The 57671-nt window shown below is 68.9% G+C and carries 47 protein-coding genes and 1 pseudogene (1 of these 48 running past the window's edge); 22 read left to right on the top strand and 26 right to left on the bottom strand.

Annotated elements, in window-relative coordinates:
• Positions 1–1112, top strand: the 3' portion of a protein-coding gene (locus M8I34_RS33930; protein WP_250056239.1) for an ABC transporter permease. 1423 nt of this gene lie to the left of the window's left edge; the window shows 1112 of its 2535 coding nt (coding positions 1424–2535); its start codon lies beyond the left edge, outside the window; its stop codon occupies positions 1110–1112.
• A 138-nt stretch (positions 1113–1250) separates the two neighbouring features.
• Here the strand turns inward: M8I34_RS33930 and M8I34_RS33925 are convergent, their stop codons facing one another.
• From M8I34_RS33925 to M8I34_RS33910, 4 genes are all read right to left on the bottom strand, one after another.
• Positions 1251–2537 carry an acyltransferase family protein gene (locus tag M8I34_RS33925; RefSeq protein WP_250056237.1) on the bottom strand — a complete coding sequence of 429 codons (1287 nt, stop codon included), beginning with the start codon at positions 2535–2537 and terminating at the stop codon, positions 1251–1253.
• A complete protein-coding gene (locus tag M8I34_RS33920; RefSeq protein WP_250056235.1) occupies positions 2530–3519 on the bottom strand; it encodes an alpha/beta hydrolase in 990 nt (329 codons plus the stop codon). Before M8I34_RS33920 ends, M8I34_RS33925 begins: the two co-directional genes overlap by 8 nt.
• A gap of 140 nt (positions 3520–3659) precedes the next feature.
• Positions 3660–4664, bottom strand: a complete 1005-nt coding sequence (locus tag M8I34_RS33915) for an acetylserotonin O-methyltransferase (protein ID WP_250056233.1) — start codon at positions 4662–4664, stop codon at positions 3660–3662.
• On the bottom strand, positions 4651–5322 hold the full coding sequence (locus M8I34_RS33910; protein ID WP_244418305.1) for a DUF6875 domain-containing protein: 672 nt from the start codon (positions 5320–5322) through the stop codon (positions 4651–4653). Before M8I34_RS33910 ends, M8I34_RS33915 begins: the two co-directional genes overlap by 14 nt.
• Positions 5323–5714: 392 nt before the next feature.
• Here M8I34_RS33910 and M8I34_RS33905 point away from each other — a divergent pair, with 392 nt between their 5' ends.
• The 4 genes from M8I34_RS33905 to M8I34_RS33890 all read left to right on the top strand — a co-directional run bounded on the left by M8I34_RS33905 (position 5715) and on the right by M8I34_RS33890 (position 9672).
• Entirely contained in the window at positions 5715–7049 is a 1335-nt protein-coding gene (locus M8I34_RS33905) for a histidine kinase (protein WP_250056231.1), read from the top strand.
• A complete protein-coding gene (locus M8I34_RS33900) occupies positions 7046–7702 on the top strand; it encodes a response regulator transcription factor (protein ID WP_250056229.1) in 657 nt (218 codons plus the stop codon). Before M8I34_RS33905 ends, M8I34_RS33900 begins: the two co-directional genes overlap by 4 nt.
• 183 nt (positions 7703–7885) lie before the next feature.
• Positions 7886–8845, top strand: coding sequence for an ATP-binding cassette domain-containing protein (locus M8I34_RS33895; protein WP_250056227.1), 960 nt, complete (start codon positions 7886–7888; stop codon positions 8843–8845).
• Positions 8842–9672, top strand: coding sequence for an ABC transporter permease (locus M8I34_RS33890; protein ID WP_244418309.1), 831 nt, complete (start codon positions 8842–8844; stop codon positions 9670–9672). The genes M8I34_RS33895 and M8I34_RS33890 overlap by 4 nt, the downstream gene beginning before the upstream one ends.
• 49 nt (positions 9673–9721) lie before the next feature.
• On the opposite strand, the gene M8I34_RS33885 is transcribed toward M8I34_RS33890, so the two are convergent.
• The 12 genes from M8I34_RS33885 to M8I34_RS33830 all read right to left on the bottom strand — a co-directional run bounded on the left by M8I34_RS33885 (position 9722) and on the right by M8I34_RS33830 (position 23504).
• Complete coding sequence (locus M8I34_RS33885; protein WP_250056225.1) at positions 9722–10927, bottom strand: DUF6545 domain-containing protein; 1206 nt, start codon at positions 10925–10927, stop codon at positions 9722–9724.
• Positions 10911–11381 carry a hypothetical protein gene (locus M8I34_RS33880; protein ID WP_250056223.1) on the bottom strand — a complete coding sequence of 157 codons (471 nt, stop codon included), beginning with the start codon at positions 11379–11381 and terminating at the stop codon, positions 10911–10913. Before M8I34_RS33880 ends, M8I34_RS33885 begins: the two co-directional genes overlap by 17 nt.
• Before the next feature lie 102 nt (positions 11382–11483).
• Positions 11484–11885 carry a hypothetical protein gene (locus M8I34_RS33875; protein ID WP_030992949.1) on the bottom strand — a complete coding sequence of 134 codons (402 nt, stop codon included), beginning with the start codon at positions 11883–11885 and terminating at the stop codon, positions 11484–11486.
• Positions 11886–12220: 335 nt separating this feature from the next.
• Positions 12221–14320 (bottom strand): BTAD domain-containing putative transcriptional regulator, encoded by a 2100-nt coding sequence (locus M8I34_RS33870; RefSeq protein WP_250056251.1) that lies wholly within the window; start codon positions 14318–14320, stop codon positions 12221–12223.
• A 480-nt stretch (positions 14321–14800) separates the two neighbouring features.
• Entirely contained in the window at positions 14801–14974 is a 174-nt protein-coding gene (locus M8I34_RS33865) for a hypothetical protein (protein ID WP_244418312.1), read from the bottom strand.
• A gap of 369 nt (positions 14975–15343) precedes the next feature.
• Positions 15344–16324, bottom strand: coding sequence for a TauD/TfdA family dioxygenase (locus M8I34_RS33860; protein WP_250056221.1), 981 nt, complete (start codon positions 16322–16324; stop codon positions 15344–15346).
• Positions 16321–16536, bottom strand: coding sequence for an MbtH family protein (locus M8I34_RS33855; protein WP_250056219.1), 216 nt, complete (start codon positions 16534–16536; stop codon positions 16321–16323). Before M8I34_RS33855 ends, M8I34_RS33860 begins: the two co-directional genes overlap by 4 nt.
• A 64-nt stretch (positions 16537–16600) precedes the next feature.
• Positions 16601–17590 carry a 2,3-diaminopropionate biosynthesis protein SbnA gene (gene sbnA / locus M8I34_RS33850; protein ID WP_250056217.1) on the bottom strand — a complete coding sequence of 330 codons (990 nt, stop codon included), beginning with the start codon at positions 17588–17590 and terminating at the stop codon, positions 16601–16603.
• A gap of 41 nt (positions 17591–17631) precedes the next feature.
• A complete protein-coding gene (gene sbnB / locus M8I34_RS33845) occupies positions 17632–18669 on the bottom strand; it encodes a 2,3-diaminopropionate biosynthesis protein SbnB (protein ID WP_250056215.1) in 1038 nt (345 codons plus the stop codon).
• 22 nt (positions 18670–18691) lie between these two features.
• On the bottom strand, positions 18692–19696 hold the full coding sequence (locus M8I34_RS33840; protein ID WP_250056213.1) for a TauD/TfdA family dioxygenase: 1005 nt from the start codon (positions 19694–19696) through the stop codon (positions 18692–18694).
• Between the two features lie 55 nt (positions 19697–19751).
• Positions 19752–22001: a non-ribosomal peptide synthetase gene (locus tag M8I34_RS33835; RefSeq protein ID WP_250056211.1), complete on the bottom strand. Its 2250-nt coding sequence runs from the start codon at positions 21999–22001 to the stop codon at positions 19752–19754.
• A 99-nt stretch (positions 22002–22100) separates the two neighbouring features.
• Positions 22101–23504, bottom strand: a complete 1404-nt coding sequence (locus M8I34_RS33830) for a class II 3-deoxy-7-phosphoheptulonate synthase (RefSeq protein ID WP_250056210.1) — start codon at positions 23502–23504, stop codon at positions 22101–22103.
• A 266-nt stretch (positions 23505–23770) separates the two neighbouring features.
• Between M8I34_RS33830 and M8I34_RS33825 the strand changes: the two genes are divergently transcribed.
• Both M8I34_RS33825 and M8I34_RS33820 read left to right on the top strand, forming a co-directional pair.
• Positions 23771–25321, top strand: coding sequence for an anthranilate synthase component I family protein (locus tag M8I34_RS33825; protein ID WP_250056208.1), 1551 nt, complete (start codon positions 23771–23773; stop codon positions 25319–25321).
• Positions 25318–25890: an aminodeoxychorismate/anthranilate synthase component II gene (locus tag M8I34_RS33820; protein ID WP_250056206.1), complete on the top strand. Its 573-nt coding sequence runs from the start codon at positions 25318–25320 to the stop codon at positions 25888–25890. Before M8I34_RS33825 ends, M8I34_RS33820 begins: the two co-directional genes overlap by 4 nt.
• 182 nt (positions 25891–26072) lie before the next feature.
• On the opposite strand, the gene M8I34_RS33815 is transcribed toward M8I34_RS33820, so the two are convergent.
• Positions 26073–27491, bottom strand: a complete 1419-nt coding sequence (locus tag M8I34_RS33815) for a PLP-dependent aminotransferase family protein (RefSeq protein WP_250056204.1) — start codon at positions 27489–27491, stop codon at positions 26073–26075.
• A 138-nt stretch (positions 27492–27629) separates the two neighbouring features.
• Here M8I34_RS33815 and trpD point away from each other — a divergent pair, with 138 nt between their 5' ends.
• The gene (gene trpD / locus M8I34_RS33810) at positions 27630–28688 is read left to right on the top strand and encodes an anthranilate phosphoribosyltransferase (protein WP_250056202.1); all 1059 of its coding nucleotides are present in this window, start codon (positions 27630–27632) and stop codon (positions 28686–28688) included.
• 119 nt (positions 28689–28807) lie between these two features.
• Here the strand turns inward: trpD and trpC are convergent, their stop codons facing one another.
• Positions 28808–29599, bottom strand: a complete 792-nt coding sequence (trpC, locus tag M8I34_RS33805; protein WP_250056249.1) for an indole-3-glycerol phosphate synthase TrpC — start codon at positions 29597–29599, stop codon at positions 28808–28810.
• Between the two features lie 312 nt (positions 29600–29911).
• Entirely contained in the window at positions 29912–30511 is a 600-nt protein-coding gene (locus tag M8I34_RS33800; RefSeq protein WP_250056200.1) for a YbaK/EbsC family protein, read from the bottom strand.
• A 670-nt stretch (positions 30512–31181) separates the two neighbouring features.
• On the opposite strand from M8I34_RS33800, the gene M8I34_RS33795 reads away from it, so the two are divergent.
• The 7 genes from M8I34_RS33795 to M8I34_RS33765 all read left to right on the top strand — a co-directional run bounded on the left by M8I34_RS33795 (position 31182) and on the right by M8I34_RS33765 (position 38719).
• On the top strand, positions 31182–32627 hold the full coding sequence (locus tag M8I34_RS33795; protein ID WP_250056197.1) for a glyceraldehyde-3-phosphate dehydrogenase: 1446 nt from the start codon (positions 31182–31184) through the stop codon (positions 32625–32627).
• Positions 32628–33126: 499 nt separating this feature from the next.
• The gene (locus M8I34_RS33790) at positions 33127–33786 is read left to right on the top strand and encodes a Crp/Fnr family transcriptional regulator (protein WP_308372736.1); all 660 of its coding nucleotides are present in this window, start codon (positions 33127–33129) and stop codon (positions 33784–33786) included.
• 198 nt (positions 33787–33984) lie between these two features.
• Positions 33985–34911, top strand: a complete 927-nt coding sequence (locus M8I34_RS33785; protein ID WP_250056193.1) for a hypothetical protein — start codon at positions 33985–33987, stop codon at positions 34909–34911.
• On the top strand, positions 34908–36986 hold the full coding sequence (locus tag M8I34_RS33780; protein ID WP_250056191.1) for a hypothetical protein: 2079 nt from the start codon (positions 34908–34910) through the stop codon (positions 36984–36986). The genes M8I34_RS33785 and M8I34_RS33780 overlap by 4 nt, the downstream gene beginning before the upstream one ends.
• Complete coding sequence (locus M8I34_RS33775) at positions 36983–37897, top strand: hypothetical protein (protein WP_250056189.1); 915 nt, start codon at positions 36983–36985, stop codon at positions 37895–37897. Before M8I34_RS33780 ends, M8I34_RS33775 begins: the two co-directional genes overlap by 4 nt.
• Positions 37894–38418, top strand: coding sequence for a Pycsar system effector family protein (locus tag M8I34_RS33770; RefSeq protein ID WP_250056187.1), 525 nt, complete (start codon positions 37894–37896; stop codon positions 38416–38418). The genes M8I34_RS33775 and M8I34_RS33770 overlap by 4 nt, the downstream gene beginning before the upstream one ends.
• A gap of 61 nt (positions 38419–38479) precedes the next feature.
• Positions 38480–38719 (top strand): hypothetical protein, encoded by a 240-nt coding sequence (locus tag M8I34_RS33765; RefSeq protein WP_250056178.1) that lies wholly within the window; start codon positions 38480–38482, stop codon positions 38717–38719.
• Between the two features lie 123 nt (positions 38720–38842).
• Here M8I34_RS33765 and M8I34_RS33760 read toward each other — a convergent pair whose 3' ends face one another.
• The 3 genes from M8I34_RS33760 to M8I34_RS33750 all read right to left on the bottom strand — a co-directional run bounded on the left by M8I34_RS33760 (position 38843) and on the right by M8I34_RS33750 (position 40967).
• Complete coding sequence (locus M8I34_RS33760; RefSeq protein ID WP_250056177.1) at positions 38843–39307, bottom strand: hypothetical protein; 465 nt, start codon at positions 39305–39307, stop codon at positions 38843–38845.
• 698 nt (positions 39308–40005) lie between these two features.
• Positions 40006–40395 carry a hypothetical protein gene (locus tag M8I34_RS33755; RefSeq protein WP_250056174.1) on the bottom strand — a complete coding sequence of 130 codons (390 nt, stop codon included), beginning with the start codon at positions 40393–40395 and terminating at the stop codon, positions 40006–40008.
• On the bottom strand, positions 40392–40967 hold the full coding sequence (locus tag M8I34_RS33750) for a hypothetical protein (protein WP_250056172.1): 576 nt from the start codon (positions 40965–40967) through the stop codon (positions 40392–40394). The genes M8I34_RS33755 and M8I34_RS33750 overlap by 4 nt, the downstream gene beginning before the upstream one ends.
• A 253-nt stretch (positions 40968–41220) precedes the next feature.
• On the opposite strand from M8I34_RS33750, the gene M8I34_RS33745 reads away from it, so the two are divergent.
• Genes M8I34_RS33745 through M8I34_RS33735 form a run of 3 tightly spaced genes read left to right on the top strand, consistent with a single transcriptional unit; the run spans position 41221 to position 43996 of the window.
• Complete coding sequence (locus tag M8I34_RS33745; RefSeq protein WP_250056171.1) at positions 41221–41676, top strand: very short patch repair endonuclease; 456 nt, start codon at positions 41221–41223, stop codon at positions 41674–41676.
• The gene (locus tag M8I34_RS33740) at positions 41673–42680 is read left to right on the top strand and encodes a DNA cytosine methyltransferase (RefSeq protein ID WP_250056169.1); all 1008 of its coding nucleotides are present in this window, start codon (positions 41673–41675) and stop codon (positions 42678–42680) included. The genes M8I34_RS33745 and M8I34_RS33740 overlap by 4 nt, the downstream gene beginning before the upstream one ends.
• The gene (locus M8I34_RS33735; RefSeq protein ID WP_250056167.1) at positions 42677–43996 is read left to right on the top strand and encodes a DNA cytosine methyltransferase; all 1320 of its coding nucleotides are present in this window, start codon (positions 42677–42679) and stop codon (positions 43994–43996) included. The genes M8I34_RS33740 and M8I34_RS33735 overlap by 4 nt, the downstream gene beginning before the upstream one ends.
• Here M8I34_RS33735 and M8I34_RS33730 read toward each other — a convergent pair.
• The 4 genes and pseudogenes from M8I34_RS33730 to M8I34_RS42050 form a co-directional block, all read right to left on the bottom strand.
• Positions 43917–44852, bottom strand: a complete 936-nt coding sequence (locus tag M8I34_RS33730) for a DUF6339 family protein (RefSeq protein ID WP_250056165.1) — start codon at positions 44850–44852, stop codon at positions 43917–43919. The two genes, M8I34_RS33735 and M8I34_RS33730, sit on opposite strands and share 80 nt — an antisense overlap.
• Positions 44849–45841, bottom strand: coding sequence for a hypothetical protein (locus tag M8I34_RS33725; RefSeq protein WP_250056163.1), 993 nt, complete (start codon positions 45839–45841; stop codon positions 44849–44851). Before M8I34_RS33725 ends, M8I34_RS33730 begins: the two co-directional genes overlap by 4 nt.
• A complete protein-coding gene (locus M8I34_RS42055; RefSeq protein ID WP_250056247.1) occupies positions 45838–47937 on the bottom strand; it encodes a helix-turn-helix transcriptional regulator in 2100 nt (699 codons plus the stop codon). Before M8I34_RS42055 ends, M8I34_RS33725 begins: the two co-directional genes overlap by 4 nt.
• Before the next feature lie 255 nt (positions 47938–48192).
• Positions 48193–48864 (bottom strand): annotated as a pseudogene (locus tag M8I34_RS42050) (RNA polymerase sigma factor RpoD/SigA); the annotation flags it as partial.
• A gap of 705 nt (positions 48865–49569) precedes the next feature.
• Here M8I34_RS42050 and M8I34_RS33710 point away from each other — a divergent pair.
• Genes M8I34_RS33710 through M8I34_RS33695 form a run of 4 tightly spaced genes read left to right on the top strand, consistent with a single transcriptional unit; the run spans position 49570 to position 57336 of the window.
• Entirely contained in the window at positions 49570–51186 is a 1617-nt protein-coding gene (locus tag M8I34_RS33710) for a nuclease-related domain-containing DEAD/DEAH box helicase (RefSeq protein WP_250056161.1), read from the top strand.
• Complete coding sequence (locus tag M8I34_RS33705) at positions 51183–54341, top strand: helicase-related protein (RefSeq protein ID WP_250056159.1); 3159 nt, start codon at positions 51183–51185, stop codon at positions 54339–54341. Before M8I34_RS33710 ends, M8I34_RS33705 begins: the two co-directional genes overlap by 4 nt.
• A 5-nt stretch (positions 54342–54346) precedes the next feature.
• A complete protein-coding gene (drmB, locus tag M8I34_RS33700; protein ID WP_250056157.1) occupies positions 54347–56239 on the top strand; it encodes a DUF1998 domain-containing protein in 1893 nt (630 codons plus the stop codon).
• Positions 56236–57336 (top strand): AAA family ATPase, encoded by a 1101-nt coding sequence (locus tag M8I34_RS33695; RefSeq protein WP_250056155.1) that lies wholly within the window; start codon positions 56236–56238, stop codon positions 57334–57336. Before drmB ends, M8I34_RS33695 begins: the two co-directional genes overlap by 4 nt.
• Positions 57337–57671: the final 335 nt, after the last annotated feature.

The following is a 57671-nucleotide window of genomic DNA, read 5'->3' as shown; positions in this document are numbered from 1 at the left end:
TGTCCTCGGCGATCGTGCCGGTGGCGCTGGTGGTGGCCTTCGGCGTGACCAAGATCGGCCAGCAGACCACCCTGGCCCATGAGAGGAGCACGCAGAGCGCGGCGGCGCTCACCTCGGACCGCGTCATCGAGGCGCCGGGCGGCCTGCCCGGCCGGGTGGCCGACGAGGTCGCCCGACTGCCCGGTGTGCGGGCCGCGACGGGGGTGACCGAGGTGGGGCTGCTGGCCGGCCCGGGGCGTCCGGGCGCGAAGCCCGGTGACGGCTCCGTCTCCGGCAGCGCCTTCTCCGGAAGCGGTGAAACGCTGGCGCGGAACCTCGACCCGCAGGTCCGCTCCGGAGCGCTGTCCGGGGTCCGGGCCGGTGGCACCGCGGGTTCCGGGGACGGGACGGTGGCCGTCGACCAGCGGGTCGCCGACCGGGCGGGGACCGGCGTGGGCCGGCGGATCACGCTGTGGCTCGGTGACGGCACGGTGGTGCGGCCGGTGGTGGCGGCCACCTACAGCCGGGGGCTCGGCGTGGGCGAGGTACTGCTGCCGCGGGCCACCGTCGCCGGCCATCTGACCCACCAGCTCGACGACCGCATCCTCGTCCGTGCGGACTCCGGCGACGGGGGCGCGCGGCTCGATCAGGAGCTGCGCACCGTCGCCGGCGCCTCGCCCGGTGCCACGGTGCGGACCGACGCGGCGTTCGCCGAGGCCCGCAACGCGGCGGACGAGTCGTTCACCTGGCTGGAGTTCATGGCGTTGAGCATGATCGCCGGCTTCGCTGGCATCACCGCCGCCAACACCCTCGCCATGGTCACTTTCGAGCAGCTGCGCGAGGTCTCGATGCTGCGGCTGATCGGCACGAGCGTGCGGACGGTGCGCCGGACGGTCCGGCTGGAGGCCTTGACGGTGGCGCTGACCGGTCTGGCCGCCGGCCTGACGATCGCGCTGGTGACCCTGACACCGCTGGTCGAGGACAGCACCGGGGCGGCGTTCCCGTATCTGCCACCGCAGTTGCTGCTCCTCGTCGGGGCCGGCACGGTCGCGCTGAGCCTGCTGGCCACCGGCATCCCCTTGCGGCTGCTGCTGCGGGTACGCCCGGTGGAAGGCGTCACCCGGCGGTCCTGAGCCAGGCGCCGGGCGCGCACACGGCGATCGGCCCCGGCAGAGGTGCCGGGGCCGATCGCGGCGGAGAGGCTGTGCGCCCGGGTGGTTGAGGACGCCTCGGCGGTGAGGAAGCCTTGGCGGTCAGGAAGCCATGGCGGTTCAGGAAGCCTTGTTCCGGCTGCGCCGTGAGTCGCCCTCGACGTGCTGGAAGGCCCTGCACAGCGCCACCAGCAGCAGGACGAACACGGGCACCCAGAGCAGGCGGACCAGGACCCAGGCCCAGGCGTCGGGTGCGGTGTGGAGGCCGAAGAGCGGGCCGGTGAGGGCCAGGGTGACCGCCGTCGTCGAGAGCATCGCGGTCTGGTGCCAGAGGAAGATCGTGATGACGGAGAGGTTCATCACGGCCACGAGCGCCCAGGCGAACTGGCCCGGTGTGGCCGACCGTCGGCCGCCGGGCGCCTGGGCGACCGCGGCCCCCGGCTGTCCGACGAGGCGGCGCAGCGGGCCGCTCAGCAGCAGGGCCGCGCCGCACTGGGCCAGACCGAAGGTGACGGCGGCGAGCGAGAGCGGGTTGAGGTTCGACATGGCGGCGCCGGGGACCCCGACCATGCTGGCGGGATAGCCGCCCCACACGATCAGTGCGGCGGTGGCCAGGAGTCCGGTGACGAGCAGGAGGGCCGCGGGCCGGCGGCGGGCGAACCCGCCGGCGGCCCACACCGCACCCAGGCAGTACGGAACCAGCCAGCCCGCGAGGACATTCACATTGCGGACCGTCTCGACCCAGGCGACCCCGCCGGTGGCGAAATGTGCCACGTCCAGCACGGCCACCACGGCACACGCCACGACGGCGATCCGTCCCGGCGCCCGCCGCACGAGGGGGGTGGCGGCGGTCAGCACGAGGAACACCAGCAGGAACCACAGGGGCGAGACCACCAGATTCAGCAGCGTGCTGATCGTCTCGTGAGCGACACCGGCGCCGGCCAGGCCGAGCACCACCAGCATCCACAGGAACAGCAGTGTTCCCACCGGCCGCAGCAGCCGGCGCAGCCGCTTGGCCAGCCAAGGGCCGTACTCCGGGCGTGCGGTCCGGGCCGTGGCATAGCCCTGGGCCGCGACCCGGCCGCCGACGAAGAAGAAGATCGCCAGGGGCTGGAGCACCCAGGACACCGGCGTCAGGGCGGGCATGTGGCGCAGCGGGCTGTCCCCCATGAGGTGACCGTCGGCCCGCAGCGTCACCGCGGTCACCAGCCAGTGGCCGAGGACGACGCCCACGACGGACAGGGCCCGCAGCACATCGATCGCCCGGTCGCGGTCGGCCGGGGTCGCCGCGTCGATCCGGAGTACCAGTGCGTGCAGCCGGCCGGCGATCCGCGGGCCGGTGGGCACGCGGGCGGGTATCGGGGCGCCGAGGGGTTCGACCGGGGGGCGCAGGCGTACGTCAGCCACGGGAGACCTCCGACGTCCGGCCCGCGGCGATGAGCGCGAGGTTGTGCAACGGAAGGCTGCCCGGCGCGAGATAGTCGCTGTGCCCGCCGGTGCCCGCGGCGAACGGCTCGGCACCGAAGGAGGCGGACACCGGATCGGCGCCGAAGCCCAGCGTCCCGCCGAACGCGGAGAGGCTGATGTGCGGAGCCCCCGCGATCCAGTCCCGCGCTCCCCGCCCGGCCCACACCCGGACGCCGGAGAGGTCGGCCGCGGACTCCACGCCCATGCCGGGGCTGCCGAAGACCGCGAGGCCGGCGAGGGAGGAGACGGCCGCACGGCCCATGTCGCCGACCGCGCTGCCGCAGACCGCGGAGCCGTACGAGTGGCACAGGAGCGTCGCCCGTGCCGCGGGGTTCACGGCCCGCAGCTCTTCCAGCAGGCGCTGCAACCGGCCGCCGCCTTCGGTGGCGCGTGCGGTGCTCACCACGTCCCGGCTCATCGTCCGGGGTGCGCGGTAGCCGTACCAGGCCACCACGGCCACCGGGGTACGCGAGACGCGGCGCAGTTCGTCGTGGAGCGCGCGGGCCCCGCCGCCGAGCGAGGCGCGGCGCGAGCCGAGGTAGTCGAAGGTGTCGATGGTGGTGTCCGACCCCGGTACCAGAACCGCGATCCGGCGGGCGGCGGCGAGGTCACCGAGGACCTCCACCGCCTGGCCGTCGCCCTCGGCACGGAAGGAGAGGAAGTTCCGTCCGGGAGCGGCCAGTTCGTGCAGATGGCGTTCCCGGTCGCGGTCGCCGATCCGGTGCGCGGCACGCGCGGACGCCGTGATGGAGGCGCGCATCACGGCGTAGCGTGCGTCCAGCGTGCCGGCCTCGACCGCGGGGAGACGTGGCGGGGCGGGGGTACCGGGGACCGCGGACCGGGCAGCGGCGCTGACCGACAGCACGAGGGTTGCGGCAACGGCCACCAGCAGCCCACGTCTCCCCCATCTACGAGCTCGCATCGACAGCCGTTCCTTTCCCGTCATTTCGCTCAACTGAGGGGAAAGGCTAGATTTCCGCGCCCGGGAAATCGTCACGCTCAGGCGCCAACTCCGTTTGTAGCTCTCAGGTATGACCGGGCGCCGGAAATCGGCAGCAAGAGCTATCGCTCATCCGGCAGGCCCAGCACGACCGCCGAGATTTCCGTGGCTCCGTGGTGGACGTGCCGCAGCGTCAGTCCGGCGCCGTCGGCCAGCTCGGCCCACTCCTGCCGGGTCCGTTCCTGTCCTCCGGTCATGGCCATCATCCACATGTCGCCCATGCGGCGCGTGTCCGGGCCGGAATCGGCCAGCACCCTTTCCAGCAGGATGAGTTCACTGCCCGGGATCATGGCGTCCGCGCAACGGCGCAGAATCACCGAGGACTCGTCGTCGGGCCAGTCATGCAGCACGCTTCCGAGCAGATAGGTGCCATATCCCTGGGGAATTCCCTCCTGCATGTCGCCGGCCTCGGCCGAGAATCGGTGGCCGTACCGTCGCAACAGGTCCGGCGGGACGAGTCCGATGACTTCGGGCAGGTCGGTGAGGGTGACCCGGAGGGTTTCACTGCCCTCCAGCAGGAGTTCGCTGAGCCCGCCCGTACCACCCGCCAGGTCCACGACGTCCTCGGCGCAGCGCCGGAGGAGAAAGGGAAGCAGCGAGCGGTACATCTGCATGGCACGCATCCGCATGTGCTCGTGGAACGTTTCGAGCGCGTGGGCGTCGCCACTCATGCTGTCGAAGATTTTGGTGCCGTTGGCGATTTCGTAGCTGGGAAGACCACCGCGCACCGTTTCGGCGAACGGGCCCCAGGAAGTGAAGAGATCGTTGTCGGAGAATTCGGCGCGCAGGCTGCCGGGCTGGTCCGACCGCAGCAGTGTTCCGGCCGGAGTGAGACGGACCGTGCCCGCCTCGTCCACCCGGAAGATTCCCAGTGATTCGGCGGCCCGCACGAGACGCGACAGACGCCCGGCGTCCGTGCCGAGGGCGGCGGCGATCTTCTCCACGGCGAGGCCCCCGGGCGGCACGCGGTCGGCGACACCCAGTGCGGAGACGGCGTACAGCACCCGGCTCGGCGCGATGTCGAAGATCTCGGCGAGCCGACGGCGTTCCTGGTCAAGCGTATTCACTGGCTTCCCTCTCCGCCTCGGCGCGGGCCTTCTCGTAGATCTGGCCCCACGGCCCGGCAGTCCCCTCGCCGAACAGTCCGTGCCATACCCGCAGATACGCGAGCCGTTCCTCCGCCGGAATCGCGGGGAAGGTCAGAAAGAGAATGTCGGTGACCACCATGGCCCGGACGGCGAGCACCGGATGGGGGCTGACCAGGGGTCGGAACGTCTCGCTGTGAATTCCCGGCATCGGATGGCCGGGGTAGAACTCCCCCACCATCTTGCCGGCCTCGACGGCCTCCGCCTTCAATTCCTGCTGGACTTCGAGAATCCGCTCACGGCGCACCTCGGCGGACTCCCCCACCGGGACCATGACGAAGGCGTTGTACACGCTGTCGGGCGCACTGCGGTCCCCGAGCCGCGCCAAGGCGGAACGGGCGGTGGTCGCCAGCCGCCCCGTTCCGCGCGGCCCGCTGATGTCCACGGAACTGAGCGCGGTACGCCCGAGTTTCAAGGACTGCTCCATGAAGGGGCACACCGCACCCTTACGGCCGAGATCGGGATGCGCATGGGTGAGAAAGGAGCGAAGCCAGTGCGCGATCTCGGTAAGGATCTGCATGTCACCCTGCCCATGCGACTCCAGGACTATGTCCGACGGATCGTCGTGGCTGAGATACATACACCCCCACCTCCCTGTGCCCGGCGGAGCCGATACACCGGTGAGAAATCCCTGGAATATCGGTCTCCGCGAATGAGAATGTCCTGCCCGTCGGTCCGGCGGTTCGAGGACCGGTGGCGGCCGGCGGACGGAGACCCTCGGCGAGGGCCGCGCGCGTCGAAGTCCGCGTCCCCGCGAACGGCACCGGGAGGCCGCAAGGGCCGGACGCGTCGGACCACGGGAGCCACTGCTGACTTCACGCATCGCCGGGTGGACGCTAAGGGGCGGCCTTATCGCGGGACTATCACCCCTTTAGCGGGCCACGGCCCCGCGGAGCCGACGCGCCCCCGGCCGGTCCTCCCGCGGGCGCCTTCCGCCCCTCGGACGGCGTCGGACGTCCGTAGGATGAGCCGGTGATACCGGACATCGAGAGCCCGCCGCAGCGTTCACCCCGCCGGACCGGCGGCGCGCGGCTCCTCTCCGCAGCCACGTTGCGGGCGCTGCGTCACGACCTGTTCGCCCTCTCCTCCCTCTCCGCCCGCTCCGCGCCGTTCCTGCCCCGTGTGCGCCACCGCGTACTGCGCAAGCTCCCGTTCGTGCTGGCCGCGTTCTTCGCCCTGGATCTGGCGGTACCCACCGCCCTGGCCGCGTCCGAGCGGCTGCATCTGGTCTGGGCGGGCGCCGCGGCCCTCGGCTGCGCCCAGGCCCTGCCGGTCGTGCTGGCGCTCCGGTGGCCCCTCGCGGCCTGGTGGCTGTCGCTCGTGGCGATGCTGCCGTACGGGATCGGCCTGGCCACGATGGGGGATTCCGCACCGGCCGATGCCCCGTGGCCGTGGACGGAGACCGGGCTCATCGCGCATCTGACCGTCACCCTGCTCGTCGCCTGGCGGGCGAAGCCCCGGGTGTACCTCGCGCAGTGGCTGCTCACCGTGCTGGCCGGCGGCCTGCTGACCGTGCTGCTCACCCCCGTGTCCGACGACAACGACCTCTTCCTCCTCGCCCTGCTCTCCGCGTTCGGGCTGGCGGTCATCGCGGTCGTCCGCGGGCGCAGCGAGGCCGCGCACAAGTTGCGGGAGCAGGAGGTCCTCACCGAGTTCGAGCGGACCCGACGGGCGCTGCTGGAGGAGCGCACCCGCATCGCCCGCGAGCTCCATGACGTCGTCGCCCACCACATGTCCGTGATAGCCGTGCAGGCGGAAGCCGCACCGTACCGGGTGACGGATCCGCCCCAGGAGCTCAGCGACAGTTTCGCCAGCATCCGGGGGAACGCGCTGTCGGCCCTCACCGAGATGCGGCACATCCTGGGCATGCTGCGGTCGGAGGAGCAGCCCTCGGACGGCCGGTACACGCCCCAGCCCAGCCTGGAGAACATCGAGGAGCTGGTGGCCAACGTCCGGGCGGCCGGACTGCGCATCGAGTCCGTCGTCTCCGGTACCTCCCGGCCGCTGCCCAAGCGCGTGGAGCTGTCGGCGTTCCGGATCGTGCAGGAGGCACTGAGCAATGCGCTGCGCCATGCCCCGGGATGCCAGGTGGAGTTCGAGCTATCCTACGGCCGGGCCGATGTCCGCCTACGTGTCTCCAACAGCCCGGCGACCGGTGCGCGACGTCAGGCGGGGAGGGGGCACGGCGTGCTGGGCATGAGGGAGCGGGCCGCCACGCTCGGCGGCACCCTTCGGATCGGGCCACGGGAAGACGGCTGGTACGAAGTGACGGCTACTCTGCCCACGAACGAGGGGGAGGGTGTATGACCATCCGCGTACTGGTCGCCGATGACCAGACCATGATCCGGGAGAGCTTCGGCATCCTGCTCAATGCGCAGCCGGACATCGATGTCGTGGGCGAGGCGGTGAACGGCGAGGACGCGGTCCGCCAGGTCGGTGAACTCGCGCCGGACATCGTGCTGATGGATGTGCGGATGCCGGTTCTCAACGGTCTGGAGGCCACGCTCCGGATCACCGAGGACGATCCCGACGTCAAGATCATCATTCTCACCACCTTCGATTCGGACGAATACGTCTACGAGGCACTGCGGGTGGGCGCGAGCGGCTTCCTCCTCAAGGACTCGTCGGCCCATCAACTCGCGGACGCGGTACGGACCGTCGCCCGGGGCGGGGCCCTGCTGGCGCCGACGGTCACCAAGCGGCTGATCGAGGAGTTCTCGCGGATGCACACGCCCCGCCTGCGCAGCGAGCGCGTCGCGGACCTCAGCGAGCGCGAGACCGAGGTGCTCCGTCTGATAGCCCAGGGCCTGTCCAATGCGGAACTCGCCGCGCGCCTGGTCATCGCGGAGCAGACGGTGAAGACCCACGTCAGCCGCATTCTGGTGAAGCTCGGCCTGCGCGACCGTACGCAGGCGGCCGTCTTCGCCTACGAGGCCGGCCTGGTCGTCGCGGGGCAGTGAGCCCCGGCCCGTGGTGACGCGGCCCGGCAACGGGCCGCGGAATGCGGCCGATACGCAGGCGATAAGCGCGCTTCCTAGCATCGCCCGCACCGATGCTGCCGAGAATGTCCCGGGAAGGCGTTACATGCTCACCACTGGTCTTTCCACGGGGCCCGTACGTGCCGGCTCCGTCCGGGCCTCCCGATGACCGCCGCGATCCAGGTCGACGGCCTCATCAAGGAGTACGGCCCGTCCCGGGCCGTGGACGGGGTCTCGATGGAGGTGCCGGCCGGCAGCGTGCTGGGACTTCTCGGGCCCAACGGAGCGGGGAAGACCACCATCGTCCGGATGCTGGCCACGCTCGCCCGTCCGGACGGCGGCCGGGCGCGGGTCGCGGGCTTCGATGTGGTCGAGGAGGCCCACCAGGTCCGTGGACGGATCGGCCTGACCGGCCAGTACGCGTCCGTGGACGAGACCATCCCGGGCTGGGACAACCTCTATATGATCGGCCGTCTCCACCGGCTGCCGTCCCGGCGCGCGAAAGCCCTGGCCGACGAGTTGCTGGAACGGTTCAGGCTGACCGAGGCCGCCCGGAAGCTGCCGCGCGACTACTCGGGCGGTATGCGGCGGCGGCTCGATCTGGCCGCCAGTCTGGTCGGCGAGCCCGAGGTGCTCTATCTGGACGAGCCCACCACGGGCCTCGACCCGCGCAGCCGGAACGAACTGTGGGACATGGTGCGGGCGTTGGTCGGCAAGGGCACCACGGTCCTGCTCACCACGCAGTACATGGAGGAGGCCGAAGCCCTCGCCGAGAACATCGTGGTGATCGACCACGGCCGAGTGATCGCCGAGGGGACGCCCGCCGAACTGCGGGGCCGGATCGGTGGTCAGGTGCTGCGCATCCGGCCGGACCGCGGCACCGACCTCACCGAGATGGCGCGGCAGCTGACCGGCACCGGCGGCCTCACCGCCGTCGCGGACCCGGTCGAAGGGCTGATCACGCTGCCGGTCGCCGGCCAGTCCGACCTGACGGCCGCGGTGCGGATGCTCGCCGCCTCCGGTGTGCCGGTCGACGGCATCGACACCCATACCCCCAGCCTCGACGAGGTCTTCCTCACCCTCACCGCGGGCGACCCGGCCGACGACACACGGAGAACGGCATGACCGCCGCACTGCTCGCCCCGCCCGGACCGGATGTGAAGCGGGGTCCCACCCGCTCCCGTGTCGACCTGCGGACCGCCGTGGGCCAGTCGCTGGCCATCGCCCGGCGCAACCTGATCCAGATCAAGCACGATCCCTCGCAGCTGCTCGACGCCACCCTGATGCCGATGGTGTTCACGCTGGTCTTCGTGTACGTCTTCGGCGGGGCGATCGGCAAGGGCCAGGCGGATTACCGGCAGTACCTGATCCCCGGCATCATGGTGCAGACCGTCAGCTTCGCCGCGCAGGTCACGGGCACCGCTCTGAACCTGGACTTCAGCAAGGGAGTCATGGACCGCTTCCGGTCCATGCCCATCGCGCGCTCCGCCGTGCTGTCCGGCCGGATCCTCGCGGATGTGTGCCGGCTGGCCCTCGGGCAGGCCGTCATCCTCGCCTTCGCCTTCCTCATCGGATTCCGCGTCCGCACCGATGTGGCCGGTGTACTCGCCGCCGTCGGTCTGCTGGTGCTCTACGGAGTCGCCCTGTCGTCCATCGCCGCGTATATCGGTCTGGTGATCCGCAGTCCCCAGGCCGTCCAGTCGGTGGGCTTCCTCTGGATGATCCCGCTCCAGTTCGGCAGTTCGATGTTCGCCCCGCCGTCGACCATGCCGGGCTGGCTCCAGGCCTTCGTGGAGGTCAACCCGACCACGCTGGTGGTCGATTCCTGCCGCGGGCTGCTGGTGGGCGGCCCGGTGGCCGGGAACGTGACCGGCTCGCTGCTCTGGATCGGCGGTGTGCTGCTGGTCTTCGTTCCGCTGGCGGTACGCCAGTACGGGCGCCGCGCGCTCTGAGGTTCCGTCGCCGGAGGACCCGCCCCGGTGCCGGTCGGTTCGCGACCGGCTACCGGCCGGCGGTCAGCGAGGTGTGCGGCCGGACGTCATCGGCGAAGTCACGGACGTGCCGCGACCGGAGAGCTCTGTGGAGCCGGAGGAGAGGGCCGATCTCGCGGCACATGGTGGAGTCGTCGGCCAGCACCTGGGGCAACAGGCCCTTGTCGGCGCCGAGATGACGCTTGGGCACACCCGCCACCGCCTCCCGCCGCGTCGCCTCGATCCAGCATGCGGTGGCGGTCAGCCGCCGGCTCTCAGGGGCACCGGCGCCGGCCGCACACCGCCACGCCTCCTCCAGGAGCCACGGCGACGCCCAGCCGTCGTGCAGATACGTGATGCTGTCACGGATGTCGATGACCCGCTGGTGGAGCCGCTCCCAGGCATGCGTGAGGTCGAGGAGGTCCGCACCGCGCGAGGGCGGTGGCACCACCATGAGTTCCGGGGTCGCCTGACGGAGCAGCAGCCACAGTGCGCGCAGCCGTTGTCTGCGGTGCCAGTGCAGGAGCGCCTTCATCGGCGGCTCCAGGGCGGCGAGCGAGCAGCCCAGCGCCACCAGGACGAAGCGCGCGAACGAGCACCAGAATCCGGTCAGGGCAAGCTCCGGCGCGCTGTCGGGAGTGATCCACCTGATCGTACGGACCACCAGATACGGCACTTCCGCACTGGTGCCGAGGGCGAGCGCCAGCACGCTCACGCGCAGGACGGGGCTGCGCATGGTGAGGCCGTGCTTCCAGAACAGGGCCCCTGCTCCCACCGCGGTCAGCAGGCCGTAGGCGATCCAGGCGATCATGTAGCCGGTCCACCCTCCGCGGGCCTGCTCCCCGAAGCGCTCGGCGGCGGGCGTCACGGCGAAGAAGAACAGCGCGAGAGCGGCCATCGTGGCGCCGCTCACCCACGGAGCGCGGCGCAGCCAGGCGGGCGCGGAGCACCCCGCCGTGTGCAGCCGTATCGCGAACCACCAGACGGCCGCGAAGTCGGTCAGCGCCACCAGAGCGACGGCGAGTTCACCGGCCTTGGCGATGCCGGTCGTCGCGTCGATCCACCGGCCCACCGGGGCCTGGATGACCAGCGACCCCAGCGCCAACGCGACCAGCACGTACCAGACAGGGCGCCGCCGCGGATGCCTCAGTGCCGGAATGCGCAGGATCAGTACGGACCACACGACGAGGAGCAGTACCCCGCGCGCCTTCTCGACGAGGTCAGGCGCGTCGAGCACAAGGGGCCCCCAACAGCTCCTGTGCCCGGCTCTCCACGGCGCTGACTTTCTTGTGCCGCATGCCGCCTGCGCGCTTCAGCACCATGGCGGAGAATGTCTCCGCAATTTCCTCTTCGGTGTTGTGGCACTTCAGGATCCGGCCCGGCCCGCGGACGAAGGGGCCGGCGGAATGCGCGGCCGCGAGATCACGAGGTGCCACGCCGTGGCCGGCGAGCATATGGCAGATCTCGTGCAGGATGATGTGGTCCCGGTAATATCCGGAGACCGACGAGCCGTAAAAGATGTGGTCGCTTTCCCCGTCGTCGTACCAAAAGCCGGACGGCATAGCGGGTATGTCCACCGGATGCAGCGTCAGGGAACGCCCCCGGGACCGTTCCAGCGCGCGGCACAACTCCTCGACGTCCCACGGCTGGGGAAGATCCGGAAGTCGCAGGACGAGCTTCCTGGCGATCACTCGCACATGCTTCCTGGCTATGGAATCGCTCCTTCCGCTCGACCGTGGGCACCGCCGGCTCATCGCTCCCCCATGGATGGTGTGACCGTACGGCCCCGCCGGCTACCCGACTCCGCCGCCTCTTTCCTCCTTGACCATCTGGAGGGCCTTCTCGATCGCCGCCAGCTCGTCCGGCTGCAAGGAGGAGAAACGAAAGGCCAGGGCCTCCCACCGGCGTTGCCCGCCCGCGCAGGAGTGCGCCGCGGGGGGAACGAAACGGGCGGGTGGCAGCCCGAAGAAGCGCGCGAGCATCTCCCGCGTCTTGTCCGTGATGTTGGGTGCCTCACCCTTGAGGATGTTGTGAACGTGACTGTGCGAGATCGTGGCACTGTCATTCGCTTCACGAATAAGCTGAGTGAGCTTCCTGACGGAGGGGACATTCCCCTGTCCGTACTTGTCTTCCAAAAGGCCCCAGACCGCACTGGCAAGCCAGACCCCGGGAGCGTCATCCGACGCCGTGTTCATGCTCGGCGACCTCCCGTCAAGCCTCTGCATGTCAAGCCGAGTGTACATGCCAGATAAAGAGAGAGGAATAGCCCGATACTTCTGGAAAAATCAGGAAGGATCTTGATGCCTCCCCCGGCCGGGCGGGCAGGGGCAGCAGCGTAAGCCGGAGGGGTCTTGCGGCAGTTGAGCGACCGAACCGGGGACACCGGGGACAGATGTGCGCGGCGGCCGCGGAGATGTCACGGGCGGCAGCCGACGGCCTCCAGGGGAGCGCAGCCCCTGGTCACGACGCCGGCCCACGCGCCGTCCCCGGCTCGATGCCGGTTGCGGACGGGCGCGTGGGCCGGAACGTCTCAGCTGTGCTGGCAGGCGACCGCCGGGCGGACCACCAGCTCGGTCAGCTCCCGGCTGAGGTCGTCCATGCCGCACCGGGCGGCCTGGTCGATCACCGAGATCAGGGCGAGCCGCTCGGCCTCGAACCAACCGGACGGCGACGCCGTGAGCGTGTCGAGTTCGGCGGTGCCCATCGGCCCGGTGGGCATCGAGGCGCCGAAGAGCATCTGCTCGCCGTGGCCGGAGCCGAACTCCCGCCGGCGTGCCTGCTCGGCCACCGAGAGCCAGCCGCGGAACGCACGGTGGAGGGCCTCCCGTTGCTCCAGCGCACTCCCCTCCTCCTTGGCCAGCTCCCTCGCGTGGAGCCGCAGGAGGTTGCGGAATCCGTAGCGCGGCTGCCCCGTGGAATCAAAGCCCACCGTCTGGAGGAGGTGCGCGTCGACCAGGCTCTCCATCAGCCCCTCGGCCTTGTGGGTGTCGGTGGCCAGCAGGGCCGCACCGACCCAGCCGGCGAAGTCCGGCGCATCCAGCAGGCCGAGCCTGCGGTACAGCAGGGCGACGTCGTGCGGCAGCGCGTGGTAGCTCAGCGCGAAGCTCGACCGGACCTGCGACTCCCCCGAGCTGAGCTCGTCCAGCCGGAGCTGTTCGTTGTCCAGCCGGGAGGCCAGATAGCCGATCGGCCACTGCGGCTTGGCGGCCAGCCGGGCCGCGGCGATCCGCACCGTCAGCGGCAGCCGGTCGCACAGCTCGACGAGCCGTTCGGCATCCGCCCTGGCGGCGTCCACCCGCTCCTCGCCGATGAACTGCGCCAGCAGGTCGGTCGCCTCCCGCCGGCGCAGCACGTCCAGGTGGATGCTGACCGCGCCGTGCCGGACCACCAGCTGCTCCAGCAGGCTGCGGCTGGTGAGGAGCACACAGCTGCGCGAGCTGCCCGGGATCAGGGCCCGCACCTGGTCGAAGGAGCGGACGTTGTCCAGCACGATCAGCACCCGGCGGTCGGCGAGCACGCTGCGGTACAGCGCCGCGCGCTCATGCGTCTCGGCGGGGATCTCCGCCTCCGGAACACCGAGGGAACGCAGGAACCAGCCGAGTACGACGGCGGGATCGGCGGGATCGTGGGTCTCGTCGTAACCCCACATGTCGGCGAAGAGGAGCCCGCCCGGGAACTCGTCGGCGACCTGGTGGGCCCAGTGGACGGCCAGGCCCGTCTTGCCGACGCCCGCGCCACCCGTGATTAAGCCCATGGTGAGCCGCCGGCCCTCGGTATGGCCGTCGACCAGGGTGTTGAGGCTGGCCAGCGGGGTGTCCCTGCCGACGAACGCCGGGATGTCGGCGGGCAGTTCCAGCGGAGCGGTCCGCGGAGTCTCCGGCGCCTTCTTCGGGACGACGACGGCCGAGGCCATCAGCGAGGGGTCGTCCCGCAGGATGGCGTCATGCAGCTCGCGCAGTGCGGGGCCGGGTTCGAGGCCGAGCCCCTCGATGAACTGCGCCCGCCCCTCCCGGAAGGTCTCCATCGCCTCCGCGCGGCGCCCGACGCGGTACTGGGCGAGCATCAGGGCATAGCGGGAGCGTTCCCGCAGCGGATGGTCACGGACCACCGAGACCAGCCCGGGTATCAGGTCGCCGTGGTGGCCGAGTTCCAGCTGCGCGGCGACATAACCGTCGTAGCCGGCGAGCCGGAGCTCCTCCAGGCGCTCCATCTCGTCCTCCACCAGCGTTCCGGCCACTCCCGCCAGTGCGGGGCCGCGCCAGAGCGCCAGTGCCTCTTCGTGCAAGGCCGCCGCGTCGGAGGTCCGTTGCTCCTTCGCCGCTTCCTGCGCCCGCAGCGTGAGGCGTTCGAACTCGACAGAGTCCACGTAGTGGTTTTCGAGGGCGAGCAGATAGCCGGGGTGCGCCGTGACGATGACTTCGTTGTCACACCCTTCGGCTTTGAACCTCTTCCGGAGTGCGGCGATGCAGATCGCCACCTGCGTACGCGCCGTGGCGGGCGGCCTGCCGTTCCACACCGTTTCCACCAGGGTGTCGACCGACACAATGCGCCCCGGATTGAGCAGCAGCAGCGCGAGAATGGTGCGCTGCCGGGCACCGCCAATGGCTATCCTCTGGTTCTCCTTGGTCACTTCCAAAGAACCCAGGATATGAAATCTGAGCTGGTCCCCCACTAATTCCCCCCGCACTGAAAGACCGTGCCTAACAATGAATGGGGAGTCACCGGGCCGGGCAGGTATGCCCTGACGATGTGACGAGCGGACGGCTTGAAAGGCAGTCCCCAACCCCCGACCGGGTCCGCCGGTTCCCTCCGGCATCCACGGCAATGTGCTACACGGTTCGCCGCGGGCCCGTGACAGACGGATCCGATGGGGCCTGTCACGGCCGGACGAACATCAACTGGCAGGCCCACCCCGCCGTATGCCGGCGACCGCCACGCCGAGCGCTCCCGCGTGACGACGGCGAGGCACAGGGACAGGAACGTCTTAGCTGGTCAACGCGTCCTTCGCCGGATCCCGGCCCGTCCCTCGTCCCGCGGTACACCCCCGCCACCGGACCCCCGTGGACCCGTTGGCCGTCAGGCCCGACCGCCCACCAGACCGCGGCTCACCTCACGGGAACGCATTCTTGGTCTTCATCGCCCACTCAAATTCAGCATGGATCGCGCCGCAGCTTCCTTCAGCACCGTTCACGCGATTGCTTTCGTTCCGCACAGCGGAACGATCACGGAAGTGCAGCACGTTCGCACCGTTGCGAACCCCGGTGGCAAAATAGGTTCCCCCCATACCCCCCGGGTCGCGATGACGTGGTTAACGCTATGGGAACGGCTGTTCTCCGTCAAGTTTGATGGACAGTTGAGTGGACATTTAAAGGACCGGTTCACCGGCCGCCATCTCGGCGTCACGATCCGGCCAATGCGGAAGGGGAAGTCCCGCTTCGACCGGCGCCCCGCCCGCCGGCACCTCGGCCGATTTTCGCCCTCCCCGCGATGTCTGTTTCCCCTCCCCGCAACGCAGAGTGGGAGGGCACCTTCCCCGCGACGCGATCCGGTTCGGGGGTGAACCGGTCGGCGCGGGCGAAGGCACCCTCCGACACCGCTTTCCGCCGTGCCGCTCTGCGCGACCACGGGCCCGGGGTGATCCGGAGGACACCCCCTAGTCGAGCACGTGGCCGTCACCGTCCCGGTGTCCTCGGGAGCGGCGCAGGTCGGTGAGGACGAAGGTGCGCTGAAGCCAGCGGTCCTGTCCGTCATACCGGGGGCGGAAGGACGTACGGCCGTGTACGGTCACGCGGTTGTCGACGATCGCCAGGTCGCCGGGGACCAGCCGGACGGTCTGCGCGGTCCGGTCGAACAGCTCCTGGAGTTCGGCCATGGCCTCCTTGGCCCGCTGGGTCGTCGGCTCGGTGGCCGCCAGGTCCACGCAGATGTCCGGGTCCTCGGCGGCTCCGTAGAGCACCGCGTGCGGTTCGGCCCCCATGCCGTCCATACCGAACGAGGGCGGTGGCGCGGTGACGAACTCCTCGCTGAACAGCGCCTGCCGGGCCTCCTCGGACAGCTGCGGCAGCACCTCCCGGATGCACGCCGTGCGCAGGCCCGCCACACCCTCGTGGTCGGCGCGCAGACACAGCAGCATCACGAAGTCCGGACGGTGCGCGTGGAACGCGTTCTCGGTGTGGAACGTGAGCAGCACCGACCCCGCGTTGCTCTGGTAGTCCTCCTGGCCGGGCACCGGGACCACGTCCTGCACGATCGCGCCGGTCTTCTCCGGGCGGTAGGCGGCGGGATCCCCCAGACCGCTCGCGACCATGGCCAGGACCGCCGCGGACACACCGGCCTCGCGCTGCACCGAACCGGGCCTGTTGGGGGTCGGCGGCAGCATCGCCCCGCCGACCGGCAGACCGTGGATCAGCATCGTGCCCGTGCGTCCGGAGTCCTTGCGGAACTCCCGCAGCCCGCCGGTCAGTCCGGCCGGCAGCTCGGACCAGGCCCTGCGGGCCCGGGCCAGCCAGGCGGGGTCGTCCACCATGCCGCCCGGTGCGGCCAGTTCCGCGGCCACCCGCTCCGTCAGCAGCGCCTCGCCGGTGTCCACCGTCAGGGTCACCGGCTGTGCGCCGGTCTCCACCGTCACCGTCATGCCGTCGAGCCCATCGCCTCGACGACACTGCGCGGACGCATGTCGGTCCAGTTTTCGGAGATGTAGGCGAGGCTCTCCTCGTGCCCCGCCTCCTCGTTGGCCACCCGCCAGCCGGCCGGCACCTGGGCGAAGGCCGGCCACAGGGAGTACTGGTCCTCGTCGTTGACCAGGACCAGGTAGCGGCCTTCGGGGTTCTCGAATGGATTGGTCATCGCCTGTCTCTTTCTGCTGTACCGGTTCCGCTGCGGCGCGGAGGAGGGAGGAGCCGACGGAGTGTCACGCCGGTTCGGCGATCGCGGACTCGTCCACGTCGATCGCCTCGGGTCCGTACATGTGACGGACCCAGTTGGACTGGTAGACCGTGTCCAGATAGCGCTCGCCCAGGTCGGGGGAGATGGCCACGGCGGTGATCCCCCCGTGGTCGGGGGCGTGTTCGGCGAGCCACTGCGAGGCGCCGGCGACGACCGTCCCGGTGGAGCCGCCGAAGAGGAATCCCCGGCCGACCAGCCGGCGGCAGGCCCGTACGGTGTCGGTCTCCCGGACCTGGACCACGTGGTCCACGAAGGACTCGTCCAGCAGCGGCGGGCGCACCCCGGCCCCGAGGCCGGGGATCATCCGGGGCTGAGCCGGCCCGCCGAAGGTGACCGAGCCGACGCTGTCGACCGCGACGATCCGCACCGCGGGGCGGTGCTCGCGGAACCAGCGTGCGCACCCCATCAGCGTTCCGGTGGTACCGGCTCCGACGAAGAGCACATCGAGCTCGGGGAACCGTGCCGCGATGTGCGGAGCGGTCAGCCGGTGGTGTGCCCGCCAGTTGTTGGCGTTGAGGTACTGGTTGAGCCAGACGTACCGCTTGTCGCTCGCACAGAGCCGCTGGACGTGCGCGAGCCGTGCGCCGAGGAACCCGCCCTCGGGGTCCGGCTCGTTGAGGGTGTGCACCTCGGCGCCGAGCGCTTCCATCATCTGCTTGGTGGCCAGATTGCAGCGGCTGTCCGTGACGCACACGAACCGGTAGCCCTTGCTCGCCGCGATCGTGCTGAGCGCGACCCCGAGGTTGCCCGAGGAGGATTCCACGAGGATCGAGCCACTGGTGAGCAGGCCCGACCGCTCGGCCGCCTCGACCATTTCCAGGGCGGCCTTCAGTTTGACGGAACCGGCGAAGTTGAATCCTTCGCACTTGAGGTAGAGGGGCACCCCGATGGAGGACCGCAGATCTACGTAGAGATCGTCCTCATTGAACTCTTGCGGAGCCGAGATAATCGGCACAGTACCTCCCGCATGACGCGCTGTTGGAGGATGCGGACCGCTCAGCCGTATCGACGCATCTCATGGAAGAAGTCCTCGACGACCGGCAGTTCCCCGGCGGCGTTCACGGTGTCGTAGACGTGCTTGCCGACGGCCAGGTCGAGCACCCCGAGCCCGAACGGAGAGAAGATCACCGGGCGGTCGGCGGCCGGGGTGAGGCGTCCGGTGAGCACGTCGTCGAGGGTCCCGTCGACGAAGTCCCGGTTGCCGACGCGCTGTTCGGCCAGGTGGAGCGAGGTGTCCGCCTTCAGGCAGTGCTCCACGTCATCGACGACGTTGGTCGCCGAGAGCACCACGTCGACGGACACGTCGCGCAGTGACACATGGAGCACGACCGGGTGGTGCGAGAACCAGTCGGGGTCGGTGACGTGCGGGGTGCCGGCGGTCGTCGCGAAGACCAGCAGATCGCTGTTGCGGACCAGGTCCTCGGCGCTCTCGTGCACGGTGACCCGCCCGGCGCCGTCCGTCGCGTCCTTGAGATACGTGGCGAACCCGCCGGCGTACTCGGCGGACAGGTCGAACACGCCCAGCTCGTCGAAGGACCAGTCGGTGCCCGCGAGGTACTGGTGCACATAGCGGGCGATGAGCCCGACGCCGAAGAAGCCGATCCGCCGCGGGCGCTCCCGATGAGCGGTGAGCCGGTCGGCGGCCAGCGCCGCGGAGGCCGCGGTGCGGGTGGCGCTGATGATGGAGCTCTCCAGGCACGCCAGCGGATAGCCGGTGTCATGGTCGTTGAGGATGAGGACGGCGGAGGCCCGGGGGATGCCGGCGGCCACGTTCTCGGGGAAGCTGGAGATCCACTTCATCCCGTCCACCCGCACCTCGCCGCCGATCGACGCCGGCAGGGCGATGATGCGGGAGGTGGGGCGGTCCGGGAAGCGCAGGAAGTAGGAGGGCGGGTTGACGGTGTCACCCGCGCCATGGGTGCGGTAGGCGGCTTCGATCAGGTCGACGACCTCACGGTGCCGGCCTTCGAGGGCACGGTGCACCTGGCCGCCGGAGATCACGGCGAACGAGGGCGCCGGGGCGGAACGGGACATCAGGACTCCACAGTTCGAGAGGTCAGGGACGGACGTGCCCGGCGAGCCGGACCGGGTTGCCGAAAATCACCACGATGTCGCGGGCGCCCTGGTACGGCTCGCGGCTGTGTGCCATCCGCAGGTTGTCGACCAGCAGGACGTCTCCGTCCTGCCACGGCTCGCCCACGGTGGCGTCGCGGTAGGCCGCGTTGATCGTCTCGACGGTCTCCCCGGTGAGGGGCGTGCCGTCGCCGTACGCGGTGTTGAAGGGCAGGCCCTCGGGGCCGTACACGTCGACGAGGTAGTCACGGATCATCGGGTCGAGGGTCCGCTCGTTCAGGAAGGCCACCTGGTTGAACCAGACCGGGAGGCCGGTGCGCGGGTGGTCGACCACGGCGGAGCGGTGCTGCCGGGTGCGCAGCCGGCCGTCCGGCAGCCACTCGTGCTCCAGGCCCGCCCGCGCGCAGTACGCGTCGACCTCGGCGCGGTCCTCGGTGCCGAACGCCTCCGTCCAGGAGACGCCGATGTCGTGGTACATGCGGGTGAGCAGCCAGCCGTCGCGGGCGAAGGGGGCCACCAGGTCGGCGGGCAGCGCCTGGAGGACCTGCTGCGAGTCGGCGACCGCGGTGCGGCCGCCCTCGGCCGGAGCCGTCAGGCAGCCGAAGAGCAGCAGGCCGGGCACCTCGGTGGCGTAACTCAGCTCGTGATGCATGCACATCGGCTCGTCCGCGGGCCATTCGGAGGACGAGTAGACGCCGTCGGCATGGGCGTACCGCGGGGCGAACCGCTCCCGCTCGGTCATTCGTGCCACGCCGAGAGCGGTCGCGATCGCCGCCACCTCGTCGGGCGAGCCGACGCCCAGGCCGCGCAGCAGCACGGCGCCGTGCTCGGCGACCAGGTCGTGGACGGCGCTTCGGTGGTCCTGCGCCCAGCCTGCCGCGGTGCCGTCTCCGGGCGTCGCCCGGAGGACCGGCAGACCGGCGGGGTGCGGGGCCGGGCCGCCGTCGGCGGCCGTGACGGGTGAGGCGTGCACGGTGGGGGAACTCATCTTCTCTGTCTCTCTCGGTGGTTTCCTCGCGGGGCGGGCGCGGACGGTGGTGTGTTCAGCCGGCGCTGCCGGTGCCGTGCGGCTCCTGGTCCGACTGCTCGGCCGCCTTCCGCTCCAGCAGCGCGGCCACGTCGGCGACGGTCGGCGTGTGGGCGAGTTCCTTGACCGACACCACCCGGTCCAGGGCGATGGCCAGCCGGATCGCCGTCAGCGAGGTGCCGCCGAGGTCGGCGAACCGCGATCCGCGGCCGATGCGCTCCAGCGGCACCTTGAGGAGGCCGGCCCACAGCGCGGCGACCCGCCGTTCGGCAGCGCTCTCCGGAGCCCGGAACCCGCTGCTGCCCGCGGTCTGTTCCGCCTCGGCCGCCATCCGGGCCAGCGCCTTCTTGTCGATCTTCCCGTTGGCGGTGAGGGGCAGCTCGGTGCCGTGGTGCAGATGCTGCGGCACCATGTATCCGGGCAGCACCCCGGCCAGCGCCTCGCGCACGACCTCGGGGCGCACGTCCGCGGCGCCGGTGTAGTAGCCGACCAGATAGGGGCGTTCGGCGGTTCCGGCGGTCACCACCGCTCCGTCGCGGACGCCCGGCACCTGGAGCAGCCGGTTCTCGATCTCGCCGATCTCGATCCGGAACCCGCTGATCTTCACCTGTGAGTCCCGGCGGCCGAGGAACTCCAGCGTGCCGCCGGGCAGCCACCGCCCGAAGTCGCCGGAGCGGTACAGCCGCTCCCCCGGCCGGTGCGGATCCTGCCCGAAGGCCGCCTTGGTGCGTGCTTCGTCGTTGATGTAGCCGCGGCCGACACAGACCCCGGAGAAGACGATCTCGCCGGGGACGCCCAGCGGTACCGGCGAGAGCCGCTCGTCGACGACGTACACCCGCACATTGCGGATCGGCTTGCCGAGCGGCACCGAGCGGTGGCCGGGGACCCGGTCCATCACCTCGTGGTTGGTGTCGTCCGAGGTCTCGGTGAGCCCGTACGCGTTGGCCAGCAGCACGCCGGGGAAGGCGGTGAACCAGCGCTGGACGAGTTCCTTCTTGAGGGCTTCACCGGTGACGGAGACACAGCGCAGGCTGGGCAGTTCCCGGGGCCGCTCCTCCAGGGCGGACAGCACCACTTCCAGATAGGAGGGGACCAGCTGGACCACCTGGACGGCCCCGTCGGCCAGGGTGTCGAGGAACCGGCGGACGTCCAGGACGACTTCCTGCCCGATGATGCGGGTGGTGCCGCCGACCAGCAGCGCGGAGACCAGCTGCCACAGGGAGATGTCGAAGCACTGGGGGGCGGTCTGCGCCACCACCTCGCCCTCGCCGATGCCGAGATCCTCGATCTTGGCCAGGAGGTGGTTGAGGAAGCCGTTGTGCTCGCACATCGCCCCCTTCGGCTCGCCGGTGGAGCCGGAGGTGAAGTAGATGTAGGCGAGCTGGTCGGCGGCCACCGCAAGACCGAGGTCGTCCTCCGGCCCGTCCTGCGTCAGCAGGTCGTCGAGGTAGGACAGTTCGATGCCGTCCCGGCCGGCCAGCGCCTGGGTCAGGTGGGGCACACCGCGCTCGGCGAGGACCCACCGGCTCCCGCTGCGGGTCAGGACGGTGGCGATCCGGTCGGCGGGGAAGTGCGGTTCGAGCGGCAGGTAGCAGCCGCCCGCCTTGAACACGCCGATCACGGCGGCCAGCCACTCCAGGCTGCGCTCGGTGACCACGGCGACCACGTCCTCGCCGTGCAGCCCCCTGCGGTGCAGCGACCAGGCGACCTTGTTGGCGTGGCGGTTCAGTTCCCGGTAGCTCCACCGGCGGTCCCCCAGGACGGCGGCGACCGCGTCGGGGTGACGGCGTACCCGCTCCTCGAACAGCTCGTGGAACCGGCGGTCCGGGAGGGGGCGGACGGGCCCGGAGAAGTCCTCCAGCTGGAGGGCGAGTTCGGCCGGCGACTGCAGGCTGCGCGCGTGGTGCGCATCGTCCGGGTCCCGGGTCAGCGCGCGCAGCGCCGTGAGCACATAGCCGGCGACCCGCTCGGCGCTCACCTGGTCCTGGGCGCCGACGCCCTGCCACGCCCGGAGGGCCTCGGCCCGGCCCGGGTCGGTGGCCACCCGGCCGATCACCTGACGCCAGGTGCCCTCGCCGGCCGACGACTCGTGGAAGCCGGCGACCACCCCCGCCACGATGAACTGAGCCGCGAGCAGGACGGACCCGGCGTCGGCCCCGCACTCCTCGGCCACCCGCTCGACGGCGTCGGCGACGTCCGCGGGCACGACCGGGAGATACCCGGCCATCGGTTTGCCGTCGCCCTGACTTCCTGCGCTGCCCACCACGAGCGTTGCACCCCACACCGGATGTCCGTCGGATCATGAAATCGGCGGCCGATCTCATGCTTGGTGGAATGGAAGCTAGGACGTCTCTTTATCGATGGATTATCGAGCCCCTTTGCTCACACCAATACCTGGCGTCTCACCAGCACTGGGAGCACCACCCGGCACACCGAGTGGATCAAGGAGCATCTCCGCGGCACGGAAGGCGAGTTCGAGCGACTGCCGGTGGTTCAGGCGCGGGTCACAGGCGGTCTCGTACCGTCGGTGGAGGTCCTCCACCAGGACGTCGTCGCCGCCGACGCACTCGGTGACATCGTCCCCGGTGAGTTCGACATGGAGCCCGCCCGCATGCGTGCCCAGCGCACGGTGCACCTGGAAGAAGCCCTGGACCTCGTCCATGATGTCGCCGAAGCGGCGGGTCTTGTGGCCGCTGGGCGCCACGAAGGTATTGCCGTGCATCGGGTCGCAGACCCAGGCGACCACCGCGCCGGCCGCCCTGACCTTCTCGACCAGCTCGGGCAGCCGGTCGCGGACCCGCTCGGCTCCCATCCTGACCACGAAGGTCAACCGGCCCGGCTCGTTACGGGGGTTGAGCCCGGCCGCGTAGCCGAGGGCCTCGTCGGCGGTGGCGCCGGGGCCGAGTTTCACGGCGAGGGGGTTGCGGACGCGGGCGAAGTGGGCGACGTGCGCACCGTCCAGGTCGCGGGTCCGCTCGCCGATCCACAGCATGTGGCCGCTGCCGGCGTAGACGTGCCCGGTCCGCGGGTCGGTGCGGGTCAGCGCCTCTTCGTAGTCGAGCAGCAGGCCCTCGTGGCTGACGAAGAACTCGACGGCGTGCAGCTGCTGGGAGGTGACGCCGCAGGCTTCCATGAAGCGCAGCGAGCGGTCGATGTCGTCGGCCAGTTCCTCGTAGCGGCGGCCGGCGGGTGAGTCGGTGACGAAGGCCCGGTTCCAGTCCCGTGCGTGGTGCAGTCCGGCATAGCCGCCGGTGGAGAAGGCGCGCACGAGGTTGAGGGTCGCCGCGGAGGACTCGTACATGCGCAGCAGCCGCCGCGGATCGGGGCGGCGTTCGGCCGGCGTGAAGCCCAGACCGTTGACCGCGTCACCGCGGTAGGCGGGCAGGGTGACCCCGTCGCGGGTCTCGGTCGGCTGCGAGCGCGGCTTGGCGTACTGGCCGGCCAACCGGCCGATCTTGACCACGGGTACGGACGCGCCGTAGGTCAGCACCACGGCCATCTGGAGCAGGGTCCGCAGCTTGCCGTTGATCGCGTGGGCGGTGACACCGGCGAACGTCTCGGCACAGTCACCGCCCTGGAGCACGAAGGCCTCGCCACGGGCCACCGCGGCCATCCGCTCCCGCAGCCGGTCGCACTCCTCGGCGAAGACGAGTTCGGGCAGCCGGGAGAGCTCGGCCGTGACCTCGCCCAGCAGTTCCGGATCGGGCCAGGCGGGCTGCTGGGCGGCCGGCCGGGAATTCCCGGTATCGGCGCGGCGGGATTCCGTCATCAAGGGGAGATGCATCGCGGCCTTTCGCGGAGAGAGGGATGCCGCGGACCCGGCACCCGGGGCGCAGGGTCCGCGCAGAGAATTCCAACCGTCCGCGCGGAATGCGGTCAAGGTCCGGCGGAATGGTCTGCTCGGCGGTTCTCCAATTGGTCTGGTCGCCGTCGGCTCCCCGGTGTTTTTCTTGCCGATGTCGCGCCGCGGCCGGAATGCGATCCGGAACCGGGCGGACAACGCGCGAGCCCAGACCGCACGGAGAAGGAATGCAGATGCCACCAACGACGCGAGGCAATGCCGGTACGGAGGCGCGGACGGGCGCGCCGCTGCGCGTGCGGGTCACCGAATCGGAGCTGCCGTGGCACGATCCGCTCCAGCTCTACACCGGCCTGCTCGGGGAACTCGGGCAGCAGGAGGTGTTCCTCTTCGAGAGCCTGGCGGGTCCCCAGCGGGACCGCGGCCCGGCGGTGGTCGGCTACGGACGGCTCGCCGAAGTGTGCGTGTTCGCCGGCCACATCGAGGTCAGCGGCGCGCCGGCGCTGTGCGCCGCCCTGCTGGCGGCGGCCGGCGAGGCGGGGATGACCGAGGACCCGGACGCCCCGGAGGGCTCGCCGGCGCGCCGCCGGTTCGTGGATTCCGGGCAGGTCTGGGACCTGATGAGGCGGTCCCAGCGGCTCTTCGACGTGGCGGGCGGCCTGCCGCAGGACACCTACGCCTTCGGCTTCCTGGCCGGCCTGGGCTACGAGGCGGCCTGGCACATGGACGAGCTGCCGGACCGGAAGACCCCCGCCCGGGGCCCCGACATGACGTTCACGCTGTTCCGCGACACCGTCTGGTACGACCCGGGGGCGGTGCATGCCCGGCATCTGACCGCCCGCGCGGACGCGTTCCCCGCCGCCCGTGTCCCGGACCTCGGTGCCCTGGTGGAAGCGGCCGCCGCCCGTACCGTCGCGGACGACGGCCGACCGTGTCCCGAGGCGCCCGCGCCCCGGTCGGTACGGGACACCGTCGCCCGTGACACCTTCCTGGAGTGGGCCGGCCGCTGCCTGGAGCACATCCGGGTCGGGGACATCTACCAGATCCAGATCGGCCACCGCATCGACGTCGACACGGAGTTGACCCCCGTCGAGGTCTACCGGCGGCTGCGGTCCCGTAACCCGTCGCCGTACATGTATCTGGTGCCGCGCACGGGCGAGACCCTCATCGGCGCCAGCCCCGAACTGTTCTTCCGCACCGAGGGCGACGAGATCGTCATGCGGCCGATCGCCGGCACCACCCGGCAGGCGGACACCGCGGAGGAGAACGAGCGCCGGGTCAAGGAGATGCTGGCGAGCACCAAGGAGCAGGCCGAACACGTGATGCTGGTCGACCTGTGCCGCAACGACATCGGGCGGGTCTGCCGGCCGCGGTCCCTGTCGGTGGCGGACCTGATGACGGTGGAGGCGTACTCCCATGTCTTCCACATCGTCTCGACGGTCACCGGACGGCTGGAGCCGGGCGCCGACGTGTGGCAGTCGCTGTGCGCCACCTTCCCCGCGGGCACCATGACCGGTGCGCCCAAGCTGCGCGCCATGGAGATCATCGACGGGATCGAGCACGAGCCGCGCGGGAGCTACGCGGGGGCGGTCGGCCTGATCGACGTACGCGGCTGGAGCAGCCTCGCGCTGTGCATCCGCACCATCGTGCACGACGGCCGGACCTACTCCACACAGAGTTCGGCGGGCATCGTCGCGGAGTCGGTGCCCGAGGCCGAGTGGGACGAGACCCTGGCGAAGATGGGCGCCGCCTACTGGGCGCTGACCGGTGAGGAACTGCTGTCATGAAGATTCTGCTCGTGGACGCGTACGACAGTTTTGTGCACATCATCGACCAGTACCTGCGCACTCTCGGCGTCACCACCGAGGTCGTGCGCTCCCGCACCCGCACACCGGAGGAGCTGGCGGCAGGGCGGCCCGACGCGGTGGTGCTGGGGCCGGGCCCGGGGCATCCCGCCGCCTCCGGACACGTCGAGCTGGTACGCCGGTTCGCCGGGCAGGTGCCGCTGCTGGGGGTGTGCCTGGGCCACCAGGCGATCGCCCTGGCGTTCGGCGGCCGGGTGGCGGTCGCCGACCACTTGATGCACGGACGGACCAGCCCGGTACGGCACGACGGCCAGGGACTCTTCCAGGGGCTGGGGAACAGCACGGTGGCCACGCGCTACCACTCACTGATCGTCTCCCGGGCGCTGCCGGACGAACTGGAGGAGACGGCGACGGCCGAGGACGACGGCTACGTGATGGGGGTGCGGCACCGCACGCTGCCCGTGGAGGGCGTGCAGTTCCACCCCGAGAGCATCATGACCGAGGGCGGCCTCCAGCTCTTCGAGAACTTCCTGGCGGGCGCGGTGCGGTGACGCGGGCGCGGTGCGGTGAGGCCGGCGCGGTGCGGTGAGGCCGGCGCGGTGCGGTGAGGCCGGCGCGGTGCGGTGAGGCCGGGGCCGCTCCGGCGTACGGACCGCGGCCGTCAGGCGGGCGCCGCGCGCCAGGACGGGCCCCGCGCATGACGTACTCCCCGGAGCGCCTCGGACGGAGGGCTTCAGGCGCACCGCTCGGCACGGCCGGCCGCGGGCAGCCCCGCGTAGGCGGCGCCCAGCTCCCTGACCGCCTCCGCGATCCCGGTGCGCGGCACCGCCGTATAGCCCACCACCAGGGCGGGAGCGGCCCGTTCGGGGCGGGCGTGATAGCGCCGCCCACCGGGCACCAGCACCGAACGCTCCAGCGCCCGCCCGACCAGCGCGGTCTCGTCGACCCGGTGCGGCAGCCGCACATAGGCGTGCAGCCCCGCCGCCGAGCCGATGAGGCGCGCACCGGGCAGGAACCGGCGTACGGACTGCTCCAGGCACTCGCGTCGCATGCGGTAGTGGGCCCGCCGGAAGCGCAGATGGCGGTCGAAGTATCCGGACCGCAGGAGTTCGGCGAACGCGAGCTGGGTGAGGACGTCGGAGCCCAGGTCGCGACGGGAGCGGGTGCGCTCCAATGCGGCGAGCAGCCGGGCCGGCACCGCCAGCCAGCCGAAACGCAGGCCCGGGGCGAGCGACTTGCTCGCCGTACCCCCGTAGACGACGCGTTCGGGGGCCAGGCGCTGAAGGGCCAGGGGGCGCGCACCCCGCTCCAGCCACAGGTCACCGTCGTAGTCGTCCTCGATCACCCAGGCACCGGTGTCGCGTGCCCAGCGGACCAGGGCCTCCCGGCGTGCCGGTGACAGGGTCACGCCGGTGGGGAACTGGTGGGCGGGGGTGACGAGTACGGCCCGTACGCCGGTCGCGGCGAGCGCCTCGACGTCGATGCCCTCGTCGTCCACGGGGACCGGCACCGGCCGCAGGCCCACTTCCCGGATGAACTGCCGCTGACGGTGGTGGCAGGGGTCCTCCATCGCGATCCGGTCGATGCCGGAGCCGGACAGCACGGTGCACAGCAGCCCGAGCGCCTGCGCGAACCCGGACACCACCATGACCTGCCCGGGGGTGGTCAGCACACCGCGCGCCCGGCCGAGGTACCGCGCCAGCTCCTCGCGCAGCCCCTCGGCCCCGGACACCGGCGGGTAGTCGAGGTCGCCCGGGTCGATCGACTGAAGGGCGCGCTGGTAGGAGGCGAGCCACTCGCGGTGCGGGAAACCGGCGACCTGCGGCGTACCGGTGCGCAGGTCCCAGCGCACCGGAGGCGCCACGCCGTCGTCGAGCAGGGTCGGCAGGGCGGCAGCGGTCAGATGCTCGGCCACGCGGGTGCCGGAGCCCTGGAGGGCCTCCAGATACCCCTCGGCGATCAGCCTGCCGTAGGCCTCCACCACCACACTCCGGGAGACCCCCACGTCCTCGGCGAGTTGCCGGCTGGACGGCAGCCGGGTGCCCGGATGCAGCACCCCCGCGGAAATCTCACCTCTGATCCTGCCCTCGATCTGGGCGGTCAGCGGTTCTTCGGATTCTCTCGACACATCGATCAACGCGTGCCAGGTCATGCTTTTCCCTCTCCGGGAAAGTGGACTGGAGTCACTGGAGACAATTGGTCTGGCCGACGCTCCGCGCCGGATCGCAGAATTACCCCGAGCCGAGCCTGCCGCAGCTGCCGAACAGGCGCCGAGAAAAGGGGATGACGCGTGACCGTGACACATCGGGAAAAGTCATGGCCGGTTATTCTCACGGCGCTGCTGGCGGGAAATGATCTCCCGGCGGACGACACGGCCTGGGCCATGGACCAGGTGATGCGGGGCTCCGCGACACCGGCACAACTGGCCGGTCTGCTGGTGGCCCTGCGCGCCAAGGGCGAGACCGTGGCGGAGGTCGAAGGGCTCGTCCGGAGCATGTACGAGCACGCCGTGGCGCTCGACATCCCGGGCCCGGCACTCGACATCGTCGGCACCGGCGGCGACCGGTCCCACAGCGTCAACATCTCCACGATGTCCGCGATCGTCGCGGCGGGGGCCGGGGCCCGGGTCGTCAAGCACGGCAACCGCTCCGCGTCCTCCGCGTCCGGCTCGGCCGATGTGCTCGAACAGCTCGGTGTGGCCCTGAATCTGCCGGTCGCCGATGTCGCCGGGCTGGTCCCGGAGGTCGGCATCACCTTCTGTTTCGCCCCGCTGTTCCACCCGTCCGTACGTCATGCCGTCACGCCCCGGAAGGAACTGGGCATCCCGACGGTCTTCAACGTGCTCGGCCCGCTGACCAATCCGGCCCGTCCGACCGCACAGGCCGTCGGTGTGGCGGACGCCGGGATGGCGCCGCTGATCGCCGGTGTGCTGGCCCGGCGCGGGGTCGGCGCACTGGTCTTCCGCGGCGACGACGGGCTCGACGAACTGACGGTCACCACCACCTCCACGGTCTGGTCGGTCCTCGAAGGACGGGTACGCAAGGAGGTGTTCGACCCGCGCGACATCGGTGTCCCGTACGCCCCGCCCCAGGCACTGCGCGGTGGCGACGCCGCGCACAACGCGGAGGTGGCCCGCGCGCTCCTGCGCGGCGAGCGCGGACCGGTGCGCGATGCCGTGCTGCTGTCGACCGCCGCCGGACTCGCGGCGCTCGACCCCTGTGACCGGCCGGTCACCGAGCGCCTCGCGGCCGGCATGGAGCGCGGCGCGCGGGCGATCGACACCGGGGCGGCCGCGGCGGTCCTGGAGCGCTGGGCGGCCGTCTCCACCAAGCTCGCCTCGGCGGGCTGAGCCGGCCGGCGCGCCACGGCCGGGCCCTGCCGGGGCCCGCCGGGGTGCCGCTGGGGCCCGCCGGGGTGCCGCCGGAGCCCGCCGGGGTGCCGCGCGGGACGCCGCGCCATGCGGCCGGCTCAGCGCCGCCCCGCTTCCCGCAGGGCGGTCAGCATCGGACCGGGACCGCGCCGCCCCGTGACGAGAGCCTCGCCCACCAGCACGGCATCCGCACCCTGGGCGCCCAGCGCGGACACATCCTCCGGCCCCCGGATGCCGGACTCCGCAATACGCACCACGCCCTCCGGGACGAGGGGCGCGAGCCGTGCGAAGGCGCCGCGGTCGACCTCCAGAGTCTTCAGGTTGCGGGCGTTGATGCCGATCACGGAGGCGTTCACGGCGAGCGCGCGCTCGATCTCCTGCTCGTCATGGACCTCCGTCAGCACGGTGAGCCCCAACTCCCCCGCCAGCTGCGTCAGCTCGGAGAGCTCGTGCTGCTCCAGCGCCGCCACGATCAGCAGCGCCAGGTCCGCGCCGTGCGCCCGCGCCTCCCACAGCTGATACGGCGTCACGACAAAGTCCTTGCGCAGCACGGGGATCCGGACCGCGGCGCGCACGGCATCGAGGTCGGCGAGCGAACCGTGGAACCGCCGCTGCTCGGTGAGCACACTGACGACAGCGGCACCGGACCCCTCGTAGACCCGGGCCAGCTCCGCCGGGTCGACGATGTCGGCCAGCGGCCCCTTGGACGGGCTGGCCCGCTTCACCTCGGCGATGACCTGCACCCCCTCGGCCGAGCGCAGCACCGCGGCGGCGTCCAGCGCGGGTGGCACCTCCGCCACACGGTCGCGCAACTCCCCTTCTGGAAGCAGCCGTTGCCGCGCCGCCAGATCTTCGCGTACGCCGCCGACAATCTCGTCCAGCACGGTCATGACGGTCATGGACCTCAGTTCCTTCCGGTGTGCAAACAGAGGGAAACGCCGCGCGCCGCAGGGGGGATGGTCCACGGCGCGGGCGCTTCCGGTTCGATGGGTAACGGAAGTGCCGTCACCTTCACTTACTCGGCCGTTGCCCCAGAGTGCGGGGCAGTGGGCGTGCTGAACGACGGGGGCCGGCCCCACCCACGCCACCCTTGCTACTGCCGCACGCACGCAGTTGACGATCGACGGTTGGCGGTTGGCGGTGGGCGGTGGGCGATCGACGGTTGACCGTCGATCGTTGATCGTTGGCGGTTGGCAGGGGCTTCAGGAGGCGATGCGCACCACCAGGGGGTTCGCCAGTGCGCGGTAGTCGGCGGCGGCCAGGGCGACGGACAGATCCAGTCGTGCGGCGTTGAAGTACAGCGTGGGCTGGTCGAACAGCCCGGGATCGGCCAGCACCGACAGATCATCGTGGAACGAGAACGGGATGATGCTCCCGCTCACACAGCCCGACAGCCGCTCGGCCAGCCCCCGGTCCGCCAGCCGGGCCCGCCGCCCGCCGCACTCCCGGGCAACCCCGTCCAGGTCCACCCGCCGGTCCCCAGGAACCACCGCGAGCACATGCCGTTCACCGCTCACCCCGCCGGACACGGTGACGATCATGCACTTGGCCGCTGCCGCGAGCGAATGCCCACGCAGCGCACTGGCCCGCACGGTCTGCCCCTCGGGCGGATGCTCCAGCAGGCCGAAGCGAGCTCCGCCCTCCTCCAGCAGCCGCAGCAGCCGCACCGACGCGACATTCCCGCCCTCCGGCACCTCCCCCGCGCCCGGGGCCGTGGCGGCGGCCGTGGCCGTCTCAGCCGTCTGCACCCAGCGATCGGCCACGCCTTCGGCCGCGTCTGCGGCTACGCCTGAGTTCGGCATTTCCGTTCTCCTTCTGAATGCGTCCGGCACAGGCACCGGCACGGGCGCCTGCACCTGCACTGGGAAATGGACCTGCATCTGCACCTGGCCCGGAACCGGCAATGGCACTGGCAATGGCTGTGAACCTGGGCCGTGCGCCCGTTGGCCTTCCGCAGCCCTGACGCGGTCCTGACACGGTCCGACTCGGAGTTCCCGGCCGGACGTCAGGCGCGGCGTGAAAGCGTCGGTGGTTTCACGCTTGGCGGACACGACGCTAGGAGGTCCGTTTATCGCTGGATTATCGAGCCCTTAGAGAAGCGGCCCGGTGTCCCATCAGGTGAGAACGGCGACGGGTGCCCGGTCTCGCTGGTGACGATCACGGCGGTGGTGAGGTATCGACGGCGGCGGTGAGGGCTCGACGTAGGTGGTGACGGTCACAGTCGCGATGGCGGTAGCGGTCACAGTCACCGTCACGGCGTTGACACAGCGCTCCCGACACGCGACCCGCCGCCAGCAAGAACGCCCCCAATGCACCACAAAGGCGACATCACCATGCCACCCGGCACCCGCCTTCACCGTGCCGCCGCGACCACAAGCCCGGCCACGGCACCCCACTCAGGCGACACCGATTGAATGATCAAAGCAGCGGCGAGCTAGCATATGAGCACCGCCTAGCTCGAAAGATAAGCCTGTGACTGTCAATGACGACTCGTTCACCAACTGGAAAAACCGCGAGGAGATCGCGGAGTCGATGATCCCGATCATCGGGAAGCTGCACCGCGAGCGGGACATCACGGTCCTGCTGCACAGCCGCTCCTTGGTGAACAAGTCGGTGGTCAGCATCCTCAAGACGCACCGGTTCGCCCGGCAGATCGCCGGTGAGGAACTCTCGGTCACCGAGACGCTGCCGTTCTTGCAGGCTCTCACCACGCTCGATCTCGGCCCTTCCCAGATCGACATCGCCCTGCTGGCCGAGACGTACCGGACCGAAGACCGCGGTCTGTCGGTGGAGGAGTTCACCGCCGAGGCCGTCGCCGGCGCCACCGGTGCCGACAAGATCGAGCGCCGCGAGCCGCGCGATGTCGTCCTCTACGGGTTCGGCCGGATCGGCCGCCTCGTCGCCCGCCTGCTCATCGAGAAGGCCGGTTCCGGCAACGGTCTGCGGCTGCGCGCCATCGTCGTCCGCCAGGGCGGCGAGCAGGACATCGTCAAGCGCGCCTCGCTGCTGCGCCGCGACTCCATCCATGGGCAGTTCCAGGGCACGATCACCGTCGACGAGGCGAACAGCACGATCATCGCCAACGGCAACGAGATCAAGGTGATCTACGCCAACGACCCGTCCGAGGTCGACTACACGGCGTACGGCATCAAGGCCGCGATCCTCGTCGACAACACCGGCAAGTGGCGCGACCGCGAGGGCCTGTCGAAGCACCTCCGCCCCGGCATCGACAAGGTCGTCCTGACCGCGCCGGGCAAGGGCGACGTCCCCAATGTCGTCCATGGCGTCAATCACGAGACGATCAAGCCGGACGAGCAGATCCTCTCCTGCGCGTCCTGCACCACCAACGCGATCGTCCCGCCGCTGAAGGCGATGGCGGACGAGTACGGCGTGCTGCGCGGCCACGTGGAGACCGTCCACTCGTTCACCAACGACCAGAACCTGCTGGACAACTACCACAAGGCCGACCGTCGCGGCCGTTCTGCGCCGCTCAACATGGTCATCACCGAGACCGGTGCCGCCTCGGCCGTCGCCAAGGCACTGCCCGACCTCGATGCACCCATCACCGGCAGCTCGATCCGCGTTCCGGTGCCGGACGTCTCCATCGCGATCCTCAGCCTGCGCCTCGGGCGCGCGACCACCCGCGAGGAGGTCCTCGACTACCTCCGCAATGTGTCGCTGACCTCGCCGCTCAAGCGCCAGATCGACTTCACCAGCGCCCCCGACGCGGTCTCCAACGACTTCATCGGCTCGCGCCACGCCTCGATCGTCGACGCCGGCGCCACCAAGGTCGACGGCGACAACGCGATCCTCTACCTCTGGTACGACAACGAGTTCGGCTACTCCTGCCAGGTCATCCGCGTCGTCCAGTACGTCTCCGGTGTGGAGTACCCGACCTACCCGGCCCCGGCGGTCTGATCCCGCCGGACTCTCCGACCCGGTGCCCCGACGGGCGGGACACCGGTGGGGCAGCAACCGATCCGACCGGATCCGGTTGCTCCCCCACCGCCCCCGCCGACCATCCGCCCACGCGGCACCGACAACCGGCAACCGGCAACCGGCAACCGGCATGAGTCTCACTCACCCCTCACCGACTGACTGACCTCAGGTAGCGACACCACCCCTGACCCAGGCGCCCACCTCATACTCTTGGGCGCACTGCGAAGATCATCTTCTGTCAGCCCTCGCGACACCACGTCCACAAGCTCAGCAACAGACGCCCCGCCATTCGACACTCCCCCCGACCACATGTCTCCGAGCTGGCGTGTGGTCGGGTGTCGTTCTCGGACAAGATCATCCAACTCGCGGACCATCCAACTCGCAGTGGAAGCGGCCTGGTCGGCATAGAAGTCTTGAGTGTGGGCGAGTCTGCGCGCGGGCAGGGTGACGGGGCGTACAGGGCGGATGGAGAAGGCGAGTGCTGTCGGACGAGGCATGGCGCGAGTTACGGGAACAGGGTGCGTCCCGCACCTTTCGTGAACGCAGTGTGATGCTGAGACAGGGCTCCGCAGGGACACACCTGCTCGCGCTCACCGAGGGTCTCGCCAAGGTCGTGTGCCGGGAGCCGGACGGAATCGTGACCTGGCTGGCCTTCCGGGGGCCGGGTGATCTGCTCGGCGAGGTGTCCGTTTTCAACGGCACCCCGCGCACCGCGGAAGTGGTCGCGCTCACCCCCTGCACGGCTGTCGTACTGGAGGCGGAACGGTTCCGCCGTTTCATCGATCAGCGTGGGCTCGTCATGGACTTGATGCGCCAGGCCCTTTTCCGACTGCGGGAGTCCGACGCACATCGCACCGAACTGCTGACCCTGCCGTTGGTCGTCCGGCTGGCGCGGGCACTTCTGCGACTAGCCGAACTCACCGCGCCCGGGAACGAATCGGAAGTTGTCCGGCTGACCGGCCTGAGCCAGGAGGAAATCGCCCAGGCGACCGGAGTGACCCGCAACGCGGTCATCACCGGTCTGCAACTGCTGCGCGAGTCCGGCACGGTGGAAACGGCCCGCAAGGTGATCGTCATCAAGGACATGAAGGCGCTGCGCGACTGGGCCACGGCCGACCCGAAGACCAAGCCCGCGTAATCCTTCCAGCCACACCCGATTGAAATGCACGCACCCGCATCGGGAGCGAGAAAACGTCGCCTGACCCCGTCCGTGCTGTGACGTGGAACACCTGCGAAGTGCCCTGCGGTGTGCAGTCCGACGGACGGAACCGACGGAACCTCGAAGCAGCCGACCACCGGCTTCGTCACCGTCCCACCGTCCGTCAGGAGATCACGCATGTCCACATCCGTTCCCGCTCCATACGCCGAGAGCCGGCCGCTTCCTCCCTACCGGGCCCTGTTCGCCGTCGACGCAAAGGACTTCACCGGCCTTCCCGCCGTGCAGCACGGTCCGGTGAGCCAGTTGATCCCCGAACTCGTCGACCAGGCGCTGGAGCGAGCCGGGCTCCACGCACTACGCGACTCCAAGCGGTTTCCCGCCAACACCGGGGACGGCGTGGTGTTCGGCTTCGATCCGGCGCTGCTGCCTTTTGTCCTCTGGCCGTTCCTGGGTGTATTGGACGACATCCTCGGCGCGTACAACAGGCAGTGCGTGGGCCCTCGCATCCGGCTTCGGGCCAGCGTCCACGTCGGACCGCTGCCGGACGCGGATAATCCCGGCGACGGTAACGGCACCGCCCGCAACGACACGCATCGGCTGCTGGACTCCCGTCCCGTCAAGGCCATCCTCGCGGCGGCCAGCGAGCAGGTCACCCACCTGGCAGCGGTCATCTCCCAGCGCGTCTACGAGGACGTCGTGCTCGGCGCGTACACCGGACTGCACCCCGACCGCTGTGTGGAGATCCCGGCCACCGTGGAGGGCAAGACCTTCTCGCAGCGGGCTTGGCTGTACGTCCCGTCGCCGTCGGGGAACCTCGTACAGGCCGGTGTGCAACCGCGCGAGGAATCCGCAGCGGAGGCCGGAGCAGCCGCCGAACAGGACCAGGAGCAGGACCAGGACCGGGCCCCGGTGGCGCGTCCCGGCACGCACTACAGCGGCAACACGCAGCATGTGAGCGAGGGGGCCGCCGTGATGGGGAGCGTCGGGCGGGACATCACGTACACCGGGGGTTCCACCACGTACCACGGCACCAATCAGCACTGGGGCGGCGGCGACAACGTGGCGGGCGACAAGCGGGTCGGTGAAGCCGGAGACCACCGGTGAGCGCCGGCACGGACACCGCTCCGAGCGGGCCGGATGACGAGGGCCGACCGGAACCGGGGAACTCTTACCGGGACAACCAGCAGCGGCTGGAACAGGGTTTGGCGTTCATGGGCAGGGTCGGCGGCGATGTCAATGTGATCATCGGTGCCCCGCCCGACGAGGACGTCGCGGAAAGCATCGTCAAACCCCTTCTGCGGGAGGGCCCCTACCCTGCGGACGACGTGCACGCCCGCCTGCGCGCATTCGTCGAACCGCCGGCCTACGCGCAGTGCCGGAAGGTACTGGACAGCCACATCCTGCTGCTGAGTGCCCACACCGGAACCGGCGCGAGCACCGCCGCGTTCGCCTTGCTGGCCGACCGGTACGGAGCCGATGGCATCACCGGGCTGGACTCGCCGGACGACCTCTCGCGCTGGCGCCCCAAGGAGGGGCGCGGCTATCTGCTCCAGGGGCTGTCTCCGCGGGCCGCCGCTTCGCTCAGCGAAGTCGTGCTCACTGCGCTGGCCGCGCTGCTGCGCCGAGCAGGCGCCCATCTGGTCGTTACCGTACGGGCGGACACGGCGCTGCCGGGCGACACGGCGTCTTGGCAGGTCATGCACCGCCCGCCATCGCCGGACGAGGTGGCCACGAAGCATCTGAACGTCATGGCCGCGGCGGGTGAACTCACTCCCGAGCAGGGCGCCGACGCGCTGGGACACCTCGTCTCCGCGGACTTCACCGGCTATCTGCACGAGCGCCCCCTGCCACGGGACGGGGTCGAGGTGGCCAAGGCACTGCGTGATCTCGCCCTGTCGGGGACACCCGCCGCGTCCGTACTCGTCGAGTTGAAAGCCGGCGGTCTCTCGGAGGCCCGCAGAGCACTGGCGGACTCGAGCCACCGAGCCGACCGCCTGTCCCTGATGGCTGCGATCTCGTTGCTGCCCGGACAGGACCGAACGGTGATCGAGGAATTCAGCGCGATGCTCCGCCCCCGCATCGACGAACGCGGCGACCCGGCAGGGGGCATGGCCAGGCAGCCGGAGCACATCGGTACGCCCGGGCCCCTCCCTGAGGGGTCGCACACACGGCGCGACGTTCTCGGGCCGGCCTTTGAGGACCGGCTGACGGCCGTCGGCGCCCACTCGCTGCCGCTCCGCTTCGGAACAGCCCAGCGCTACCCGGTCCAGCCGGTCGCCTTCTCCGGCCGGCACCGGTCGGAGGCCCTGCTGCGGTGCCTGTGGCTGGACTACGAAGGCATGGCGGGTCTGCTGTGGAAGACCTTGGACGAGGTTCCCCACCACTCCGGCGTCGAACTGGCGGCAGGCCAGGCGATCGGGAAGGTCCTGGCCCACGCGACCGGACCGGGCACACTGCGTCAACTGCACTTCTTCGCCGCGTCGGACAAGCGCTGGCGCCGTCGCCTGGTGGCCTACGCGCTCGGGGAGATGGTTCAGCACCCCGCTCTCACCGGCGCGGTACGAGACCAGTTACGGCAATGGAGCCGGGCCGCTCCCGTCCCCCTGCGCTGCACCGTGGCCGAAACCTGCGCGGGCAGTTACGGTCTGGCCCGGCCCGCCCGCGCCCTGAAGCTCCTGGACACCGTACTCGACAAGCCGGACCCGCCGCTGGAGCCCAACTTGCGTAGCGCGGTGTCCTTCGCGCTCAGCACTCTTCTCTCCGAGGACGCCAACCACGCCCTCGTCTTCGACCGGCTGCGGGAGTGGCAGGGGGCCGATCCAGGCACACCGCGTCATGCCCTCGCGGTTCATGTCCTCGCCTCGATGAGCTCTGCGGCCTTCCCCCTGCCCGGCGCACCGGGCGTACGACGTGTACGGCTCGCCGACCTGCTCGCGGACCACCCCGCGCGGGCCTTCGACCTCGTGGTAGCGGCGCTGGACGACCCTGCCACCCACGAAGCGACGGCGACAGGCCTGTCGTTGATCGAGAGTGACCCGGACCTGAGGCACCGGACCGACTTCCCGCGCTTCCTCGCGGCGCTCTCAGGCGCCGCCCGGAGCCATCGCGGCGTCCTGCGATTCGTCCTGCGTCGCCATCGTGTCCATACGGCTTCCGCAGCAGAAGGGTTCGCCTCATGACCGATCCACTCATCGCGCCTCTTGACTCCTCGCCGACCTGGCAGTTGTTCCGTCTCCGCTTCGACGCCCCGGAGGGCCGGGCCCTGGTGTTTCTCGCGGACGACGGGGCCGACGGAATGGTGCCGCCCCGCAGCGGCGACTACTGGGGCTATCCGCGTCCGACGGCGCGCGCGGTGCGTGAGGGTGACTTCTTCGACATCGTGTGGGTCTCGCTCGCGGAACGTCGGATGCCGGTCGACATCCCGCGCCGGCCACCAAAGTCCCCCGCCCGTTACGAGGTCGCCTGGAAGATCACCAATCCGGTCGTCGCAGCGAGGAACCGGATCACCGAGGAGCGGGCCCGGCACCTGGTCGTCAGCCACATCAGCGAGAACGCCACCTTGCCTGGCACCGCCGACCCGCTGCGGAAACCCCCACCCCACGTCGGTACGGCCGAAGTCGAACCGCCCGGCCGGCTACGGGTGATCGACGGGGCCGGCCTCACATACTGGTTCCTGGACCCCCCGGCCGCACTCCTGCCCACTCCCGGCTCCAGCACGGCCCCGAACCTTCCGCCGGGCTTCGGCGAAGCCCACCGTGAGGCATACCGCTTCTACCGGGAGGTCGTCGCGGGCGGTCCCGTTGGCCTGGCCGCTCTCTGGCTGCTGCATCAGCCGGAACAGGCGAGGGAGGTGCTCGACTGGACGGTGACCCACAGCGGTCTCCTTTCCGACCGTGACGGCTGGGAGCGCACGCTCGCAGCGACGCTTCAGTCACTGACACCGGAGGACCGTGGCTTCGTCGGCGTCAATCTGGCACGCGTTCTCAGCGACGTGGGGGTGCCGCAGGGCGATGAGGTCCTGCGCCGTATCGGCCGCACCGATGCCGACGCGGCGGGTGACGCGAACGGCCCTTATGGGGATACCCCGTGATCCCCCGTCTGCCCTTCACCCGCCGCCCGCCGCAGGGGGCCGAGCCAGAGAACGTGGTGGCACTGTCGCGCGAGCTGATCGCCCAGAACCAGATCGAGATCGGCCGGGCGGACGGCAAGGCCGCCGTCCTTCTCGCCGCCGGGGGATCGCTCCTCGGACTCCTCCTGATGCGCCGTCCGCCCGGCTCCTTCTGGCCCCACCCTCTGTGGTGGACGGCGGTGATCACCACGACCGCGGCGCTGCTGCTCCTGCTGGCAGCGCTGGTCCCCCGCCGCGGACCGAGACTCAGGGAGAGCTCCCGCATCCTCGCCTATTACGAGGACGTGGTCAGGGCGGAGAAGCGTGCGGAATTATCGTCCGGACTATTCCTGAGCAGCTCCGATCCGCACCCCCGCCTGTTCCGCGCCCTGACCGTGACCAGTCGCATCGCCCGCACCAAGAACAGATATGTGCACGGCGCCGTTCTCATGCTGCTGCCGGCGGTCACGGCCGTGAGCGCGGCACTGCTCTCCGGGGCGTGAGGTACTACGGAGCGATCGGCCGGCAGCGGCGTCCCGCTACCGAAAAGACGACCGCAATGCGGTGACGTACCTGCCGTCCGAGCGTGCCCGCACGTTCCGCTTCTGCGTAGACGGCCCCCTCGCCTCACCGGACGCGGCCCTGGCCAACAAGTCGTACCTCAAGCGGCATGCGCGAGCCCCTGCGCAAGAACAGCTGCCCGACGGCGATTTCGTCCCGGCGGATCATCGGAGCCACTGGCTGCGCCGAAGGGAGCGTCGAGACGTCGCCCGCACCATCCACACCGCACACCAGCGCACATGAGAAAGACCCAGCTCAGGAGCCCTTGGCCGCCCGCTCCAGAACACGACACACTCCACATGATGCGGCATAGGGAGCCGTGTCGGACGGCCCGGCATCGGGAGAAACAGCAGTTCAGGAGGGGTGTCATGGTGTGACCCCAGAGGAGCCGAGCATTTTCGTCGTCACCGATTCGATGAACGCGGCAGCCTCGATCTCTGTGATCTTGACATGGTCGACTTCGTTGTGACCGAGGTCGTACAGCCTGAGGTACTCGGTCGGCTCCCAGCGGAGATGCCGGGTGAAGGCTTCGTCATACGTCTGGCCTTCGTCTATTCGACGCCGGACGATTCCGCGCGGACTGTGCCGGGGGGGGGAGCCCTCGTCGACCTTCGCGTAGTAGGTGATCTGGCCTTCGGCATCAAGTGCGTCGAGCGTAGTTGAAGCGAGCGTGAGGAAGGGCGTGGCAGAAGCGTTGCTCTCCACGCTGCCGAGCCGGATCATCACGCCGTTGAGATCGAGGTACTCCTCCAGGAAGTACCCCCCCACCCCGTTCGTACATGAGGAGGAGCGGTTCATAGGGGTCCGGCAGATCGACAGGCAGGTCGTCACGGACATCACGGAGCGCCGCCCACCGGATAGCTGCTCGGCAGGTCCGCTTCAGCGAAGTGGGGGCGAGCCCGGTCAGGACTCCTTCCACTTCGGCGGCGACGTCAGGGGGTGTCTGGAGCTCCGCATCGACGTGCTCCGCGATGTCGAAGAACGGCCAGGACTGCTCCGCCCCGTAAGCACCCGCCCAAAGAGCCGCTCGTCGCAGGTATTCGCGCATGAGCAGAGCACGCGAATTGGCGTGATCGGCCGCCGCGCAATCGTCGGCCCATTCATTGACACGCAGCCGCTCCAACACCCTGCGTGAAGAATCCTCGGTCACTCTGACTCCCCCTGGCGAAGCACTACGCGCACTCGCGTCTCGCACCAGCAGTATGGCAACCGCGCCTCTCTAAAATTCGTGGGGCAAGCGATGACGCGTGGCAATCACATACCACGCCCATCCCTGCCAACTGTCCGCCACCTCGTGCGGGGCGACTTGACGGAGCAACTCCGAGGATAACCTTCCCGTCGAGCCGCTCCACAGCTCTCGGCGGGGGCATGGCATGACGTGCCGGCTCACCATCACGCAGGCGACTTTTTCCCGTTCAGCTGTCGTCGAGGCGCCACGAGGTCAACGCGGCCGCTGCCCTTGCAACATGCGGTGAGTTTGCACAGGAGGGAACTCGCCTGCTCCCCGCACTCTGACGGGCAGGAGCAGCTCAGTCGAAAAACTGCTCCTCAAATCCCTCCTCCGCACGGACCAGTTCCTCGTCGGACAGAGTGGCCGGGGTGAAGTTATGCCTCCGCGCATGTTCGATAAATGCATCGGGGGGCTTCACTCCGTACTTCTGAACAAAGTATCCCCAGTAGGCAGGCCATACCCATTCACCATCGGTGAGATATCCGAAGGGGACAACTGCCCCCTTTTCTGCACTCATCGGATCCTGGACATTTCCTGCCACAAGGAGAGAGCATGAGCCAGACAAGTACATTGCCAACGGCTCGCGCAGGGAAGGGGGAAGGCGTCCTGCCAGTTGACTGAAAGAGGCATGCTGGAACAAGCCTTGATTCTGTGCTTGGACTTCCTCAAAAATCGGAAGCATCTTCATGGGGTCTTGACCTTCACTGATCGGCATCCCACTCGGACGCTCCAGGAGCTCGACGGGCAGGTACTTCGACTCCTCCTCAATGAGGAAGTCTGCATCGTAGGCGAAGCAGACCATGGCGAGCGGGCCGAGAGAAACAACGCCGTAGCCCTGCGCGGCGTCTCATCGCCTTCCCGGAGTGCGCCCAGAAGTGGCACCCCCGCCTGATGCGCCTTCGCGAAGTGCAGCAACCACGGGACGCCCTCCTCGAAGGCCGCCTCGCCTACCGCCGCCCGCGGCTCGTAGCCCGCCGCGTCCTCGTCCGTGGCGACCCAGAGGTAGCCCACCACCCGGTCTCGACTCAGTACCTTCGCGTACCGGACGGGGCCATCCGTCCAGCTCTCGTAGCTCTGCTCCGGATATCCGTCCGGCAACAACTTCATCAGCTTCTGCCATCGCGCCGGGGCTTCGAACGTCCCCCACGAGTCGTCGTAGCCGGCACCCTCTTCGGACAGGTCTTCAAAACCCGTGGCCGTGGGGTGGGCATGCCGGGTGGGATCACCGGGATCGATCGTGCTTCCGAGAACCTCGGGCATCCCCCGTAGGACCGCTGCAAGGCGTGGCGCGTTCTCCGCGTGCACTGCGGCCTGTGCGCGATCGCGTAGTCGAGTGCCAGCCATGCATCCGAATACGTCGAGAGGGTGACGAGTCCACCGCCCTCGCCCCACAAGTCCAAGCTCAACGAGAAGAGCTTCTCGACCCGGTGGCCGGTGCCGGACTCGAACCAGACTCCGGGGGTCTCCCTCCTGATCCCACCGAAACGACATCGGGAAATGGGACACTGGGACCATGCGTGCTGCACCCCCTTCCAGCCCTGATGTCTCGGCCCGGATGAGCAAGCAGACCAACCGGGACACCGGTGCCGAATGGGCAGTACGGCAGCTCCTGCATGCCTCCGGATACCGCTACCGGACCCACTATCCGGTGCCCGGCATGCGCAGGCGCAAGATCGACATCGCGTTCACGCGCACCAGACTGGCCGTCCTCATCGACGGCTGCTTCTGGCACGGCTGCCCGGAGCACGCCACCAGTCCCAAGGCGAACGCGGAATGGTGGCGACAGAAGCTCGATCGCAACATCGAGCGGGACCAGGAGACGACCGCACAGCTGCTGTCCGAGGGCTGGACGGTCATGCGCTTCTGGGAACACGAGCCACCGGAGGTCGTCATGCGTCAGGTGGCCGCGGCTGTCGATCGGGAGAAGGCAAGCAGACGGAAACGACCCACGAGGGGCGGGGGCCGATGAGCGGACTACGATTCGTCGACGTGTGTGCGGGGGCGGGTGGATTGGCCTTGGGGCTGGAGCACGCCGGCTTCGAGCCCGCACTGCTCCTGGACAAGAATCCTGTGGCCTGCGACACACTGCGCAGGAACCGTCCGGCGTGGGAGGTTCTGGAAACGGACCTGCTGGACTTCGCCCCCTCCCGGCACCAGGAGATCTACGACATCGATCTGATGTCGGCCGGACTGCCCCGCGTGAAGTCCAGCGCGACGGTCGCGAGGGCCGAGACCGAGGCCGAGCTGCGGCTGCTGGAGGCGACCGTCTATCTGGCGCACGCCGTCCAGCCCCGAGCTCTGGTCATCGAGAACGTACCGGGGCTGGTGGGCGCGCCTGCCTTCGTGCCGATACGCGACTTCATCCGCGCGGAGCTGAATCATCTCGGCTACCGGTTCCGGTGGTTCGTCCTGAACGCAGCCGACTTCGGGGTGCCGCAGGACCGGAGGCAAGGGTTGCTCGTCGCGCTCAAGAAGCAGCATTTTGACGCGTTCCGTCCACCGGAACCGACGGTTCGCGAGCATCTGTGCGTGGGGCGAGCCCTGCACCGTTCGATGGCCATGGGCGGTTGGCGGGACGCCGACCGATGGGCGGCACAGGCGGTCAGCGTGGCACCGACCTTGGTGGGCGGGTCGGACAGGCGAGGAGGCGCGGACCTCGGACCGACAGGGACGAAGAAGGCCTGGAGCCGGATGGGGGTCGATGGAGGCACGGTGGCCGACCACGCTCCCGGGCCGGACTTCGCCTGGGCACCGGAGACGGGGCGGCACGGGATGGTCAGGATCACGACGGACCAGGCCGCGCTCCTACAGGGCTTCCCGTCCGATTGGGGATTCGCCGGGAAGAAGACGGCCCGCTACCGCCAGATCGGGCACGCCTCCCCACCACCGGTGGCCAAGGCGCTCGGGCTGGCCATCCGATCCGCACTGGCGGCGCCCGCAACCCCTGTCGCCGGCTACACTTCACCCCTATGAACAGCCCGGGAACACAGGTTCATCATCGCGACGAAATCCGGATCCTGGACCTCTTCGCAGGTCCTGGTGGACTCGACGTGGCCGCGCATTTCCTGGGCTTCAAGAGCATCGGGATCGAGTGGGACCGGAACGCGTGCGAGACGCGCTACGCGGCGGGCCTGCCGACGATCCACGCCGACGTGAGCGTGATGCGCGAGACCCGCTTCGACGAGATCCCCACATCGGTCGACATACTCGCCGGCGGGCCACCCTGCCAGTCCTTCTCCGTCGCGGGAAGCGGCGCGGGACGGGCAGCGCTGAACACGGTGAAAGAATTCATTCACCGCCTCGTGGAGGGGGAGGACGAAGCCGGGATCGACAAGGATCTGCACGCCCTCGGCGAAGACCCACGCACCGCCTTGGTCCTGGAACCCCTCCGCTGGCTCCTCAAGGCGATCGAGACAGAGGGCCGCGACCCGTACAAGGTGATCGTTCTCGAACAGGTGCCTGCGGTGCTGCCCCTCTGGGAGGTCTACGCGAAGCTTCTGCGCGGTGGCGAAGGACGCCTCAAGGGCGTCAAGTACGAAGCGGAATGCTGGGAGTTGAAGACCGAGCAGTTCGGGGTCCCGCAGACGCGCACACGCGCCGTACTCATCGCCCGGCTGCCGGGACATGGGGCCATCGAACCGCTCGAAGCGACCCACCTGCCCTTCGACCTGCATCGGGGCAAACGCAATGCCGCTCAGGCGGATATGTTCCCGACCGATTCCGCGCTTCCCGGGACCAAACAGCGCTGGCTCTCCATGGCGGAGGCCCTCGATGCGGCGAGCAAGCTGAAGGCCTCCCCCGTGGACGTGTCCCGGCTCCGGACGGGAGGCAAAATGAACTTCTTCGTCGTCTCGAACTACGGCTCCGGGGGCGATCCGAAGAACCGAGGTCGGCGTCTGTCCTCCGAGCCGGCCTTCACGGTCACCGGAAAGATTTCTCGGAACAAGGTGTACAAGAGCATTGCGGAGTACGAGGCGGAGAAGTCCGACCGCTTCACCATCCCCGAGTCCGGAGTCCTACAGACCTTCCCGCACAACTTCCCCTGGTCGGGAAACGACCAGGCGCAGCAGGTGGGCAATGCGGTACCACCCCGGCTCGGCATGCACGTACTCAGCAGGGCACTTCGCGGGAACACCCCCTCTCAGGACGAGTTGACCGCCTCGACCACTTGGCCGACCGTGCCCCGGACCACCACGGACGAGCTGCGAGTCATCGGGTGCGGCGATCAGAGCCGGTGCCCTCCGGACTCGCACAAAGTCCCTCGAGCCCGTCGGACGTCCGCCCCCTGACCGGCACATCCACGAACAGCTCCTCGAAGTGGGCGACCAGTCTCCGAACCGCCTCCTTCGGGGCACGCTCCTCCTCCGGGCCTTCAGGAAGGTAGCCCCGGGGGGACGGGACGGCTGATGCGGCACCCGCGATCCACTCACGCAGAGGCTCTCCGTCACTCGCCACATCCGGGGCGATGACGTCGTACATCAGCGTCGCCGCAGCCGCGTTGACCGCGGGTGTCAGTGCGTTGACCTCGCGACCGGTGCGTACGGTCCCCCTCTCCAAGAGTCCGACGAGAGCCAGAGCGGTCGGGCGATGATCGATGATGTCCAGCCGGAGAGCGGAGTTGAGCATGTCCTGGTTGCCGCATGCCACGACGACAGGTTGATAGTCCGAGCCGTCGCGGAAGAGCTCGGCCGCCCACCAGAGTCGGGCGAACGCCTGCCTGTAGTGCGCGCCGACGAACTTGTCCCGGGCCACACGTCCGCGCGAACCGTCGGCCTTCGGCTCGGACAGGTGCCGCCAGACGACGTAGTCCGGTGCCACCCCGAGAGCCATATACGTCCAGAGCCGCTTCTCGGCCGCCTCCCTGCGCGTCAGCCGAAGGGTCTCGTGCAGTCGCGGCGCCAGCCACGCGTCCGCTGCCGTGGGGCGCTCGTCCCGGAATATGTTCAGGGCGTCGTCGACCAGATCCCGTACTCGGTGCAACCGCAATCGCGCGTCGTCGGCTGCCAGCGGCTCGGCAACCTTGTTCAGCGCGATGGAAGGGACGTCCTCGCGCCCCTCGAGCAGTCCTGTGGAGATGTACTCGGCGGCCTGCGCATCGGAGATCAGAGCAAGCCGTTCCGGCAGGTGCTCGGGGCGGGAAGTCACGCGTGGGTCTCCTGGTCGAGTCGTTCGATGTCGCGGACAGTGGCGGCCAACGCTTTGGGGATCTCGGCACGACGTGCGGCTGCGTACTGGATGCGCGGTTGAAGATCCGTCCAACCCCCCTCGCCGGTGCGCCGGGTGTGTACCTCTCGCAGCGCGTCCTCCACGGACCGCCCGGGAACGACGTCCGGGAGCATCTCCCGGAGCACCGCACCTCGCCAGTCGGGCGGGAACAGCGGAGTCCCGTCGTCCTCGATCTCCAGGTCGCCGATGGCGGTGTGGAAGACAGCGGTCCACACGTCGGCGCACATCTGGGCAAGCAGCATCTCGCTCACCACGCTCTCGGCCTTCGAGCCCTGGCCTTCCACGAGCGCTACGAGACCCTCGAAATCCGAGTTCAAGCGCACTGTGGGCATCCGCCCCGAGGTGTCCACGATCCAGGGTGCGTCCCGGAATCTCCTCAGCCACTCGGCGCCACGGGCGAAACTCACTGTGCTGACGTCGAGTTGGCGCTCCCTGAGCGGGGCTCGGGACGTCACATCGATCACCCACTCCCGGTCGGTGGACGCGATGATCCGACCCGCCATCCCCTCGACTGTGGCCACCACGTGCACAGCGAGGGACGCGCGGTCCAGGTGACTGTCCCGGTCGAGTTCGATCTCACCGGTCCAATCCCTGCCGTCCTCCGCACCGGGTTCCAATCGGGCGACGGTGCGTGCGTTGGTGGCCCCCTCCGTGAGGACGGCGACAACCGCGATGTCGGACCAGTGGCCCTTCGTCTCGATCTCCCGTACGGGTACGGTCGCCGTCAGGGCGATCCGCGCCGTCTGCCAGTCGTCGCGCTCGGCCACACCGAGTGCCACGACCTCCTCGACAACCGAGTATCCCCTGGTGTCCAACTGCTCACGGGCGTCGCCGGGGCCGCGCAGCCGCACGGCAGTGACGCGCGCCGTCACCGCGCCGGTCGGACGGGGGTACGGGTAGGCCCTCATGCGACGCTCCCCTTGCTCTCCTGGAGTTCGACGACGAGGCCGGCCAGCGCGGCCCGCACCGGGTGTGTGGACACATCGGTGACGCCTCGGAACACGGCTCGATGTGAGCCGGGCGTGAAATGGAGTACGCCACCGATCAGTTCACAGTTGCTGACAGCGACGAGTTCCGCCCACTCGACCACCGGACGGGGACCGGAGCGAACCTCCAGCTTGGCAACGGGACTCATACGCCAGGGCGCTCCCCCGGGCGACACCTTGACCTCGGCGGTGATCTGCCAGGCGCCGGAGGAGTCGATCAGGGCCTCCAGATCGTCCAGTTTCGGAGGCACCGCCGTCCCCCTCGCCCTGACGGTGGGCTTGCCGGAGATCTTGAGCCGTTTGCTCACCTTGCTCGTGCCGCCGGGCTTCTTCTCCTTGGGGATTGCCACGAGTTGGTGCACGGCCCTGTTGGTCTCCGACGTCAACGCCGCGATCCGCCGATGGGCCGAGGGCGAGTAGCGCATCCTCAACTCCTCGGTCTGGCGCCATTTGTTGTGTTCCGGCGGCTCGGAGGACCGCAGGAACTCCTCGGCCTCGGCCGCGAACGGCGCGTCGTCCCCTGCCGCCCGACCCGCGAGCAGAACGGCCTGGAACGGGTTCGTCCCCACCGGGAGGCCCGGTACCCAGCTGGTCTTGACCGTCATGCGATTGCCGCGCATCGCGGTCACCTGATTGATCCTGCCGTCGGCGTCCGTGGCCTCGGTGACGAGGAGTACCGCCCGGTGCTCACCGGCCGTGCCGGAAAGACCGTCCCGCTCGGGAACCTTCAACGGCACCGTGGTGAGCGCCACTTGTCCGGCCTCGGTGAGCCGGTCCACGGTGGTGCCGCTCAGGAAGGCCTGAAGGGCGCGCGAACGCGCGGGTTGATGCACCTGTGGCTCGACCCGCTCCTCCTCGAGGTGTTCCACGCCGTTGCGCAGCGTCCGCACTGATGCCTCCAGCAATGGCCGGCAGTCGCCTCCCGCCGTCATCGCGGCCCAGAAATTACGACCGAGGGCTCGAACCAACCTCTGGTGCATGCGCTCCAGGCTGTCCTCGTCGTCGCCCACATCGCCTTCATGGTCCGACCCGGCATCGGCGAGGCTGGCCACATCATGTGCTCCGACGATCAGGAAGGACGTGCCGGGATCATCGCCCTCGCGGGTGAGATGCAGGTTCTCGACCGACTCTTCATCGGCCCACCAGGAGCGGGCGACCTCTGCGTTGTCCGCCTGCGTATCCGGCCGCCCCAGCCAGGCGGGACCGGCGAATCTCCTGCCGTCCACCTCCCGCCAGGGCAGATCGAGTCGTCCGATCAGCCGCCGCCGGGTGCGCCCCTCGTACGGTTCGGAGAGCGTGGAGTTCATGAGGACGAGTCCCAGACGACTGGTCGCCCAGAGCGTGGCCTTTCCGAGACCGTACGAACCGCCCGCCGTCGCATCGGACTTGCGGCTTTCGAGTTGGCGTCGGACCACGGCGGCGAATCGGCCGTCCTCGTAGTCGTCACCGGTCAGCCCGTTGGCGTTGTAGTCGTCGACGCGAAGAAGGACCAGCCGATCCCGCTCGAACATCTCCCGCAACCCGGCACTGATGACGCGTCCGACCTTCTGGTCCTGCGCGGCCGCCGCTTCGTAGTGCGGGTGGAGATCGTGCCAGCGGATCGCCCTGCGGAACCGGGCCAGAGTGTCACCGGTCAGTTCGTGCAGTGTGTAACGGACCCTGACCGGACGGTCGTTCCTCCTGTCACGCTCGTCCAGGCTGTTCTGGGTGGCCTCACGGGCCAGGACCTCGAGATCGGCCTCGAAGGCGAAGGCCGCCGCGTTGCCGAACTCCCGCCCGCCGTCGTCGTGCCCGGGACGGTGGTACCACACGAGCGATGTCTCCGCGGATTCGTCCTGTGGTTCCGGATCGGCCGGAGAACCCTGAGCGGATTCCTCCGGGAGTCCAAGGACCTCCTGCACCCTGGCCAAGAGATCCGGGCGAGGCACGGAACGGTCGTCGAGCCAGGCTTCGACCAGCGCGCGCGTCACACCCAGCCGGTGCGCCAGTTCGCTCTCGTCCGTCCCGCTTCCCAGCATGCGCTCGGCCAACCATCGACCGAACTCGGTCTCCTTCAAGGCCACCGTTCCCTCTCTCCCGTCGGAACTGCTCTCTGACTCCGGCGTACCTGCCTTGTCGAGCGACAGCGGTTCGCCGGCACCCGCTTCCTCCTGCTCCTCCGCGCCTCCGGGAAGTCCGGCCCCTCCGTCAGCCTTCTGAGCAATATTTCGTGCGGCCTTTCGGCGACGACGTTCCGCATCGGCATCCTCGGGCTCCAAGCCCAGTTGAATGCGCAGGTCCTTCAGGGCTCGCTTCTCGATCTGCCGAATGCGTTCCCGCGAGACCCCGAACTGCCTACCGATCTCGTCCAACGTCCAGGGCGCGCCATCGACGAATCCATATCGCAGCAGGAGCACCTTCCGAGTTCTCTCCGTGAACATGCACTCATCGAAGTGCTGGAAGAGTTCTTGACGTTCGAATTCGGACCGGAGTACCTGCTCCGGCCCTGGCACCGGCCGAAACCCATCGACGACCAAGTCTCCCAGAGTCGCGCCCTCGCCGATGGGCTGCTCGAGCGAGAGAACTGCCCGATGCCCCAACCGCAGGCACTCCGCCACCTTCGCCGGACTGAGCTCACATGCCAGAGCGAGATCATCCAAAGTGGGCTTCCTGCCCTGGTCGAGGAACAGTCGCTCCCTCTTCCGCACCTTCTCCACATCGGTCCACATGTGGACCGGGAGTCGGATGGCTGCTCCTTCGTCGGCCACCGCTCGGGTGATGCGTTGTCGAACCCACCAAGTGGAATAGGTGGAGAACTTGCACCCCATGGAGACGTTGAATTTCTCCACGGCGCGGATCAGCCCGATCATGCCGTGCTGGACCAGATCCTCGTACATGGGATTTCCCGGCCGGTGCCCCAGGCCATGCAGGATCTTGTGAACGAGTCGCTGGTTGTGGGTGATCATTGCGGATAAGGCCCTGTGCGCCTCACCGTCCCGCGAAAGAGTCGCCGCGTAGCCGTCGGGCAACAATTCCGATGACGTTCTGTCCCCTCGGAACAGGAGACAGAGCCCCACCTCCTCCTCGGCGCTCAGCAGACGCCACTTCGGGTCGACTCGCCTCCGATCTGCTTCGATCAGGCGCCGAGCGATACGACGAGCGGCTTCCATGTCGGCGACGCGCACCGTCCCTCGGAGGGACTCGAGGTCCGGGCCCTCCTCTTCCTCATCGGGGGGATCGAAGTCGTCGAGAGGCTCGTCGAGGGCGGCACCCTCGTCGACCGCGTCACTTTGTGGGAGGGCCCGCTCTTCTCCTGCGTGTTCGTCTTCCGCCTCCGCCGTCGTCACGGCTGCATGCAGGGCCTGGGTCTCCTGTACGTCGAGGCGGGCAGCCCTCATCACTTGCCGCAGAGCCGTGCGGAGGTCGACTTCCTCGGCGGTGAACCGACGTATGAGGCCGACGAGCATCTCCCGACCAGCTTCATCCAACCGTCCGCTGGATGCACCGTCCCGCTCTGTGGCCATCACGCCCCGCGCCCTCACTTCGCCTCTGTTCCCTCGTAGTCCATCACTCATCGGGCTGCCGCTGCAGCACTTCTCACCAGTAACCGCATCCTGAGGATGCAACACTCTGTATTTTGAAGTCGTGTCGGCGTGACCAGGGGAGAGTTGATGCGGATCATCCCGAGCGAGCTTTCGGACAGCACCGAGAGCAGGGCCGAGCGGGACGTGTTCAGGGCGCTGAAGGCGATTCCGGACGGACAGAGTGTCGCGCTGCACACGGTTCACCTCCCCCGCCACGGCAAGAAGCGCGTCGGCGAGATCGACTTCGTCGTCCTCACTCCCGAGATGCTGCTCTTCATCGAGGTGAAGGGCGGTCGTGTCCACCACCGCGACGGGAAGTGGTACTACGGACCTCCCGGTCGCGAGGACGGTCCCAAGGAGAGCCCTTGGGAGCAGGCCAATGGGGGCATGCACGAGTTCGAGCGGGAGATCGGTGCGCTGGTCGGCGATTTGCGAACCCATGGTGTCGCCGGCGGGTACCTCGTGGTCACCCCGGACGTCGACATCCCACGCCTGACCCAGTTCGAGCCCCAGCAGTACCTCGGTGCCACTGCGTACGACGGTGGACGCGGTCTGGCCCAGGGCATCGAACGGGCCACCCGCTTCTGGCTGGCGCGGAACAAGTGGGCCCGCACCCCGGTCTCCGCTGCGCTGCGCAAAAAGATGCTCGAAGCCATCCGCCCGGATTTCGACCTGGTACCGAATCTTCAGTCCCGATTGACACATCTCGACGTCGCCTTCGAACGCCTCACCCACGAACAGCTCGACCGGCTCGACGAGTTGGAGTCCAACGAGCGACTCATCTGGACCGGCGGCGCAGGTACCGGCAAGACGTTCCTCGCCGCCGAGGCGGCCCGCCGCAAGTCCGCCCACGGCAGTGTCCTGTTCACCTGCGCGAGCACCACACTGGCGGCTCATGTGGGCCGCATCCTCACCGCCGACGCGATCACTGTTCTGCCGTTCGACCGGCTCGACGAGGTCCGGGGGCGCTCCTTCGATCATCTGATCGTGGACGAGGCTCAGGACCTGATGACCTTTGATGATCTCGACGCCCTGGACGCGCTGGTCGCGGGCGGCCTCGCCGAGGGCCGATGGATCTTCATGCTGGACCAGAACAATCAGGTACTGACTCCGGACACCTACGATTCCGAGGCCTGGGAGTATCTGCGCGCCATGGGCTCGGTATACGGACCCATGAAGCGCAACTGCCGGAACACTGTGCAGATCGTCAAGCAGGTCCACTCGTACACCGGAGCTGATCTGGGCGTCGCCTCCGCCGGTGAGGGCGAACCGGTTCGCTTCGCCGACGCGCAGGATGCCCAGGACGAGGCCACCGCTCTCGACGCCTACGTGAACGAACTCGTGGGGGAAGGGGTCTCCCCCAGGGACATCACCCTGTTGTCCGCTTCCGGGGAGTGGGCGACCAGCTCGGCCCGCCTGTCACAGCGCTCCTCCAAGATCGAGCGGTTCGCCGACGTGGTCGGGTCCGACCGTACGAAGCACCGCCTCACCTGGTCCTCCGTCGCCGACTTCAAGGGCCACGAGAATCACGTGGTCTGTCTGATCGACCTCGAGCCCTCCCATCTCGAAGGGCGACTCGACGCGATCTATGTGGCCTGGACCAGGGCCCGCGCACAGCTCTGGGTCGCATGCCGCCCCGGCGCCCGCGAGATATTGAAGGACCTGGGTGTTTCCGTGCTGAAGCGGCAGGGGCTTCTCGGATGACCTACGCCGAATCGCGGGTTTCCCAGCACCGTACCGACTTTGTGGCCTATCTCCGCAAGCAACTGGTCGGCCCGGCCGTGGCCGAGGACGAGACCCTTGTCGACCCACCCGACCGGCGCTACCTGATGGGCACGTTGTATCCGCGTGGGGCCTCCCTGCTGGAGCACTCGCAGGACCAGGGCGAGCAGGACTTCAACGAGACGGCAGCCGGCAACGGTGAAGAGGACAGCTTCGCCGACGACCCGGTGGCCGAGGCGAACGCATGGCTGCCGTCGTCCCTCGGCTTCTCCTTCTTCACCAATGCCCGGCGCATCGAGGTGACGTGTGAAGCGTCCCGCTACGTGACGTCGCGCGAAGGCGGGCGTCGCAGCTGGCATCGGCAACCGCGGCTCTCCACAACGGAAACCGTCACCATGGAACAGACGACCCCGATCCGCGTCCTGGACGGGCACGGTCGTCTGCACGTCCGTTGGCGGCCTTTCGGGGCCGGGCATCTCATCACATGCGTACTGGCGAACGCCCATTCCGAGGAGGAGAGCACCCACAAGGACCGGGACCTGATGCTCTTCCAAGCGCATCTCCAGGCGACGACGCTCGAGGAGACGATCCTCGAGTATCCCAGCACCCGCCTCAACAGCCGGGACGAGGAGGAGCAGGAACTCCGCGTCCAGTATCGGCACATCGTGACGAGAGCCGTGGGCCACGGATGTGCCGTCGAGTGGGAAGACGAATCCGACCGGGTCACCACCGTGCGAGCGCAGGTCATGCCTCAGCAGGTGGTCGAGCACATCAAGCCCGACGGACCCAAGCATCTCCCGGTGCTCAACCTCGCGCACCTGTCGCGTCCCGACCTCTCCGTGGACGACCTCCGGAGCGAACTTCACTCCTTCGTCCTCGGCTATCGCAAGTGGTTCGTCACCCAGCTCTCGGAGGCGGAGTCCCTGCGGGAATGGGCCGCCGAACCAGCCGGACGCATCCTCGACCGCATCAGAACCGCGGTCGACCGCATGGCATCAGGGGTGGAGGCCCTCACCGCATCGACTCCGGCGGGAGCCAGGGCACGCGAGGCCTTCCGCCTGGCCAATCGGGCCATGGCGCTCCAAATGCTGCACAGTCTCCCGGAATTGGCGGGCAGGCGTCGGCGCAGAAACAGCGACGTGGTCGAGCTGACCGAGCCCGATGACAGCTATGCGTGGCACCCCTTCCAGCTCGCCTACTTCCTGCTCGTGGTCGAGGGACTCATGAACCCGGACCACGAGGACCGCAGGACCGTCGACCTCATCTGGTTCCCCACGGGTGGCGGCAAGACGGAGGCGTATCTTCTCACTGCCTGCTTCGAGATCCTCTGGCGCCGGCTACGGTTCGGCGCAGCAGGCGGCGGCACGGCCGTTCTGAGTCGATACACGTTGAGCCTGCTCACCACACAGCAATTCCAGCGCACGGCGACAGCTGTCTGCGCCCTCGAATACATCAGGCAGGGACGGGACGGGCCGCTGTCCCACGAACTGGGTGAGGAGCCCATCACCATTGGACTCTGGGTGGGCAAGGACACGACCCCGAACAAGATCGCCCACGCGCAGGACGAACTCGATGTCCTGAAGCAGATGAACGAGCCCGATGATCGATTCCTTCTGGAACGCTGCCCCTGGTGCGGCACCGAGATCGTCCCGGAACGCCAGGGGCAGGAGCGGGACTTCGGCATCAGCGCGGACGGAGTCACCACCTCGTTCTTCTGTCCGCGCAAGGCCTGCGACTTCCACAAGTGGCTCCCCGTCTCCGTGGTGGACGAACAGATCTACAAGACCCCTCCGACCTTCGTGCTCGGCACCGTGGACAAGTTCGCGCGCCTGGCGTGGGAAACAGAGGCAGGCAATCTCTTCGGGCACGACGGCAAGCGCCCGCCCTCGCTGGTGATCCAGGACGAACTTCACCTGCTGGCCGGTCCGTTGGGGACCACGGTCGGTCTCTACGAGTCGGCCATCCTCGAACTCTGCGCCTGGGGTGGCTCCGTGCCGAAGGTTGTCGCGTCGACAGCGACCATCCGACGCTCACAGGACCAGATTCGGAGCCTCTACGGCCGTCCGGCGCAACTCTTCCCCCCGCCGGGGATCACGGCAGGTCACTCCTATTTCGCCGCACCGGACAATGACAGGCCCGGGCGCCTCTACGTGGGCGTCATGGCTCAAGGGCACACCGCCTCGACCTCGACGGTCCACGTGGGTGCCGCCGCGTTGCAGGCCCCGAAGGAGATCAGCGACGACGACAGCCTGCGCGACGCGTACTGGACCGCAGTCGCCTACCACAACAGCCTGCGCGAACTCGGCCGAACCGTCACGATCGCGCGGGACGACATCCCCGCGCGTCTCGCGCACCTGACGAAGGACGACACTCGGCGCCGCACGCTGAGCGACGACTCGGTGGTCGAGCTCACCAGCAATATCCCACGGGCGGCCCAACCACGTCTCCTGGAGCGGCTGGGCAAAGGCTTCAAGGATCCGGGCAGCATCTCCTTCCTCGCCACGACCAACATGCTCTCCGTCGGCGTCGACGTACCTCGACTCGGACTCATGATCATGAACGGGCAGCCCAAGACCACATCCGAGTACATCCAGGCCACCAGCCGTGTCGGCCGGCGCCATGTGCCCGGGCTGATCGTCACGCTCTTCCGCTCGACCAAGCCCCGCGACCGGTCCCACTACGAGTCGTTCGGCGCCTACCACCGCTCGCTCTACCGGCACGTCGAGCCCACCAGCGTCACACCATGGTCCATGCCCTCCCGCAACCGTGCCCTGCACGCGGTGCTCACCATTCTCGTCCGACACGGAATCGGCCTGAACGCGGAGAACAAGGCGGGAGACATCCTCGATCATGCGGATGGAGTCGCACGGATCCGAAGCCTCGTCGTGGATCACGTGCGACGAGCCGATCCGGAGGAGGCCCGTGCCGCGACCGAACAGCTCGACGCGCTGATCGTGGAATGGCAGCAGGAGGCCGCGATCGCGCGCGGCGAGGGCAGCCGTCTCTACTACCAACCGCAGGGGCGCTCGCACTCATCGCTCCTCACCGACTTCGGCAAGAAGGGTGGCATGTGGGAGACGGCGCAGTCGATGCGCAATGTCGACCGCGAGTGCCTCGTCCACGTGAGGGGAACGTGACATCAGTGAGGGACATTCGCCGCAAGGTCCGCAGGTCACAGACCATTGTTCCGTTCGGCGTCGGTGGCATCATCGATCTTCGAGGTGAGTCGTTCGTAGCAGCCGATATTCGCAGTTGGGCCGCGAATGCCGAGCAGGTGGATGCACCGCGGCTCGCAGCGAAACTGCGGGTTCAGGGCCTCCGCTCGGCCCCTGTCATCCCTTCGGGCAAGGCTGCCTTCGCGACCCGTATCGGACCCGTATACGTACGGTTCCCCAAGTGGCTGTTCTGCCCTCAGTGCAGGGACATGCACCTGTGGAGCCCCGATCGCGAGGTACGGGACAAGCAACCGAACTGCGGGCGTTGCCCCGGTAAGTCACAGCTGGCCCCGATGCGTTTCATCCAAGTTTGCCGGGCAGGCCATATGGCCGACATCAACTGGCGACGATGGGCTCACTCCAAGGGCGAAGGGCATACCCAACGTAATTGCCAGGTTCGCCGGCTCCGGTTCATCGCCACTCCCGAATCCTCGGGACTGGAAGCCCTGCGCGTGGTCTGTACCGTTTGTCGAGCCGGACGCAGCCTGGCGGGAGTCAGCCAGAAGAACATCCTCAAGCAGATTGGACTGGAGTGTCCGGGGACCCATCCCTGGCAACCCGAGAACGACGAGGCGGACCCTTGTCAGGAGACACCACAAGCGGTGCAGCGTGGCGCCTCCAATGTGTATTTTCCGATCACACACTCGGCAATCGACATCCCCGCGCCCGCAGGTGCGCCCGAGGACGATGAATTGACTCAGAAAGTCGTCAATCACCCCCTGTGGCCGCAATTCAAGGATGCGGAGGGGAGTCCGATGTTCGACACCCTCAAAAATGCCCTCGCGAATCTCTGTGAGGTGTCGGAAGAATTCGTCGATGCTCTGCGCCGTCGTTATGTGGACGATGCGGCCGCGATCCCTCCGACGGTCGAAGCGGACGATGATCTGAGCATCGATGAATGGGCGGCCTTCTCTGCGCCGGAATCAGTCGCCGGATCGAAGACGTTCTCCGTGCGCCGCACGCACCTCGGAGTTCGGCCCGACGATCCCGACTCCATGCAGGAACTGGCCGCAGGAATCTCAGCCGTTGTCGTCGCGGACCGAGTACGCGAGGTCCGTGCCCTCGAAGGGTTCTCGCGGTATGAGCCCAGCTCCGGTGACGGCGAAGAGGGCGAGGGCGGGCGCGTCGTCTCGGTCAACACCAAGGCACGGGCCGAGTGGCTGCCGGCCATGGAAACCTACGGGGAAGGAATCTTCGTCGCCGTCGACGAAGCGCGCCTGAGTGCCTGGGAGAGGCTCATGCCGGTGCGTGACTGGACGCGACGCATCGAGCGCAACCTGGACGCCTCCTTCAAGGCCGACCGCCTGAGAGGCAAGTCGGGCCCGGAGCTTCTCCCGCGATTCGTGATGCTGCATACCCTGGCCCATCACTTCATCCGTCAACTCTCCTATGACAGCGGGTACAACGCGGCCTCGCTACGGGAACGCGTATACGCCCGAAGTCACGCCCCCGGGAGCCAGCTTCCACCACAGGCAGGCGTGTTCATCTACACCGCCGCCGGGGACGCAGAAGGGACACTCGGCGGACTCGTGCGTCAAGGGCAATCACCGCATCTCGCGGAGACTCTGATCCGCCTGCTCGAATCGGCGCAATGGTGCTCACAGGACCCGCTGTGTGCCGACTCGACGGGCAGGTCTCTGGCCAATCTCAACCGGGCTGCCTGCCATGCGTGCACGCTGCTTCCCGAGACCTGCTGTGAGATCGAGAATTCGCTCCTGGACAGGACGTTGTTGATCGGAGACGGTGAGGTGCCGGGGTTCTTCCGAGGAGTTCTCCAGGCCGCAATCGATGAATCGGCCGGAGCCGTCGATCCGGCATGAGAATCCCCTCTCTCCTCGATCTCGAGACCGAGCAACAAGCGCTCATCGACCTCCCGTTCCACGGGCGTCACGTCATCACCGGAGGGCCGGGGGCCGGCAAGACCGTAATGGCGGTCTACCGGGCTTGGGCGCTGGCAACCGCCGGGCGTGACGTCGTTCTGCTCACGCGCTCCAATCTGCTGCATCAATACATTGCGCAAATGGCCCCGGACCTCACGAAGGCTCTCAGCGTCACCACCTACCATCGGTGGCTCAGAGAATTCTGGCGTGTCCGCTTTCAGACCCGCCCCCCGCACCTCGACGAGGACGGCTGGATCTACCACTGGATCGAGATGCAGCGGGTCTGCGTTCTGAAGCAGGTCACCTCCAAGACTCATCTGGTGATCGACGAGGGGCAGAACCTGCCCGTCGCCTTCTACCAGTTGTGCCGCATCCTGGGTGTCGGCGTCACTGTGTTCGCAGATGAGGAGCAGCGGATCGGTGACGAGCAGAGCACCGTTTCCGAGATATGTCGGGCGCTCACCATGCAAGCGGATCCACTCGTGCTGCGCGAAAACCACCGGAACAGTCGAGAGATTGCCATGTTGGCCTCTGAGTTCCGCAAGGGGCTCGGGGACGACATTCTGCTGCCGGCGCGCGGCGGTCGGCCCCCCAGCGTCCTCCGGGTGCCCTCTCTGGGGAATCTGCTCACTGGAATCTCGCACTACTTCAGTGCGCATCCGGAGCGAAGCATCGGGATCATCTGCCGGTCGACCCGTTTACTGCGGGAGATCCAGAGCGGGCTCACCCAACTCGGGCTCGCGAAACACACGCAGGCCTACGTCCATGACGATCCATACCGGAACACCATCGATTTTTCGACGCGCCCCATCCGGATCGTGAGCGCGGCCAGCATGAAGGGCTTGGAGTTCGACAGCGTTTTCGTGCCGGACCTGGACGCCTACACAGAGGATCCGACCGGCGTCGAGGCGCGCCTCCAATTCTTTGTGCTATGCACTCGGGCCCGCGAGGATCTCCACTTCGCCCACCGTGGCTCCCAAGAGCCGGCCATCCTGTCGAGGATCCCAGATTCCTTGTTGGTCCGACACACTGGTTGATCTTGCGACATAGCATTCCATCCCGAAGTAGAAGCGGCTTGCGTTTGCTCCCCATCACCCACCAAATCCTGCGATCACCCGCTCCTGCGAGCACCACCACTCAGGCTCTTGAGACGTTATTGCAGCCCGCCGGCCCGTCGCCGCAGACCGCCCGTTTCAACTGTCTTCCAGAGGCGGATTGGCCTTTGGATTGAAGAGAAGGTGCGCGGCAACAGGACAGTTCACTTGCGGCGCCTGTACGTAAGTACTCGCAGCAATGGGCGGAAGGCGACGGAAAGACTGGTGACCGGCCACCATGAGCCCGCCGCGTGCATCGTCCTTCAGAGAGCAACGGA

It is taken from the genome of Streptomyces sp. MCA2 (assembly GCF_023544705.1).
Taxonomy (GTDB): domain Bacteria; phylum Actinomycetota; class Actinomycetes; order Streptomycetales; family Streptomycetaceae; genus Streptomyces; species Streptomyces decoyicus.
The sequence above is the reverse complement of the archived record's forward strand: the minus strand, read 5'-3'. Positions and strand labels throughout refer to the sequence as shown.

Bases quoted from the DNA above. Each gene is read 5' to 3' on its own strand.
- M8I34_RS33840 (WP_250056213.1), bottom strand. From the start codon at position 19,696: ATGAGTTCCCCCACCGTGCACGCCTCACCCGTCACGGCCGCCGACGGC.
- M8I34_RS33900 (WP_250056229.1), top strand. From the start codon at position 7,046: ATGACCATCCGCGTACTGGTCGCCGATGACCAGACCATGATCCGGGAG.
- M8I34_RS33920 (WP_250056235.1), bottom strand. From the start codon at position 3,519: ATGCGAGCTCGTAGATGGGGGAGACGTGGGCTGCTGGTGGCCGTTGCC.
- M8I34_RS33875 (WP_030992949.1), bottom strand. From the start codon at position 11,885: ATGAACACGGCGTCGGATGACGCTCCCGGGGTCTGGCTTGCCAGTGCG.
- M8I34_RS33755 (WP_250056174.1), bottom strand. From the start codon at position 40,395: ATGAAGATGCTTCCGATTTTTGAGGAAGTCCAAGCACAGAATCAAGGC.
- M8I34_RS42055 (WP_250056247.1), bottom strand. From the start codon at position 47,937: ATGCTGGGAAGCGGGACGGACGAGAGCGAACTGGCGCACCGGCTGGGT.
- M8I34_RS33725 (WP_250056163.1), bottom strand. From the start codon at position 45,841: ATGAGGGCCTACCCGTACCCCCGTCCGACCGGCGCGGTGACGGCGCGC.
- M8I34_RS33825 (WP_250056208.1), top strand. From the start codon at position 23,771: ATGCCACCAACGACGCGAGGCAATGCCGGTACGGAGGCGCGGACGGGC.
- M8I34_RS33815 (WP_250056204.1), bottom strand. From the start codon at position 27,491: ATGACCTGGCACGCGTTGATCGATGTGTCGAGAGAATCCGAAGAACCG.
- M8I34_RS33785 (WP_250056193.1), top strand. From the start codon at position 33,985: ATGTCCACATCCGTTCCCGCTCCATACGCCGAGAGCCGGCCGCTTCCT.
- M8I34_RS33800 (WP_250056200.1), bottom strand. From the start codon at position 30,511: ATGCCGAACTCAGGCGTAGCCGCAGACGCGGCCGAAGGCGTGGCCGAT.
- trpC (WP_250056249.1), bottom strand. From the start codon at position 29,599: ATGACCGTGCTGGACGAGATTGTCGGCGGCGTACGCGAAGATCTGGCG.
- M8I34_RS33860 (WP_250056221.1), bottom strand. From the start codon at position 16,324: ATGACGGTGACGGTGGAGACCGGCGCACAGCCGGTGACCCTGACGGTG.
- M8I34_RS33910 (WP_244418305.1), bottom strand. From the start codon at position 5,322: ATGTATCTCAGCCACGACGATCCGTCGGACATAGTCCTGGAGTCGCAT.
- M8I34_RS33705 (WP_250056159.1), top strand. From the start codon at position 51,183: ATGACCTACGCCGAATCGCGGGTTTCCCAGCACCGTACCGACTTTGTG.
- M8I34_RS33820 (WP_250056206.1), top strand. From the start codon at position 25,318: ATGAAGATTCTGCTCGTGGACGCGTACGACAGTTTTGTGCACATCATC.
- M8I34_RS33895 (WP_250056227.1), top strand. From the start codon at position 7,886: ATGACCGCCGCGATCCAGGTCGACGGCCTCATCAAGGAGTACGGCCCG.
- M8I34_RS33775 (WP_250056189.1), top strand. From the start codon at position 36,983: ATGACCGATCCACTCATCGCGCCTCTTGACTCCTCGCCGACCTGGCAG.
- M8I34_RS33740 (WP_250056169.1), top strand. From the start codon at position 41,673: ATGAGCGGACTACGATTCGTCGACGTGTGTGCGGGGGCGGGTGGATTG.
- M8I34_RS33710 (WP_250056161.1), top strand. From the start codon at position 49,570: ATGCGGATCATCCCGAGCGAGCTTTCGGACAGCACCGAGAGCAGGGCC.
- M8I34_RS33695 (WP_250056155.1), top strand. From the start codon at position 56,236: ATGAGAATCCCCTCTCTCCTCGATCTCGAGACCGAGCAACAAGCGCTC.
- M8I34_RS33735 (WP_250056167.1), top strand. From the start codon at position 42,677: ATGAACAGCCCGGGAACACAGGTTCATCATCGCGACGAAATCCGGATC.
- M8I34_RS33865 (WP_244418312.1), bottom strand. From the start codon at position 14,974: ATGGGGGGAACCTATTTTGCCACCGGGGTTCGCAACGGTGCGAACGTG.
- M8I34_RS33830 (WP_250056210.1), bottom strand. From the start codon at position 23,504: ATGACGGAATCCCGCCGCGCCGATACCGGGAATTCCCGGCCGGCCGCC.
- M8I34_RS33855 (WP_250056219.1), bottom strand. From the start codon at position 16,536: ATGACCAATCCATTCGAGAACCCCGAAGGCCGCTACCTGGTCCTGGTC.
- M8I34_RS33890 (WP_244418309.1), top strand. From the start codon at position 8,842: ATGACCGCCGCACTGCTCGCCCCGCCCGGACCGGATGTGAAGCGGGGT.
- sbnB (WP_250056215.1), bottom strand. From the start codon at position 18,669: ATGTCCCGTTCCGCCCCGGCGCCCTCGTTCGCCGTGATCTCCGGCGGC.
- M8I34_RS33745 (WP_250056171.1), top strand. From the start codon at position 41,221: ATGCGTGCTGCACCCCCTTCCAGCCCTGATGTCTCGGCCCGGATGAGC.
- M8I34_RS33750 (WP_250056172.1), bottom strand. From the start codon at position 40,967: ATGCCCGAGGTTCTCGGAAGCACGATCGATCCCGGTGATCCCACCCGG.